Source organism: Pseudomonas sp. MWU12-2037 (assembly GCF_023242345.1).
In the GTDB taxonomy this organism is placed as follows: Bacteria; Pseudomonadota; Gammaproteobacteria; order Pseudomonadales; family Pseudomonadaceae; genus Aquipseudomonas; species Aquipseudomonas gingeri_D.
Genome location: NZ_JALLIZ010000023.1, coordinates 1 through 57,671, shown reverse-complemented (window position 1 = coordinate 57,671; position 57,671 = coordinate 1). Strand labels below are relative to the sequence as shown.

The window sequence follows — 57,671 nt, the reverse complement described above, 5'->3', positions numbered from 1 at the left end:
CAGCAGCGCGAGTCGCTGATCCTGGAAAAGCTGATGCGCCACTGCGATGAAGTGGTGACCCGCAGTATGCTGCTGGAGAGTGCCTGGGACTATGACTTCGACCCCATCGACAACGTGATCGACAAACACATCTATCGGTTGCGCCGCAAACTGGATGCCGGCTTCAGCCATTCGCTGATCCAGACCGTGCCGGGGGTCGGGTACCGGTTGCTACAGGACGACGAAGACCCCCTTGATGCACCACTGCGGTCAACGCCGCCTCTGTAGGAGCGAGCTTGCTCGCGATGGTTGTCCAGGCTCCGCTGGGTATCAGATGCCCCGCGTTATCGTTGACGTCCATCGCCAGCAAGCTGGCTCCTACAAGGAACCGCGTTCACATGATATTTACCTAAACTAAAATTTAGCTTTGGAGGAACGGGACGCGGGCCTGCGCCTGATAGCTTCGGAATCTGATCGATGGCTCTGCCACATAGGTTCTGGAGATATCCCGTAGATGCGTCTCACGCCGAGATTCGAGGTTTTTCATCCACCTCAGGCCCCAAGCCGACTGTTCCGCGCCCTGGCCTTGGCCGGCCTGACGCTGTTGAGTGGCTGCTCGCTGGTGCCGGGCTACCAGCAGCCGACCTTGCCCCTGGCCCCGCAGTGGTCGGCCAAGGACCCGTCCGCCGCTTCAGCCGATGCGGCAGGCGGCCCCTGGTGGCGTGAGTTCCACTGTGCCGAACTCGATGGCCTGATTGCCCGTGGCCTGAACGACAACTACAGCCTCAAGGCCGCCGTGAGCCGGGTCGACCAGGCCCGGGCCATTGCCCAGGTGGCCGGCGCCGGGCAATACCCCAACCTGTCCCTGGGCGGCAACTACCAGCGCCAGAACAACTACGGCAGCACGAAAAAATCCAGCGTCTTCGCCGAAGCCACCTATGAGGTGGACTTCTGGGGCAAGCAACGGGCCACCGCCGATTCCTCCCAGGCCCTGGCCAATGCCAGCCAGTTCGATGCCCAGACCCTGCGCATGACCCTCGGTGCGAGCATCGCCGACACTTACTTCCAGGTCCTCTCGCTGCAGGACCGCGTGCGCCTGGCCCAGTCCATCGCCGCCGATGCCAGCCAAGTCCTCGATCTGGTGCAGGTGCAGGCCAGCCAGGGCGCGGTGTCGAGCCTGGAAGTCGAACAGCAGCGCAATGCCCAGCAAACCTTCCAGGCCGCCGTGCCGCTGTTGCAACAGCAGCTCGACGCGGCCAAGTATCAACTGGCGACGCTGGTGGGCGTGCCGCCTGAAGGCTTCGAGGTCCAGCAAACCGGACTTGACGCCCTCCAGGTGCCACAACCCAAGGTCGGCCTGCCCGTCGGCCTGGTGCGCCAACGCCCGGATATCCAGGCCGCAGAAGCGCGCCTGGTTTCAGCCAACTACGACGTCGGCGTGGCCCGGGCAGCGTTCCTGCCCAACCTTTCCCTGGACCTGCTCGGTGGTATCGACACCCTGGCCGGCGGGCATATCTGGAGCATCGTCGGCAACCTGACCCAGCCGGTGTTCAGCGGCGGCCAACTGACCGGACAACTGCACGCCGACCAGGCCCATGTGCAGGAACTGACCGCCAGCTATCGCGCCTCGATCATCGAAGCCCTGCGTGATGTGGAAACCCAGCTCAGCGCAGCGCGGCAACTGGACCAGGCCTACAGCCTGAACCAGGCCGCCGTCGGCTCCGCCCGCGAAGCCGCGCGCCTGGCCCAGGTTCGTTACCGCCTCGGCTCCACCGATTTCCAGACGCTGCTGGTGGTCGAGCGCACCCAGTACCAGGCCGAAGACAGCCTGCTCCAGGTGCGCCTCCAGCATCTGCAGGCCGCCGTCGGCCTGTTTCGCGCCATCGGCGGCGATTTCAGCGCGCCGACCCTGGCCGCCGCCACTCCTTCTTCTCTCTTTCAGGTCGTTCAGCCATGAAGCACTCACCCCAGGCGCCATCCCAACCTCGTCGTCTGCGCCTCGGCCTGCTGGTCGTGGCCATGCTCGGTGCTTCGCTGTTGATCAAGACCCAATGGATCGACCGCGTCCAGGCGGCACCGACAGCTCCTGTTGATAGCGCCATCCCGGTGGTGATGCAGGCGGCGGGGCAAAAGGACCTGCCGATCTGGATCGACGCCATCGGCAATGTCCAGCCCCTCAACACCGTCAATGTGCGGGTGCGGGTCGACGGCGAGCTGCAGAAAGTCCTGTTTACCGAAGGCCAGATGGTCAACGCCGGCAGTCAGTTGGCGCAGATCGATCCACGGGTCTACCAGGCGCAGGTGGCCCAGGCCCAGGCGCTGGTCAGCAAGGACCAGGCGCAGTTGGCCAACCTCAAGGTCAACCTCGACCGGGCCAGCAAGCTGGCAGCGGCCAAGGCCGGCCCGACCCAGGATGTCGACACCTACCGGGCCCAGTTGGCGGCCCAGCAGGCCACGGTCCAGGCCGACCAGGCGGCCCTGGAGAATGCCCGCCTGCAACTGGCTTTCACCCGGATCGACGCGCCGTTCACCGGCCGGACCGGGCAACGCCTGCTGGACGTCGGTTCGATTGTCCACGGCACCGATGCCACGGGCCTGGTGACCCTGACGCAGATGGACCCGATCTCGGTGGCCTTCGCGGTGTCCCAGGACGACCTGGCGCGGATCCTCAAGGAAAACGCCGTGGCCCCCTTGCAGGTGCTCGCCATGAGCCGCGACGGCCATCAGCAACTGGCGAGCGGCTCCCTGAGCTTTATCGACAGCCAGGTGATCGCCGCCAGCGGGCAGATCCAGCTCAAGGCGCAATTTCACAATGCCGGCCAGCAACTCTGGCCCGGCCAACTGGTGGGCGCGCGTCTGCTGGTGAATACCCAGAAGGCCGTCACCGTGGTGCCGGCCAATGCGGTGCAGCAAGGGCAGAAGGGCGACTTCGTCTATGTGGTCAATGCCGACCAGCGGGTCGAGCCACGGCAGGTGACGGCGGCGACGGTGGTCGACGGCCAGCAGTGGATCAAGGACGGCCTGGCGCCGGGTGAAGTGGTGGTGGTCCAGGGCCAGTCGCGGATCGCCCCCGGGCTCAAGGTCAAGCCGGTCAGCCTGGACACGGGCCCAGCGGCACCTGAGGTGGCGTTGAGCGGCAGCGCCGGAGGCAAGCCATGAACCTGCTCGCCGGTCTGATCCAGCGCCGCACGGGCCTGTGCCTGCTGGCCCTGGGGGTGATGCTGCTGGGCACTTTTGCCTATTTTCAACTGCCGGTGGCGCCGTTGCCGACGGTGGACTTTCCCACCATCCAGGTCACCGCCAAGCTCTCCGGGGCCAGCGCCGAAACCATGGCGACCTCGGTGGCGACGCCGCTGGAACGGGCCTTCGCCGCCGTGCCCCAGGTCACCTCGATGACCTCCTCGAGTTCCTCGGGCAAGACCCAGATCGTCCTGCAGTTCGACCTGTCGCGTAATATCGACGGCGCGGCCCAGGACGTGCAGACGGCGATCAACACCGCCAGCGCGACCTTGCCGAAAACCATGACCAGCACGCCGACCTTCAACAAGGTCAACCCGGCGGAGTTCACCGTGCTGTCCCTGGCCCTGACCTCGCCGACGCGGACCTTGCCGGAGCTGGATCGCTACGCCGACAACTACCTGGCCCAGCGCCTGTCGCAGATGCCCGGCGTCGGCCTGGTGGATTTCCATGGCGAGCAGAAGCCGGCGGTGCGCATCCAGATCGACCCGGATGCCCTGGCGGCCCGTGGCCTGACCCTGGAGGAAGTACGCAGCATCGTCGGTCTCAGCACCCTCGATCAACCCAAGGGCAACCTCAACGGCCAGTATCGCTCGGTGACCCTCGATGCCACCGACCAACTGCTCGACCCCAAGGGTTATCGCGAACTGGTGGTGGCCTACAAGGCCGGGGTGCCGATCAAGCTCGGCGACCTGGGCCGGGTCATCGATGGTGCCGAGGACACCCAGCAGGCCGCCGGTATCGACGGCCAGCCGACGGTGATCGTCGACATCCACAAGCAGCCGGGCTTCAACGTGCTGTCGACCATCGCCAATATCAAGGCCAGCCTGCCGGCCCTGACCGCGTCCTTGCCGCGGGATGTGCAGGTCCAGGTGGTCGGCGACCGCACCCAGACCATCAATGCCTCGGTCAACGACGTGCAGTTCACCTTGCTGCTGTCCATCGCCCTGGTGGTCGTGGTGATCTTCGTGTTCCTGCGCAAGGCCACGGCGACCCTGATCCCGACCCTGACCATCCCGCTGTCGCTGGTGGCGACCTTTGCCGTGATGTACCTGCTGGGCTACAGCCTGGACAACCTGTCGATCATGGGCCTGGCGATTGCCGTCGGCTTCGTGGTGGACGACGCCATCGTGGTCATGGAAAACATCGTCCGCCACCTGGAAATGGGCAAGTCGCGGATCCAGGCGGCGGTGGACGGTTTGCGCGAGGTGGGTTTCACCATTGTCTCGATGACCGTGTCGCTGATCGCGGTGTTCCTGCCGATCCTGTTGATGGGCGGCATCGTCGGGCGGCTGATGCGTGAGTTCGCGGTGACGGTCAGCGTGGCGATCCTGATGTCCGGCGTGGTCTCCCTGACCGTGACGCCGATGCTCTGCGCCTGGCTGCTCAAACCGGAACACGAGTCGCGCCGGAGCCATTTCGGCGATGCCTGCGAGGCGGTCTACAACCGGATTCACGAGGGCTACCGACGCAGCCTGGAGTGGGTGCTCGATCACCAGCGCCTGACCCTGGCCGTGGCGGTCGCCACCTTCGTCGCCACGGCCATGCTCTACCTGTATATCCCCAAGGGCTTTTTCCCGCAGCAGGACACCGGCCTGATCCAGGGCGTCGCCGAAGCCGCCTCGGATATCTCGCCGGAGGCCATGCGCCAGCGCGTTGCGCTGCTGGCCGATATCGTCAGCGCCGACCCGGCGGTGGCCAAGGCCTATTACTGGATCGGCCCCAACCCGACGGTCAGCCAGGGCCGGGTGATGGTCAACCTCAAGCCGTTCGACCAGCGTACGGCCAGCGCCCAGCAGGTGATCGCGCGCTTGCAGCCGGCCCTCGACAAGGTCCAGGGCATCAAGCTGTTCCTGCAGGCCAACCAGGATATCCAGATCGGCGGCCGGGCCAGCAAGACCCAGTACCAGTACACCTTGCAGGACCCGGACAGCCAGGAGCTGGACCATTGGAGCGGGTTGCTGCTGGACCGTCTCAAACAGTTGCCGCAACTACGCAATGTCACCTCCGACCAACAGCGCGCCGCCCCCCAGGCGACCCTGGTGATCGACCGGCCCTCGGCGGCGCGGTTGGGGGTCAATGTGCAGGCGATCGACGACGTGCTCTATGACGCCTTCGGCCAACGGCAGATCGCGACCATGTTCACCCAGCTGGACCAGAACCACGTCATTCTCGAACTCGATCCGCGCTGGCAGATGTCCATCGACACCCTCAAGCACCTGTATGTGCGTTCCACCACCGGGAGCATGGTGCCGCTGGATATGCTGGCGAGTATCCGCAACGAACTGGCGCCGATCATCATCAACCACCAGGGTGTGTTCCCGGCCATTACCCTGTCGTTCGACCTGGCCCCGGGGCAGGCCTTGAGCGATGCGGTCAACGCCATCGAGAAGGCTTCGCTGGCGGTGGGCCTGCCGGACACGGTGTCGGGGAGTTTCCAGGGCACCGCCCAGGCCTTCAAGGACTCGCTCAAGTCGCAACCCTGGCTGATCCTGGCGGCGATCCTGACGGTCTATATCGTTCTCGGGGTGCTCTATGAAAACGCCATCCATCCGCTGACGATCATTTCCACCTTGCCCTCGGCCGGCTTCGGCGCCTTGTTGGCGTTGATCATCTGCGGGCAGGACCTGTCGGTGCTGGGCATGATCGGGATCATTCTGCTGATCGGCATCGTCAAGAAGAACGCGATCATGATCGTCGACTTCACCCTGGAGGCCGAACGCGGCGGGATGGCGCCGCGGGAGGCGGTGCATGAGGCGTGCCTGCTGCGGCTGCGACCGATCCTGATGACGTCGCTGGCGGCGTTGCTCGGTGCCGTGCCCCTGGCCTTTGGGCATGGCGCGGGTTCGGAATTGCGTCAGCCCCTGGGGATCGCCATTGTCGGCGGGTTGGCGGTGTCGCAACTGCTGACGCTCTACACCACGCCGGTGGTCTACCTGTGGTTCGACCGGTTGCGCGGGCAAAAAAAAGCCCGCAACGAAGGCGAGCTGAATCAAGTTGAAACGAGGAGTGAATCCATCCTAGAGGGGCAGAAGTGAAATCGGCGTGAAAGGCCCGGCCAGGAAAATGAAAGTTTCGTGACCGGCTGGTCATTCGTCGGAACCTTGCGCCAGGGGCTGCGAGTCGCTGCCGGTCGACTACGCTCAATATTTTTGAAGCCGCCGGGGATTTGCCGGTGGGGATCAATTATGTTGATGAGGAGATGGCTATGAAGGATGCGTACATTTACGACAACGGGGATGAGTTTCCGATCAACAATCGGCTGCGTTGCGGCCAGACGGCCTATGTGGCGGAGTTTGGTGGGGAGGTGCCGGTCGAGGCGGCTGAGGTCAAGTCCGTGAGGCCCGCGCCGACGCTGCTGGTCAAGCCACCGTATTTCCCCAAGGCGGCCAAGCCGCGTTTGAAAAAGCACGCCTGACCCCGTTCAGCCAGGTCTGAACACGGTCCCTGTAGGAGCCAGCTTGCTGGCGATGGCGGTATTCCAGGCGACGGCGATGTCGACCATCGGATCGCATCGCCAGCAAGCCGGCTCCTACAGGTTGTGTGGTGTCTTCAAGAGCCCATTTGCGTAGTTGGCCGGCATCGCGCTTTCAGCGCCGACGCAAACTCTGCTCCATCCGGCTGATGCCTTCCTCCAGCAAGGCCCTCGGGCAACCGAAGTTCAAGCGCACGAACTGCTGCGCGTCGTCGCCAAACTCGATCCCCGCGCTCAACCCCACCTTGGCCTCTTCGAGGAAAAACCGGTACGGGTCCGCAAGCCCCAACGCGCTGCAATCGAGCCAGGCCAGGTAAGTCCCTTGAGCCGGGTGCAGGACCACACCCGGCAACCGGGTTTCCACCGCGTGTTGCAGGTAGTCGCGGTTGGCCTGCAGGTATTGCACCAGGCCAGCGAGCCACGGCCCGCACTCGGTGTAGGCCGTGCAGGTGGCTTCCAGCCCCAGGGCATTGACGCTGTCCACCATCCCCCCGCGTGCCGCGTTGAAGCGCTCGCGTACCGCCGGATCCTGGACAATGGCGTAAGCAGTCTTCAGTCCGGCGATGTTATAGGCCTTGCTCGCCGACATCAGGGTGATGGTGCGCCTGGCGATCTCCGGGCTCAGGGAGGCGATCGGTACATGACGACGGCCATCGAAGCAGAGGTCGGCATGGATCTCGTCGCTGATAATCAGCGCGCCCTGTTCCAGGCAGATATCTGCCACCTGTTGCAGTTCTTCCCGGGGGAAGACCTTGCCCAGTGGGTTGTGCGGATTGCTCAACAGCAGCGCGCCACCACCTTGCAAGGCGTTACGCAGGGCACCGAAGGGCGTGACATAGTCACCCTGGGCATCGCGCTCGAACTCCAGTTCGACTTTCGGCAGGTTCCAGTGACCCGGCGCCAGGCGCAGCGGGCGGTAGTTGGGCGTCTGCACCACGACGTTCTGGCCCGGTTGCACAAACGCGCGTAGCGCCATGTTGAAACCCGGTTCGACCCCCGGGAGGAAAATCAGCTCCTGGGGCTCCACGTGCCAGGCGTACTTGGCCCGGAGGTCGGCGACGATGGCCTGGCGCAGGGCGTCCTGGGCCACGCTGTAACCCAGTTGCGGGTGTTCCAGGCGCTTGTGCAGGGCTGCGGTGATCGCGTCCGCCACCGGCAGGTCCATATCGGCCACCCACATGGGCAGGACGTCGGCCGGGTAGCGGCTCCACTTGGTGCTGCCAGTGTCGCGGCGGTCGATCAGCGTGTCGAAGTTGAAGGTCATGCTGGTGGTCAAACTCGAAAGAAATCCCCGAAAGCGTCGGGTGTTCGTGGCCTGGGACGGCGGTCCGATGCGTGTCGCCAGGGGGCGTCAGTCTAACTGTTCGGCACATCCGGTGGGATCTCGTCATCGCTGCGCACCACCCGGTTGCGCCCGCTATCCTTGGCCCGATAGAGGGCCTGGTCCGCCGCCTGGAGGACCTGGCTCACGGTCTGCCCGCCCTGGGGCCAGCCGGCCACGCCCAGGGAGATGGTCACCGGGATGCCGTTCGGGCTTTCGGTATAGGCCATCGTCGCCCGCAAACGCTCGGCCACCAGGGCCGCCTGGGCCAGTGGCGTGGAGGGCAGCAGCATAAGGAACTCCTCGCCACCCTGGCGGCAGAGCACGTCGCTTTCCCGGGAGTGGCGGCGGATCTGCTGGGCCAGGTGTTGCAGCACCAGGTCGCCGGCGCTGTGCCCGTAGCTGTCGTTGACCTGCTTGAAGTGGTCGATATCCAGGGCGATCAGCGAGAACGGCTGGCGGCGGCTTTCCCAGTCGTCGAGGATCAATTGCAGGCCACGGCGGTTGGTCAGGCTGGTCAGAGGGTCGGTGACGCTTTCCTGGTTGAGCTTGCCCAACTGCTGGTGCAGTGACATCAACGCTTTCTGCATGGTGTTCTTCAGCTGGGCGGCTTCGTAGTACCAGGCCCGCACCTTGCTCACCGACTGGGCGGCGGTAGATGAACCCCAATACTGCGTGGTATTGGCCAGTTGCCAGAGCGGTTTGCTGATCAGTGTCGAAATCCACCAGATACCCAGCAACGACAGGAGCAACAGCGGCACGGCGTAACCGGCGACTTCCAGCATCAACCGCTGCAGGCCTTCCAGAGTGATGGCGGTAGGCCGCTGGCTGATCACGCCCCAGCCGATCCGCGGCACCGGGGCATAGCCGGTGAGCATGTCGACGCCCTTGGAGTTTTTCAACCTCAGGCTGCCGGTTTCGCCGGCGATCACCGCGTCGATGGCCGGGTTGCCCTTGATCACGTCGCCGACCCGCGCCGGGTCCTGGTGATAGATCAACTGGCCCTGGGGGTCGACCACATAGAGGTAGGAGCCGTCACGGTAGTATTGTTCGCCCAGCAGTGAGTGGAGGATGTTCGGTTCGTTGAGGTAGATACCGGCGCCCAGGTAGCCGAGGTAGTTGCCATCACCGTCGAAGATCGGATGCGAAATCTGGATCATCAGGTGATTGTTGGCCCCGACATAGGGGCTGGAAATATAGGGTTGGCGCGCCAGGCTGGCCTGGCGAAAGCCTTCGCTTGCGGAAAAGGTGCCGGTCAGGTTCATCGAGGTGGGCGAGGAGGCGATGATCTTGCCGTCCGCGCGGATGACGATCACCGAGTTGAAGCTGCCGGTCTGGCGGCGCAGTCGGTGCGCTTCCTGCCACAGTTGGTCCGGCTGGTCCCAGATCGCGGGGAGCAGTTCGCTGCTGAAGGCCAGTTGCTGCTGGGTCGACTTGAGGAAGTTGTTGGTGGTGTTGGCCAGCTTCAGGGCATAGATCCGATTGGCTTCCAGGGTCTGTTCCATCAGGAAGTTGCGCTGGGTCTGGTAGCTGGCGAAGAAAAGATTGCCGGCCGTCAGGGTGACGGCGGAAAGCGACAGCAACAGGATCAATCGGCGGAGGTCGATGCGTGGCATGGATTTCTTATGAAAATAATGGCGGGCTCGGGCAGCCTGAGGAGCAATGATAGATCAGAGCGCTCGGCAGCCCTAGCCCAGGCATGAAAATCCCGCGCCATTGCGCCCCCGTAGGAGCCGGCTTGCTGGCGATAGTAGCGACGCGGTTTCCTGTCAGACCGCGTCGCCTGGATCGCCGGCAAGCCGGCTCCTACAGGGGGGGGCGGTTTCCAGGTCGCGCCGCCCGGGTGGCATCAGAAGATGTAGTCGGTGGTCAGGAAGGTCGACTCGCGGTTATGGATGATATCGCTGATCAGCGCCTTGTTGCTGTCCTGGAACTTGGTGGCCACCAGGGTGCGGATCGAAAACACCCGCAAGGCATCGTGCACCGAGAGCGTACCTTCGGCCGAGTTCTTGCGTCCGTTGAACGGGTAGGTGTCCGGGCCGCGCTGGCACTGGGCATTGATATTGATCCGTCCGACCTGGTTGGCGAAGGTGTCCACCAGCCGGCCGACCTGGGCGGGATCGGTGCCGAAAATGCTCAACTGCTGGCCGAAATCCGACTCCAGCACATAGTCGATCACGGTTTCCAGGTCCCGGTAGGGCACGATGGGCACCACCGGGCCGAACTGTTCTTCCTGGTACACGCGCATTCCGGCATTCACCGGGTAGAGCACCGCCGGATAGAAGAACGAGGCGCGGGTCTGGCCGCCATTGGGGTTGATCACCCTGGCGCCCTTGTCCTGGGCGTCGGCGACCAGGGCCTTGAGGTACTCGATCTTGCCGGCTTCCGGCAGGGGCGTCAGCGCCACGCCATTGTCCCAGGGCATGCCCGGCACCAGGCTTTGCACCTTGCGGTTGAATTTCTCGATAAAACCTTCGATCACGTCCTCGTGCACGAACAGGATCTTCAGCGCGGTGCAGCGTTGGCCGTTGAACGACAATGAGCCGGTGACGCATTCGTTGACCGCGTTGTCCAGGTCGACCTCGGGCAGCACGATGGCCGGGTTTTTCGCATCCAGGCCCAGGGCCGCGCGCAGGCGGTGGGGCTTGGGATGGAGTTTCTTCAGGTCGCTGGCGGCCTTGTTGGTGCCGATAAAGGCGAAGATATCGATCTTGCCGCTGGCCATCAGCGCACTGACGGTTTCCCGGCCGCTGCCATAGATCACGTTGATCACCCCGGCCGGGAAGCTGTCGCGGAAGGCCTCCAGCAGCGGGCGAATCAGCAGCACGCCGAGCTTGGCCGGCTTGAACACCACGGTGTTGCCCATGATCAGCGCCGGGATCAGGGTGGTGAAGGTTTCGTTCAGCGGGTAGTTGTAGGGGCCCATGCACAGGGCCACGCCCATGGGCACGCGGCGGATCTGGCCGAGGGTGTCCTGCTCCAGCTCGAAGCGGCTGGAACGGCGGTCGAGTTCTTTCAGCGCATTGATGGTGTCGACGATGTAGTCGCAGGTGCGGTCGAATTCCTTCTCGGAATCCTTGAGGTTCTTGCCGATCTCCCACATCAGCAGCTTGACCACTGCTTCGCGCTGTACGCGCATGCGCCGCAGGAAGGTTTCGACATGCTGGATGCGCTCGGCCACGCGCATTGTCGGCCATTCGCCCTGGCCTCGGTCATAGGCGTGAACCGCGGCGTCGAGGGCGGTGAGGGCGGTCTCGGCATCCAGCAGCGGCGTGCTGCCGAGGATCACCTGCTCATCACCGTGGGCGGTGGCGAGGTACACCGGGCTACGCACCTGGGCCAGCGGGCCGTCCCACGTGCGCAAGGTGCCATTGACCAGGTATTCGCGTTGCTCCAGCTGGCCTTCGAATCGGTACTTTTCCGGGATGTCCGCGGCGGCGGGAAACAGTGAGTCGAGCAGCTTCTGGTCGGTCATGGGGCGATCACCCTGTCTGATGGAAAGGACGCTGAAACGCTTCAGTGCTTGAGCCTGTTTTATCACGAAACAGCTTAGTCGCGTCCAGCGCAAACGACGGGCTGGCGTATCGGCGGTTGAAGCGCGGCGGGGCTGGCCGCAGAATGACGCTTATTTTTCATTTTCAAGGCGGCCTTCATGACGCTGGCAACGTTGCTCCTGTTCCTGATCAGCTCGGCGGCGATCATCGCCATGCCCGGCCCGACGGTGCTGCTGGCTTTGCACAACGGTTCCAACCACGGTGTGCGGGCGGCGGCCTGGGGCATGGGCGGGGCGGTGTTGGCCGATGCGCTGCTGGTGACGGCGGTGGCCTGCGGCCTGGGGATTTTGCTGCAGGCCAGCGAGACGCTTTTCCAGGCGGTGAAGTGGCTGGGGGCGGCTTATCTGGTCTGGTTGGGCTGGAAGATGCTGCGTTCGACCGGGACCCTGGCCGAACTGCCGGTTGAGCAGGGTTCGAAGCGCTCCGTCGGCTTGTTCATGCGCTGTTTCGTGGTGGCGCTGACCAATCCCAAGGCGCTGCTGTTCATGTCGGCGTTCCTGCCGCAATTTATCGACAGTACACAGCCGCAGTTGCCGCAATATGCGCTGCTGGCCATGGTGCTGACCTTGCTCAATGTCAGCATCATGTTGTTTTACGCGTTGTGCGGGGCGCGCTTGTTGAGTCGCTTGCAGGGCGGGCATCTGCGGGCGTTCAACCGGGTGACGGGTGGTTTGTTGATGACCTTGGGCGGGGTGTTGGCGTTTTATCGGCGGGGGGCTGCGGCCTGATGAGTGAGGGTGTTCTTGAGGGCCTCTTCGCGGGCAAGCCCTGCTCCTACAGTATTGGGCCGTGCCCGAGTGATGTGCACGACACGAATCTGTAGGAGCAGGGCTTGTCGGGACGCCGCACCGCCGCGAAGAGGCCAGTAGTCTCAACTAAACCTTGGGATCCTCATGGGGCTTGAGCGGCCGCGCATACTCCGGCTTGAGCTTGCCATCCTTGTCCAGCAGCCAGGCATCAAGAATCTCCCGTACCACGGGCCCGGCGACCCGGCCACCGGCCTCGCCGTTCTCGATCATCACCGAAATCACGATCTGCGGGTCTTCCGCCGGGGCAAAACCGACGAACAAGGCGTTGTCGCGATTACGCTCCGAGGTCTTCAAGCGGTCATAACGCTCCCCCTGCTTGATCGCCACCACCTGCGCCGTGCCGCTCTTGCCGGCAATGCGATACTGCGCACCCACCGCTGCCGCCCGGGCGATACCGCGTGGATCGTGCATCACCAACTGCATGGCGTAGTTGACCTGTTCCCACTGCCGGGGGTCATGCAGCACGATATTGGGAATCGGATTCTGGTCCACCGGCGCGACCTGGCCGATGCTCCGGGCCAGGTGCGGACGATTCCACACGCCCTTGTTGGCGATCAGGGTCGTGGCCTGGGCCAGTTGCAGCGGCGTGACCTGCATATAGCCCTGGCCGATGCCGAGGATCACCGTCTCGCCGGGGAACCAGGCCTGGCGCCGGGTCGTGCGTTTCCACTCGCGTGACGGCATCAGCCCCGGCGATTCCTCGAACATGTCCAGGGAGACCTTCTGGCCGACGCCGAACTTGTTCAGGTAATCGTGCAGGCGGTCGATGCCCAGCTTGCTCGCCAGGTCATAGAAGTAGGTGTCGTTGGAACGCATGATCGCCGCGTTCAGGTCGACCCAGCCGTCGCCGCTGTGGTTCCAGTTGCGGTATTTGTGCTCGACATTGGGCAACTGGAAGTAACCGGGGTCGAACACCCGGGTGGAAGGGGAGATCACCCCGCTGTCCAGGCCGGCGATGGCCACTTCCGGCTTGATGGTCGAGCCCGGCGCGTAGAGCCCGCGCAGGGCGCGGTTGAACAGCGGACGGTCGAGGGAATCGCGCAGGGCCGAATAGTCCTTGGCGCGGATTCCGGTGACGAACAGGTTCGGATCGAAGCTCGGCTTGCTGACCATCGCCAGCACTTCGCCGGTCTTCGGATCGATGGCGACTACTGCGCCGCGCCGGTCTCCGAGGGCCTTCTCGGCGGCTTCCTGCAGATTGATATCGAGGCTCAGGACGATGTTCTTGCCGGGAATCGGATCGGTGTGCTTGAGCACCCGCATCACCCGGCCCTGGGCGTTGGTCTCGACTTCCTCGTAGCCGACATGGCCGTGAAGTTCGTTTTCGTAGAACCGCTCGATGCCGGTCTTGCCGATGGACTGGGTGCCCCGGTATTCCACCGGGTCCAGTTGCTTGCTTTCCTTTTCGTTGATCCGCCCGACGTAACCCACCGAATGGGCGAAGTGATCGCCCAACGGGTAATGACGGACAAACTGCGGCTCGACCTCGATGCCCGGCAGCTTGAACTCGTTTACCGCCAGCAGGGCGATCTGCTGTTCGGTCAGTTCATAGAGCAGGGTCACCGGCTCGAACGGGTGGCGCGACTGCTTGAGGACCTTGGTGAACATCGACCGGTCTTCTTCCGGCAGGTTGAGCACGTTCATCACCGTGTCCAGCACTTGGCCGACATCACCGGCGCGTTCGCGGGTCAGGGTCATGTTGAAGCTGGGCTGGTTGTCGGCAAGCACCTGGCCGTTGCGATCGAGGATGAACCCGCGTTCCGGCGGGATCGGCAGGACGTGGACGCGGTTGTTTTCCGAGACGGTGGAATTATAGGAAAACTCGGTCACCTGGAGGAAATACAGGCGGGCGACCAGGCTGCCGGCCAGCCCCAGGACCAGGATGCCGCAGGCCAGCAAGCGCTTGTTGACCAGGCGCTTTTCGTTCTCGTGATCCTTGATATGAATGGGATCGGTCATGAGGAACCTGTGTTGTGCAAAGAAAATTGAATATGAACGGAGCTGCTAAGAGAGAAAATGTATAGGTGGCTATTTAAATCGGCGCACACGATACCAAGAAGCGCCCGCTTTCGGGGCTTTATTGACGGTTGATCCGCCAAAAGGTTTGGACGACGGGACTGGATCGGTGAAGTCGATCTTCCGTCGATTTACCGTAAAGTGCCAGAGCAAGCGCTGGTTTACCCGGTGGGGGGGAGGGTGATTGTAAGTAAGTCGATACAAAAGAGTGAAACGAAAGGGCGGGCACTCCGCTCCGGGAGTAAGTCGAGCCCGCTTTTTTTGGCCGGGGAGCTCTTGATCAACGCTGCTTGCTGATGTGCTCGTTCATACTTGCAGATTATCTCTTGTCATCCTGAAGTGCCCTTTTGGAGCCAGGCGCAACGCTCGATAGACACTTTCAAATCGACCGTCGATCGTCCCTGTTTCCAGATCGAGAGACAGTGTCGTTTCTCCGGCGTCGGCTGCAACCGTCTGGACGCCATAAAAACCTTCCGGCGCAGGAATCGAATAGGTATGGCCCATCGATAGCAACTTATGATCACCCAACTTGAGCGTTATATTCTCGAAAGGGCCTCGTTGGTAGTCGATGATGATTTGGAAGTAGAAGTAGTTTTCTTGTTCGGGTGTTCCCGTCCAGCCGGAAAGCGCCCAGTACCTCTGACCCGAACCAGGGGGGAACTCGCCCAAGCCGAAACTCGTTCTTTCTGCGTAAGTCTCTGGCCCGTTATCAATGCGCCAGACGAATCTGCCAGCGTGCTGGGGGGAATGTCCTTTTTTGGGAAGATAGAGAATGGAGGGTTCCATGGCAATGTCCTTTTATAGGCATAATCAGGAGTAGGGTCGGTGATCCGACCCTGAGCAAGTTAGTGCCGATAGAGGTTGGCCGTCTACTGTCAAATATGACAGGTTTAAAAAGAGCGAAGTTTATATCTGTTGGGTATTAAGGCCGGACAGTAAGGGCAGTAACTTGCCGTTCTCTGGCACCCGCGGCCCGATCATTGATAACCCATTGGGCTAGATCACATGGGCCTGTTGCAGCTCGGTCAGGGCACGAGCCTTGAGCTCCGCCAGCAATGGCGCCCGTCGATCACGGGGGTGGCCCAGCTTCACCGACAGTTCCTGACGAATCGAGCCGGGCCGGTTGCCCATGACCAGCACCCGGTCACTCAGGTACAGCGCCTCGTCGATATCGTGGGTCACCAGCAACAGGGCGATGGCGTGGCGGTCGGCCAGTTGCAACAACAGATCCTGCAGTTTCATCCGGGTGAAGGCATCCACCGCGCTGAAGGGTTCGTCGAGCAGCAGGATCCGTGGTTTGGAATACAATCCCCGGGCAATCGCCACGCGCTGGGCCATGCCGCCGGAGAGGGCCTTGGGCAGCGCCTGGGCGAAACCGCCGAGCCCGACTTCCTCGATCAGTTGCGCGACCCAGGCCCGGTCGTAGTGGTCGTCTTCGCTGAAACCGATGTTCTGTTCCACCGTCAGCCAGGGCATCAGCCGGGGTTCCTGGAACACGAAAGCGATCTCCGCGGTGTGTTGTTGCAGCGTGCCTTGAAAGTCCTTCTCCAGCCCGGCGACGATCCGCAACAAGGTGCTTTTGCCGCAACCGCTGGGGCCCAGCAGGCTCACGGTTTCCCCGGCCGCCAGCTCAAGGCTCAGGTGTTCCAGCACCCTGTGCCGGGCGAACGTCTTGCGTTCCACATGAATGTGCAACAAGGTCTCGCTCATGTCCGTCGCTCCGCGTCTTCGCCTGTGAAGGTATCGCGCCAGGCCAGGAAGCGTTTTTCCAGGCCCGCCAGTACGCCGTCGCTCAATTTGCCCAGCACCGCCAGGACGATGATGGCCGCCAGCACGATATCCGGCCGTGAGGTTTCCCGACCATCACTGAGCAGATAGCCCAGGCCCTTGGTCGCGGCGATCAGCTCGGCCGCCACCAGAAACATCCAGGCCAGGCTCATGCCGCTGCGCAGACCGGTGAACAGGCCGGGCAGGGCGGCGGGCAGGAGGATGCGACGGACCAGGCGATAACGACTGAATCCGAGCATTTGCCCGACTTCCACCAGCTTGCGGTCGATGTCGCGAATGGCCGCCACGCCATTGAGGTACACCGGGAAAAACGCACCGATGGCAATCAGCACGATTTTCGAGGTTTCGTCGATGCCCAGCCACAACAACAGCAGCGGCACCCAGGCCAGGCTCGGGATCGAGCGCAAGCCGGCGAAGGTGGGCTCCAGGTAGGCTTCGGCTTCCCGGCTCAAGCCGACCCAGGCGGCAAACACCAGGGCCAGGCTGGTGCCGATGGCAAAGCCGAGCAATACCCGCAGCAAGCTGGCGCTGATATGTTTCCACAAGGCGCCTTCGGCCAGGTCGCGCAGGGTCAGGACGATTTCGCTGGGCGCCGGCATCTGGTAGGACGGTATCCAGCCGACCCGCACCACCACTTCCAGCACGACAATAATCGCCACCGGCACGGCCAGGCCCTTGAGATTGCGCTTCCAACGGGTGGCGCGCAGAGGCCCGCGCGCGGATACCGGGAGGAGCGCGGGGAGAGATTTGCTCTTGCTGGTCATGGGCACTCCTGACGCGGACCCAGGGCGACGGGATTCACTGCTGGGCGACAGCGGCATTGTTGAAACGGGTGTCGATCAACTGGTCAATCACTTGATCGACGTTGACGCCACGGCGCACCAGTTCCTCGGACACCAGGATCGGCGCCGCCGCTTTTGACGACGCCAGGTCCGGCGGGCCGAGGCGGGCATTGCTCAGGTCGGTACGTGACAGTTGCAACTGGGCGACGTCCAGCGGCAGGCCGGACTCGGTCGCCAGCAATTGGGCCAGTTCCTGGGGATTGTGCAGCGCCCATTCGCGGGCTTTTTCGTAGGCGGCCAGGACCGTTTCGATGGCCTTCGGGTGTTCCTTGGCGTAGCTCTCGGTGACGCTGATCACGCCGTAGCTGTTGAAGGCGGGATTGCGATAGAGCAGTCGGGAGCCGGCCTGGATCTGGCTGGCGGCCATGTGTGGGTCGAGCCCGGCCCAGGCGTCGACATCACCTTTTTCCAGGGCGGTACGACCGTCCGGGTGTTGCAGGTGGACCAGTTCCACGTCGTCTTTGCTCAAGCCGGCCTGTTGCAGGCTGCGCAAGGTAAAGAGATACGGATCGGTGCCCTTGGTGGCGGCGATCTTCTTGCCCTTGAGGTCGGCGAGGGTCTTGTAGGGCGAGTCCTTGCGCACCAGCAGCGCGGTCCATTCGGCGCGGCTGTAGACATAGACCGATTTGATCGGACTGCCGTTGGCGCGGCTGAGCACCGCCGCCAGACTGGCCGAGGAGGCAAAGTCGACGCCGCCGCTGTTCAGGTATTCCAGGGAACGGTTGCTGCCCTGGCTGAAGACCCAGGTGACCTTGGTCTGCGGCAGGGCTTTTTCCAGCCAGCCGAAATGCTTGAGCACCAGGCTGACGGGGGAGTAATAGGCATAGTCCAGGTGGACTTCGGCCGGGACGGTTTCGGCGGCCTGGGCCAGGGGTTGCAGGCCCAGCGCCAGCGCCGCGGCGGCGGCCAGCAGACGGGCGGCCTGGGTGATCGGATTGAGGGATTTCATCGGGAGCTCCAGGGAGAGGGACTGCGGTGCTTATTTCGGAATAAGCAGTCATGACTCCGATGAACTGCTTAAAAGGAATAATGCAGGCTCTGTGCCAGTTGCCTGGAATACTGACCTTGTAGGAGCCGGCTTGCTGGCGATGGCGTCCATAAGATCGACACAAGACTCACTGGCCCCATCGCCAGCAAGCCGGCTCCTACAGGTAAGCGGTCAGCCGGTCGATTTGCGAGAGGCGGGCGAATGTCGTCCCACGAACACTCTGTTGAAGCACTGTTGCTCCAGCAACACCGTAAACAGGCTGCACAAAAATATTCTCAGCGATTGTTTCTTGAGTGCGGGCAGGCGTTGGGTGACGGTGGATCAGCTCTTCCAGTCATCGGCGACTTTGAGCCAATGCATTGAGGTTCTTGATGACTCGCCATGGGCATTTTTGCTATAGACGCAAAGCTTGGCTTCTTCCTGCGTGCTGTTCCAACTCGCCAGAAGGAGCCACGGTTCACGAGTACGGCGTTGCATTTCTTCATAGCCCTGAGGATCATCACAATCCACCTGTGAGGTCGGGCCTATTTTCGAATAGATCTGCGCATAAGTGGGCGGTGAAAAGTAGGTGGATGCAAACAGGTTATAAACCGCTGGGTCGGAGAAGTTTTCGCGTTCGGTGACGATATCGACGTTCGGCGGTTCATTGCCGTGATCCAGCAAGTCGACCCACATCGATTGATTATTTTTCATGATGCCGTGGAAAGGGGGCTGTTCGGAAGTATCAACACCGATGATGCATAACCAATGGCGACCCTTTGTCGTGCCGATTGCCTTATTGATATAGGCGTTGTCGGCACTGATAGCCTCACTGTAGCCATGGGGGCTTTCGCAAGGCGATGTCAATGAGCGCTCGATTTTGTAGCGATAGAAAGGCGTGCTGATTGAAAATTTCAGATCCCAGGATGGCATGACGGCTTCCAAGCCTTGATCGGGTTTGGCGGGCAGGAAGTTTTGCCGGTGTTGTGGGGCGATGGCGTCAATATCGTAGACTGGAAATAAGCTGCAACGGGTGATTGAGGGATCAAACTGACCGGATGTAAAACATCCTTGAAGGGACTGAATGGCAGAGCCGTATACCTCCGAGTCACCAATGGCACCATACAGGACCCCCACGATTTTACCCGTCTCGCGCTCCACGATTGGGCCGCCGGATGCCCCCCTTCCAATTCTGCGGCACTGAGCATTGAGACTGTTGAGCAGTATCCTCGATTCCCCGTCATTATCGATGTAACCATCCTTTGCGGGCGCCAGCGTACAGAGGGATTGATGCAAGAAATCCCCCCCAGGGGCGCCGATTATTGTAATGGCACTGCCAGGTTTCGGACGCGAGCCGATACTGAGTGGCTGGATACCCGCGTCGATCAGCTCTGTCAGCGAAGCCTCCAGTTCGATCACGGCAAGGTCGATGCCGCGTACGCTGCTCCAGTTGATTTTTTTCAGTGTGTAGGTTTTTATCTGCTCGATGACATCGCTGAAATAATTGAACTCTATCGTGAAGTCCATAATTTTGTTTGTGAGGATTTTGTCCGTGATGATTCTTTTTTGAGTGCGGCTGACGCAATGTCCAGCGGTTACCAAATAGGCGGGTTGCGCGGTCGCCTCATGGCGATAGCGGGTATCAATCAATGTGGCTGTACAATTGCCTGCCAGTCGGCCCACACCGCTCAAATGCCGGCTTTGCCCATTTTTATTTTTGAGAGCCAGACGAGGAGGAATGAAGTTGTCTTCTATTTCAAAGGCGGCAGCATAAAGTGAAAGCGTCAGAAGGTTGATATATAAAGCAAGGCCCGTGGTCAATAATGCACGCATGGTCTATTCCTTTAGGTTTTGCGGTATGTTCGATATCATGTGAGCGGTGATTGAACGCGATCTAAGCACATAGGCTTTTTATGTGTGCAATATATAGTTGTAGGCCCCCTCCCGTGAACGAAATCATCCAGTGGTCCGTATAGGTAGTTTATTTACCTGAAGGTCTCATATTATTGGTGGTCCTGCGTTATGCCTCGGAAATGTTCCTCAGCTCCTGGCTGGTCTGTGCGGATGTCTTCGATATTGGCCATGGTGTTGATGCGGTCTGTGTATTGAACAATACCTATCTGGAACCTGAGGGCCAGGGCGCCATGGTGCTGGCGTGCGTCAATACGGCGCGGCAATGCGTGGCCAGCGGCCCGAACCCGGCAAGCAGATGGGCGGCCTTGGTGATCGGGTTGAGGGATTTCATCGGGTGCTTCTGGGAGAGGGATTGCGGGTGCTTATTTCGGAGTAAGCAGTCATGACTCCGATGAGCTGCTTAAAAGGAATAATGTAGGCTCTGTGCCAGTTGCTAGGAATATGGACCTGTAGGAGCCGGTCGATTTGGGAGAGGCCGGTGAGTGTCGTCCCACGAACACTCTGTTGAAGCGCTGTTGCTCCAGCAACACTGCAAACAGATTGCACAAAAGCCCAATGGTCGGTGTCAATCAGGGCGCCTGCCTTCACTCTTGAGGGCGGGCAAGCGCTCGATGAGGCCGGGTCAGTGATTCAGCTCTTCCAGTGGTCCTCGACTTTGAGCAAACGCACTGCTGGTCTTGATGACTCTCCACGCACATTTTTTCCGTAGACACAAAGTTTGGCTTCTCCCTGCGTGCTGCTCCATGTCGTCAGATGTTTCCACCTTGCATGACCATCGCGTTTCACTTCTTCATAACCCACGGGATCATCGCAATCCACCTCTGAGGGTGAACCTGTTTTTGAATAAATCTGCGTGTAAGTGGGCGGTGCAAAGGTGGTGGATACAGACATTTTATAAACCTCTGGCCTTAAGGGTGCATCGCTATAGGCGAAGATATCGATTTTTGGCGGTTCATCGCCGTAATCCAGCAGGTCGACCATCATCGATTGATTGTTTTTCATGATGCCGTGGAATGGGAGCTGTTCGGGAGCCTCAACACCGATGATGCATAACCAATGCCTGCCACTTGTCGTGCCGATCACGTCATTGATATGAGCATTCTCAGTGCTGATGGCTTCACTGTAGCCATGGGTACTTTCGCAAGTAGGTGCCAGTGAGTGTACGGTTTTGTAGCGATAGAAAGGCGTGCTGATTGAGAGTTTCAGGTCCCAGGACGGAATGACTGCTTCCAGGCCCAGTTCTGGTTTGGCGGACAGGAAATTTTGCTGGCGCATCGGAGCGATGGCGTCAATATCGTAGACTGGAAATAAGCTGCAACGAGTGATTGACGGGTCAAACTGACCGGATGTGAAACATCCTTGAAGGTGTTGAATGGCAGAGCCGTATACATCTGAGTCACCATGGACACTATTCAGAACCCCCACGACTTTGCCCGTCTCGAGTTCCACGATCGGGCCACCGGAGGCCCCCCTTTGAATACCGTGGCACTGGCCGTTGAGCATGTTGCGCCATATCCAATGTTCCCCGTAACTATCCAGGTGATAATCCGTGGCGGGCGCCAGCGTACAGAAAGACTGATACAGGTAATCCAGTAAAGGGGCACCGATTGCTATAATAACGCTGCCAGGTTCCGGGCGCGCACCGATACTTAATGGCTGGATGCCCGCGTCGATTAGTTCTTGCAGCGAGGCTTCCAGCTCGATCACGGCGAGGTCGGTGCCGCGCATACTGCTCCAGTTGATCTTTTTCAGTTTGTAGGTTTTTATCTGGTCGCGGGCATCACCGAAGTAATTAAACTTTATCGTGTCGTCAATGGTTTGATTCGTGATGATTTTTTTGTGAGTGGAACTGATGCAATGCCCTGCGGTTAACAAATAGGCCGGTTGCGCGGTCGTCTCATGGTTATGGCGGGTATCAATCAATGCGGCGGTGCAATTGCTTCCCAGTCGGCCAACGCCACTAAAGTGCTGGTTTTGCCCATTTTTATTCTGGAGCCCTTGGCGGGGAGGGGGAGGAGCACCGACTTCTGTTTCAATGGTGGCGGCGTAAAGGGAAGCTGTCAGGAGGCTTGTATATAAAATAAGGCCGATGATGAATAATGCGCGCATTTCTCTATTCCTTTAGGTTTGCGGTTTGTCCGACATCATCTGATGGGTAATGCAAAGCCATCTAAACGCATAAACCCCTGGCACCTGCGATATATAGTTGTAGGTGCCATATGAAAGACGCAACCGGGCACCACCGGCGAAGCAGTGGTGGGCCTGTTCAAGGAAAATCAACCTGACTATCGGCAAGCCGGTTGGGCCGTGTAGAGATCGAAGATCAGAAAAATATTGTCAGCGATTGTTTCAGCCCTGCATGCTTGTGGGCTTCTTCCCCCTTGCGGAGACCCGTTCCAGATGCCTGCCGTGGCTGCTCACCCGACCGATTCCGCCTCCCGCCGTTCCGCCACCGTCCTGGCCCTGTGCCTGCCCAGCGACGTACTGCTTTACCTGTTGCTGCCGATGAACACCCAGGCCTTTGGCGTGACCCTGGCCCAGGCCGGGGTGTTGCTGGCGGCCAACCGACTGGTGCGGATCTTCGGTTACAGCTATGTGCTGCGTTATTACGCCCGCCACGGCGACCGCTCGACCCTGATGCTGGCGGCCGGGGGCAGTGCGTTCTGTGCCATGGGCAACTCGCTGATTTCCGGCTTCGGCTGGTTATTGCTGCTGCGCCTGGTCTGGGGCCTGGCCTTTGCCGCGATGAACCTGTCCACCCAGGTGCTGGCGACCCTGGAACCCAGTGGTGCCGCGCGCCGGGCGGGGCGTTCACGGGGAGTGATCGCCATCGGCCCGATGCTCGCGCTGGCCGTGGGTGGCTGGTTGAGCCTGCACTTCGGGCCGCGGCTGATTTTCCTGCTGCTATCCGGCGCATCGCTGATCGGCCTGTGGGTGGCGCGTGGGCTGCCGACGGTGGGGCATGAACTGGCAGCACCTTCCGGGCGGCGCTTCAAGCGGCCGGACAGCGTGGCGATATGGTCCTTTGTCGAGGGTGTGGCGCTGGATGGGCTGTTTATCTTCGGTTTGTCTTTGCAGGCCTCCGCGGTATTGGGTGGCAATGCGGTGATCATTGCCGGGCTATTGATGGCCTTGCGTTATGCCTCGGAAATGTTCCTCAGTCCTGTGGGCGGTCGCCTGGCCGACAGTTATGGCGTGGTGCGCATGTTGCTGCTGTTCTCGATCCTCAGCGGTCTGGCCCTGGCCGCTTTCGGCAGCCACTGGCTGATCCTTGGTGCCGGCGCCGTGCTGATTCTGCGGGCGCTGCAACTGCCGCTGGTGGTGACCCTGGTGGCCGAGCGCAATCCGGGGGCCGGGAGGGTCCAGGCCCTGGCGTCGAATGCGGTGTGGCGCGATATCGGTGCCGGTGTCGGACCGTTGCTGGCAGGGGTGCTGTTGCCGGTGGCCTCGGCCAGTTGGGTGTATTCCCTGGCCGGCCTGGCAATAGCCCTGAGTGCACTGGGCTGTGTGGTCTGGCGGCGTTAGCCGATTGGTACCGCACAGATCGGTCGGAATGGACCTTTCCATCGCCGCTCGCCGACCTTAGCCTCGCTGGGGTGATGAATGCCGATCACCCCAGCCAGGAGCTGACCATGCCGACCCTTGAAAACCTCGAACGCTTTATCGCCCAGGTCGAGGCCAATGCCCACGCCGAAGCGGTCGAAGCCTTCTACACCGCCGACGCTTCCCTGCAAGAAAACCAGGAACCGCCGCGAGTCGGGCGTGACTTTCATGTCGCCAAGGAGCGGGCGATGATGTCCAGGGTGCGTTCCATGAGCTCGACTTGCGTACGCCCGGCCTTTCTCAATGGCGATCATGTAGCCATTCGCTGGATTTTCCGCTTCGAATGGGCCGACGGCAGCGTGACCCGCATGGAGGAAATCGCCCACCAGCGTTGGGAGGGTGAGCGTATTGCCGAGGAGCAGTTTTTCTATGATCCGCAGCAACGCACTCCTGTCCCCCGATCACTCGATTGAGTGTCGTAATCAGTCTGCTGTCCTGGTGCGAGGTCGTGTGTTCGCCTGATCAGGGTTGCCAGATACCGACGTCCCGGGTGTTGATCTTCTGCGGTAGCAGACCGGCCGCGAAGAACGCATCGGCGATCTGCTGCTGTTCGCTCAACTGGTCGGCCGTGACCGCCTGCACGTCATAGCTGCGATGGCGGTTGGCGGCCTCGACCGTCGGCGCATCCAGGTTGCCCCACAGCGGGCCGAGGATCTCGGCGGCGTCTTTGGGATGGGTCTTGATCCAGGCCCCGGACTTTTGCAGTTCGGCAAACACCTGCTTCAGGACTTGCGGATGGGACTGGGCGTAAGGCGTGCTCGCCAGGTAATAACGTTTGTAGTTCGCCAGGCCCTGGCCGTCGGCCAGGGTGCGGGTCGGCAGTTGCCGTTGGACGCCGCTGAGGAAGGGTTCCCAGGCGACCCAGGCGTCGACCTTGGCGTTCTCGAACGCGGCGCGCCCGTCGGCGGGGGTCAGGTAGGCGGGCGTGATATCGCTGAACTTCAACCCGGCCTTGGTCAGTGCCGCGATCAGCAGGTAGTGGCTGCCGGCGGCCTTGGTCACCGCGATTTTCTTGCCCTTGAGGTCGGCCAGGGTCTTGATCGGCGAATCGCTCTTGACCACGATCGCCTGGGCTTCGGGGGACGCGGCCTCCTGGGCGAAGTAGGTCAGTCGGGCCTTGGCCGCCTGGGCAAACACCGGCACCGTATCGGCGACGTCGGCACTGATATCGACATTGCCCACGTTCAACGATTCGAGCAGGGGCAGGCCGCTGGGAAACTCATGCCAGCTGACGTCGATATGCTCCTTGGCCAGGGCTTTCTCCAGGGTGCCCTGGCTCTTGAGCAAGGTGATCAGGGTCGAGGATTTCTGGTAGCCGATGCGCAGGGTTTCGTTGGCGTCGACGGTGGCGGCGGCCAGGGACAAGGCAATGGCCAGTGCTGAAAGCAATAAACGGGAACGGGTAGTGCCGGGAACCAGGGCGACCATGGACACCTCGCAGAGACAGCAGTGAGAAGGGCGGGGCCGGTGGTCCGGTGGGTGGAGCTTATGAGAGGAGAGCGGTTTGGTTAAATAACCTCTTCGCATAACCATAGAGACGACTGGGCGTATTTGCGGGAGTTGTGTTGATCGACTCGGCATCCGGGCGCGGAGCGTTTAGACTGTCTCACCTCTTTGGCAGACGAGGCCTTCATGACCGATTTTACGGCAACACCGGTACTGCTGTTTTCCTACGGCACCTTGCAGGACAAGGCTGTGCAACTGTCCAATTTCGGGCGCGAACTGGCGGGCAGCGCCGACCGCATGCTCGGCTATGCTCAATCCTGGGTCGAGATCACCGACCCCCAGGTCCTCGCCACCAGCGGCAAGACCCACCATCCCATCGTCCGTCCCGGCAGCAACCCCGAGGACAGCGTGAGCGGCATGGTGTTCCAGATCAGCACCGAAGAGCTGGCGGCGGCGGATGCCTATGAAGTCTCCGACTACAAACGCGTCTTGGTCCGTCTGGCCTCCGGTCTGGATGCCTGGGTCTATGTAAGCGTTTAGTACCGCGCTTGCGACCTTTGGCGACTACACAAATAAGGCCGCCGACAGGTATGCTTTTGCGGCAAGTTACAGGTTGATCGAGGGAACGGGTTCATGGACAAAGTCATCGTCATCACCGGCGGCAGTCGTGGTATCGGCGCGGCCACCGCGCTGCTCGCCGCGCAACAGGGTTATCGCATCTGCATCAACTACCTGGCGGACGAGGAGTCGGCCCTGCGTGTGCTGGAGCAGGTGCGCGGGCTGGGTGCCGTGGCCATTGCCGTGCGCGCCGATGTCAGTACCGAGGACGAGGTGATCCGCCTGTTCAACCGGGTGGACGCCGAGTTGGGGCCGGTCACCGCCCTGGTCAATAATGCCGGGACCGTCGGGCACAAGTCTCGGGTCGATGAAATGTCTGAATTCCGTATCCTGCAGACCCTGAAGGTCAACACCCTCGGGCCGATCCTCTGCGCCAAGCATGCGGTGCGGCGCATGTCGCCACGCCATGGTGGCCAGGGTGGCAATATCGTCAATGTATCCTCGGCGGCGGCGCGTCTCGGCTCGCCCAACGAATACGTGGATTACGCCGCCTCCAAGGGCGCGGTAGACACCTTCACCCTGGGTTTGTCCAAGGAACTGGCGGGCGAGGGCATTCGCGTCAATGGCGTGCGTCCTGGTTATATCTATACCGAGTTCCACGCCCTGAGCGGCGATGCCGACCGGGTCAGCAAGCTGGAATCGGCCATTCCCATGGGCCGTGGCGGTCGCGCCGAAGAAGTGGCCGAAGCGATTATCTGGCTGCTCTCGGACAAGGCCTCCTATGCCACCGGGACCTTTATCGATCTGGCAGGTGGACGCTAAGTCGGTTTTTGCGCCAGGCATGTCGCTCGGGCACAACGCCCTGTCGAGTAGACACCGCACACTGTAACGCTGCTGCCAGGGCTTTACCTGGCCCGTTACAGGGACCCCCGAATGACCGTTATCTTTCGTCCTGCACTACGCTCGGACGCCCGCGAGATTGCCCGCCTGTTCCAGATTTCCTCGGAAGGGGCCTGCGACTATATCTGGAGCCAGTTGGCTGAAGGCGATGAGTCCTTGCTGGATGTCGGCGAGCGGCGGTATGCCCGTGAGGGTGTGGATTTTTCCTATGAGAACTGCTGGATGGCCGAGGCGAATGGCCAGGTTATCGGCATGTTGCACAGCTATCCGATGTTTGAAGATCCGCAGGCAACGCCGAGTACCGATCCGGTGCTCGCGCCGTATGCCGATCTGGAGATTCCCGACACCCTGTATATTTCCAGCCTGGCCCTGCACGAGGGCTGGCGTAACCAGGGCCTGGGCGCGCGCTTTCTTGAATATGCCCGCCAGCGCTGCCAGGAGCTTGAGCTCAAGGGCCTGAGCCTGATCGACTATGCGATGAATACAGGTGCCTGCCGCTTCTATCAGCGTCATGGTTTCACGATCGTTGGCGAATGTCAGATCGTGCCGCATCCAATGATTCGCGTGACGGGAGCGGCGTATCTGATGCACTGGCCCTTGGCGCAATAATACGGCTCACTGCTCCAGCAACGACCGCACAATCCGTCCCAGGGTCTCCATCGCCTGCTCCGACACCTCGTTCCACGGGCTGCCGTAATTCAAACGGATGCAGTTGCGAAAGCGCCGGGTCGGCGAAAAGATCGGCCCCGGGGCGATGCTGATGCCCTGGGCCAGGGCGATCTGGAACAGTTTCAGCGAATCCATCTGTTCCGGCAGTTCCAGCCACAGGAAGTAACCGCCGCTCGGCTGGCTGACCCGGGTCTGCGCCGGAAAATAGCGGGCAATCGCCGCCAGCATGGCGCTCTGCTGTTCTTCCAGGGCATAACGCAGTTTGCGCAGGTGCCGGTCGTAGCCGCCGTTTTGCAGATAGTCGGCCAGGGCCGCCTGGGCCGGCATCGAGGCGCACAGCGAGGTCATCAGCTTGAGCCGTTCGACCTTCTGCGCATAACGTCCCGCCGCCACCCAGCCGATGCGATAACCCGGCGCCAGGCTCTTGGAAAAGGAGCCGCAATGCATCACCAGGCCTTCGGTGTCGAAGGCCTTGGCCGGTTTTGGCGCCTGCTGGCCGTAATAGAGCTCGGCGTAGACATCGTCCTCGATCAGCGGCACCTGATGCAGACGCAGCAGTTCCACCAACTCCTGCTTCTTCGTCTCGGGCAGCGTCGCGCCCAAGGGGTTCTGGAAACTGGTCATGCACCAGCAGGCCTTGATCGGATGGCGCTCCAGGGTCTGGGCCAGCACCCCGAGGTCGATGCCGTCGCGCGGATGCACCGGGATCTCCACCGCCTTGAGCTTGAGCCGTTCCAGCACCTGCAGGCAGGCATAGAAGGCCGGAGCCTCGATGGCCACCAGGTCGCCGGGCTCGGTGACGGCTTGCAGGCACAGGTTCAACGCTTCCAGGGCACCGTTGGTGATCAGCAGTTCCTCCATGGGCAGCATCAGCCCGCCGACCATATAACGCAGGGCGATCTGCCGGCGCAGTTGCGGGTTGCCCGGCGACAGGTCGGTGACCACCATGCGCGGGTCCATCTCGCGGCTGGAGCTGGCCAGGGAACGGGACAGGCGTTGCAGGGGAAACAGCGTCGGGCTCGGGAAGGCCGAGCCGAAGGGCACGGTGGCGGGGTCCTTGATGGAGTCCAGCACCGAGAACACCAGTTCGCTGACATCGACCTCGGTGGACTCGCTGACCTGGCTGCTGATCGCCGGCTCCGAGAACGGGCTCGGCGTGTGGGCGTTGACGAAGTAGCCGGAGCGCGGTCGGGCACGGATCAGGCCGCGGCGTTCCAGCAGGTAGTAGGCCTGGAACACGGTGGACGGGCTGACCCCGTAGGTCTGGCTGGCATAACGCACCGACGGCACGCGCTGGCCGGGGCCGAGGACGTCGGTGCGGATCAGTTCAGCGATGTCGTCGGCGAATTTTTCGTAGCGTTTCATGGTAACTCTGGCGTTCGGGTTGATCGGCATCGGCGTTCGGGATTCTAAGGCATCAACGGTTCAGCGGGGCGACAAAGCGGCTCTTCGCCACGCTGTAGACCTCGGGCTCGTCGCTGTCGACCACCTTGAAACTCAGCTCCTGCGAGCTGCTTTTCGGCCTGTCGCCGAGCATCGCCACCGACACCGGCAGGTCGGCGATTTCGCCCGCCGCCAGGTTCAGTTCGGTCTTGCCCTGCAACTGGAAGCCCTCGCTGTCCAGTAGCTCCAGGCGATAGCGCTGGGGCTGCTGGGTCTTGTTGATGACCTTGAGGCTGTAGATATTCTCGATCTGCCCCTGGCTGTTTTCCCGGAACAGCCCACGGTCCTTGCTTACGTCCAGCGAGACCATGGGCCGTTCCACCAGGGCCAGGGCCAGCGCACCGATCATGATCAGCAGCACGGCGCTGTAGCCGATCAGCCGTGGGCGCAGCAGATGGGTCTTGCCACCCTGCAACTGATGCTCGGAGGTGTAGCTCACCAGGCCACGGGCGTAGCCCATCTTGTCCATGATCGAATCACAGGCGTCGATGCACGCCGCACAGCCGATGCATTCCATCTGCAAGCCGTCGCGGATATCGATGCCGGTGGGGCAGACCTGCACGCACATCTGGCAGTCGATGCAGTCCCCCAGGCCGACACTGGCCGGCGCCACATCACGCTTGCGCGGACCGCGGTGTTCACCCCGGGCAGGGTCGTAGGAGATGGTCAGGGTGTCCTTGTCGAACATCACGCTCTGGAACCGTGCATAGGGGCACATATGCATGCACACCGCTTCCCGCAGCCAGCCGGCATTGATGTAGGTGGCCGCGGTGAAGAACAGCACCCAGAACAGGCTGACGCCACCGATCTGCAGGGTCATCAGTTCCTGGGCCAGGGGCCGGATCGGCGTGAAGTAACCGACAAAGGTCAGCCCGGTCAGCAGGCTGATACCCAGCCACAGCGTGTGTTTGGCCGCGCGCCGGGCCAGTTTGTTCGGACCCCAGGGCGCGGCTTGCAGTTTGATGCGCTGGTTGCGCTCGCCCTCGGTGACTTTCTCGCACCACATGAACAGCCAGGTCCAGGAGCTTTGCGGGCAGGTATAACCGCACCAGACCCGCCCGGCGAACACGGTGATGGCGAACAGGCCGAAGGCGCAGATGATCAGCAGGGCCGAGAGCAGGATAAAGTCCTGGGGCCAGAAGGTCGCGCCGAAGATATGGAAGCGGCTTTCGGCCAGGTCCCAGAGCACCGCCTGGCGGCCGCCCCAGTTCAGCCACACCGTGCCGAAAAACAGCAGGAACAGAAAGCCCGCGCCACCCAGGCGCAGGCTACGAAACAGTCCGCTGAAGCTGCGGGTATGGATCAGTTGGTCGGTAGATTTGGCCTTCATCTTTGGACGCAAAGGCTCAAAGGTTTCAACACTCTGGACGGGGATTCTCTCGCTCATGGTCTTTCGCTCGTCAGCCTCCATCAGGCCTGGGCACTATGCCGAGCGAACTGTTTGCATAACAGACTCAGGTATTTGAATAAAAAGCGGATCAGATAGGCGTGGGTGGGGGCCTGCGACAGCTTGTCCTACCCCCGTGCCGCTCCCTGCCATCGTGCCCTGTGGCGCCGGGCGTAAATGCCGGGCGCCGGTGCTGACACAGGTCAATCAAATCACCGAATCACCGTCACTGGCCTTCACATGATGGCGGCCGTCGAAGGCACCGGCGACGGTCAGGGCGTCGGCTTGCGCTTCGGTAATCCAGATGAACCGACCGTCCAGTTCGGCGCGGGACATGCTTTTATCGTCGTCGGTACTGATGCGCACGGCGCTGACCGGCCCGTGGAGGCGGACATCGCCTTGCTCCAGGGCACAGGTCTGGTTCGAGGATTCGATATGCACGGGCATGGTGCTCTCCTTATGTTCAGGGGACGGCGCGGTTGGGGCGACATTCCCGTCTATGCTTCAGGCGCGCCGCTTCAGGCGATCACCGGGGGCATGGTCGTCGGTGGATCGATCCTGGGCGGCGGCGTGCTGCCCGGCGGTTCCTGCTCGGGGATCGGCTGTGGCTCCGTGGGTGGCAGGGTCGGTTTGTCGATATTGGGATCGGGCGTTTCTGCCGGAATCGGAATATTCATGAAGCTGGCCTCCTTTATGCGTGCTTCAGATAGGCGCCCTGTTATGTATCAGGGCACTCCGTATAACGGTGGACCCTGCCCGAGTGCTTTTGACTCCCGCTTTATGACGAGTGGAGTTTCCCGATAAATCGGTCTGAACTTTTATTCCGGCAGTAGGCTCCGAACTGAAGTGACCTTGTTTCAGGATGAAGCCGGTTGCCATGCAGATTACGCAGAGTAGAGCGTCCATGGGGCGTAAGGAGTGATGCTCGATGTCAGCTGATAAACCGTTGGACGAGGAGGGCACCGAAGTCCTGCCCTTGTCCCAGGCCTTGCTGCTGCCGCGCATCGCCATCGAAGACGTGGTGCCTACCGTCGATGGCGGGCAGTTCGCGGTCAAGGCGGTGGCGGGGCAGGAACTGGTGGTGAGCGCCAAGGTGTTTGCCGACGGCCACGACAAGCTGGCCGTGCTGTTGGCCTGGAAAAACCTGGGCGACGCCGACTGGCAACGCACCGCGATGACCGATAAAGGCAACAATGCCTGGCAGGGCCGCTTGCGGGTCGGCGACCAGGGGCGCTATGTCTATCGCATCGAAGCCTGGATCGATCAATTCGCCAGCTTCTGCTACGAACTGGAGAAGAAATTCGTCGCCGGTGTGCCCATTGATCTCGAATTGCAGGAAGGGCGGGCGCAAGTGCTGCACGCCATCGAACGCAGCCAGGACGATGTGGCCATGGGCCTGACGGCCTTGCATGAGGAATTGCTGCATCTGTCGAACGATGGCCAGGTCGAGCGCTTTCTCAAGGCCGCCACGGCGCGGTTGATGCGCAAGGCCGACCACCATGCCTACCTCAGCCGCAGCTACGACTATCCGCTGGAGGTGGAGCGCAGCCTGGCGCAGTTCGCCAGCTGGTACGAACTGTTTCCCCGTTCGGTCACCGACCGGGCGTCCCGTCACGGCACCTTCAATGATGTGCACAGTCGCCTGCCGATGATTCGTGACATGGGCTTCGACGTGCTGTATTTCCCGCCGATCCATCCTATCGGTCGCAGCTACCGCAAGGGCCCGAACAATGCCCTGATTGCCGGCCCCGACGATCCGGGCAGCCCTTATGCCATTGGCAGCGAGGAAGGTGGGCACGAGGCGATTCATTCACAATTGGGCAGTCGCGAGGATTTTCGCCGGCTGGTCAGCGCCGCGGCCGAGCACGGCCTGGAAATCGCCCTGGATTTCGCCATCCAGTGTTCCCAGGACCATCCCTGGTTGCAGGAGCATCCGGGCTGGTTCAACTGGCGGCCGGACGGCAGCATCAAGTACGCGGAGAACCCACCGAAAAAATACCAGGACATCGTCAACGTCGATTTTTATGCCGCCGAGGCGATTCCCAGCCTCTGGGTCGAGCTGCGGGATATCGTCCTGGGCTGGGTCGCGGAGGGGGTGAAGATCTTTCGCGTCGACAACCCCCACACCAAGCCGCTGCCGTTCTGGCAGTGGTTGATCGCCGATGTGCGCGGCGTCCATCCCGAGGTGATCTTTCTCGCCGAGGCGTTCACCACGCCGGCAATGATGGCGCGCCTGGGCAAGGTCGGTTATTCCCAGAGCTACACCTATTTCACCTGGCGCAACACCAAGGCTGAACTGTCCGCCTATTTCACCGAGCTGAACCAATCGCCCTGGAGCGAGTGCTTCCGGCCGAATTTCTTTGTCAATACGCCGGACATCAACCCGGCCTTCCTCCACCATTCCGGCCGCGCCGGGTTCCTTATCCGCGCGGCGCTGGCCACCATGGGTTCGGGGCTCTGGGGCATGTACTCGGGGTTCGAGCTGTGCGAGTCGGCGGCCTTGCCGGGCAGGGAGGAATACCTGGATTCGGAGAAATACGAGATCCGTCCACGGGACTTCAGCGCGCCGGGCAACATCATCGCCGAGATCGCCCAGCTCAATCGTATCCGCCGCCAGCACCCGGCCTTGCAGACGCACCTGGGGTTGCAGGTCTACAACGCCTGGAACGACAACATCCTGTATTTCGGCAAGCGCACGGCGGACCTGGAGAGTTTCATCCTGGTGGCGGTCAGCCTTGATCCCCATAACGCCCAGGAAGCGCACTTCGAATTGCCCTTGTGGGAATTCGGCCTGGCGGATGATGCCGCCACCCGTGGCGAAGACTTGATGAACGGCCACACCTGGACCTGGTACGGCAAGACCCAGTGGATGCGTATCGAACCGTGGCACCAGCCGTTCGGGATCTGGCGGATCACCAGGATCTGACGCTGTGTCCCCTTGCCACAATGAATTCCAAGGAGTGACCCATGGCGAAAAAAAGCCGCCCAGCCAGCTTTATCGACGACCCGCTCTGGTACAAGGACGCGGTGATCTACCAGGTACACGTCAAATCCTTCTTCGACTCGAACAACGATGGCATCGGCGACTTTCCCGGCCTGATCGCCAAGCTCGACTACATCGCCGACCTCGGCGTGAACACCATCTGGCTGCTGCCGTTCTACCCCTCGCCACGCCGCGACGACGGCTACGACATCGCCGAATACCGTGGCGTGCACAGCGACTACGGGACGATGGCCGATGCCAAGCGCTTTATCGCCGAAGCCCACAAGCGCGGCCTGCGGGTCATCGCCGAACTGGTGATCAACCACACCTCGGACCAGCACGCCTGGTTCCAGCGCGCGCGCCTGGCCAAGCCCGGTTCCAGCGCCCGCAACTTCTACGTCTGGTCCGACACCGACGACAAATACACCGACACCCGGATCATCTTCCTCGACACCGAGAAGTCCAACTGGACCTGGGACCCGGTGGCCGGCCAGTACTTCTGGCACCGCTTCTATTCCCACCAGCCGGACCTGAACTTCGACCATCCGCCGGTGTTGCAAGCGGTGCTGGCGGTGATGCGCTACTGGCTCGACCTGGGCATCGACGGCCTGCGCCTGGACGCCATTCCCTACCTGATCGAGCGTGACGGCACCCACAACGAGAACCTGCCCGAGACCCACCAGGTGCTCAAGAAGATCCGTGCCGAAATCGATGCGCATTATCCCGATCGCATGCTGCTGGCCGAAGCCAACCAGTGGCCGGAAGACACCCAGCTGTACTTCGGTGACAAAAGAGGCGACGACGGCGACGAATGCCATATGGCCTTCCACTTTCCGCTGATGCCGCGCATGTACATGGCGCTGGCCCAGGAGGACCGTTTTCCGATCACCGATATCCTGCGCCAGACCCCGGAAATTCCCGCCAATTGCCAGTGGGCGATCTTCTTGCGCAACCACGATGAGCTGACCCTGGAAATGGTCACCGACCGTGAGCGCGACTACCTCTGGAACTACTACGCCGCCGACCGCCGGGCGCGGATCAACCTCGGTATCCGTCGACGCCTGGCACCGCTGATGGAGCGCGACCGCCGCCGCATCGAACTGCTCAACAGCCTGCTGCTGTCGATGCCGGGCACGCCGACCCTGTACTACGGCGATGAAATCGGCATGGGCGACAATATCTACCTGGGCGACCGCGATGGCGTGCGCACGCCGATGCAATGGTCCATCGACCGCAACGGCGGCTTCTCCCGCGCCGACCCGGCCAGCCTGGTGCTGCCGCCGATCATGGACCCGCTCTACGGTTATCAGTCGGTGAACGTCGAGACCCAGGCCGGCGACCCCCATTCGCTGCTGAACTGGACCCGCCGCCTGCTGGCGGTGCGCAAGCAGCAGAAAGCCTTTGGCCGCGGCAGCCTGAAAATGCTCTCGCCGAACAACCGCCGCATCCTCGCCTATACCCGCGAATACACCGGGCTCGATGGCAAGCACGAGATCATCCTCTGTGTCGCCAACGTGTCCCGCACCGCCCAGGCGGCGGAGCTGGAACTGTCCGCGTTTGCCGGCCGGGTGCCGGTGGAGATGCTCGGCGGCAACGCGTTCCCGCCCATCGGCCAGCTCAATTTCCTGCTGACCCTGCCACCCTATGGCTTCTACTGGTTCCTGCTCGCCACGGAAACGCAAATGCCCAGCTGGCACGTGGAACCGGTGCAGAGCCTGCCGGACTTCACCACCCTGGTGCTGAAACACCGTATGGAAGAACTGCTGGAAAGCCCTTCGCGCACGGCCCTGGAGCAGACGGTTCTGCCGGAATGGTTGCCCAAGCGGCGCTGGTTCGCCGGCAAGGATACGGCGCTGGAACAGGTGCGCCTGGTCTATGGCGTGCGCTTCGGTGACCCGCAGCATCCTGTGCTGCTCGCTGAAGTCGAAGTCACGGCGGATGGCCGGAGCAGTCGTTACCAGTTGCCGTTCGGGTTTCTGGTCGAGGAACAGACCAACGCCGCATTACCGCAACAGTTGGCCATGGCCCGGGTCCGCCGGGGGCGGCAAGTGGGCCTGATCACTGATGCATTCAACCTTGAGCCGTTTATCCGCGCGGTCATCGACGGCATGCGCGGCGACACGGTATTGGTCGGCGGCGATGGCGAGCTGCACTTCCAGGCCGAACCCGGACTCAAGGCCCTGGAGCTGCCCGCCGACATGGCGGTGCGTTACCTGTCGTCCGAGCAGTCCAACAGTTCGGTGGTGGTGGCCGAGCGGATCATGCTCAAGCTGATCCGCAAGGTCAGTGCCGGTGTGCACCCGGAACTGGAAATGAGCGCCTACCTTACCGCTGCCGGTTTCCAGCATATTTCGCCGTTGCTGGGTTCGGTGGTGCGTCGTGATGCCAAGGGCGAAGACAGCCTGCTGATGATTGCCCAAGGGATGCTCAACAACCAGGGTGATGCCTGGAGCTGGACCCAGAATAATCTGGAGCGGGCGATTCGCGATGAATTGGCCGACGCCGTTTCGGACCATGAGCAGCATTTCAATGCCCTCGGTGAACTGGCGGATTTCGCCGCCTTGCTCGGCCAGCGCCTGGGCGAGATGCACCTGGTGCTCGCGGCACCCACCGTCGACCCGGCCTTCAGTGCCCAGGCGAGTACGGCCAAGGATGCGCAGCATTGGAGCAAGACGATCTGCAGTCAGATGGAGCATGCCTTGCGTTTGCTCAAGCAGCACCAGCACGGGTTGCCGGAGAATGAGCGGGCGCTGGTGGGCCGTCTGCTGGAGCAGAAAAAAGCCATTCTTGACTATATTCAGAAATTGGCCGGCCAAGTGGTGGGCGGTCTGCGCCTGCGGGTCCATGGCGACCTGCATCTGGGCCAGGTGCTGGTGGTGCAGGGCGATGCCTACCTGATCGACTTCGAAGGGGAGCCGGCCCGTTCGTTGCAGGAGCGTCGCGGCAAACACAGCCCTTACAAAGATGTCAGTGGTGTGTTGCGTTCGTTCGACTACGCTGCGGCCATGGCCTACAGCAGCGCCACGGTCCTTGAATCGTCGGGGGCTGTCGGGCCGGCCAGTCGACGCGTGACCCAGCGTTATCTGAGGGACGCCCGCAAGGCCTTTATCCAGGCATATCGGCGGGCGACGGCTAATCTTGTTCAGGCATGGCAGGATCCGGCCGGCGACGAAGCGGCCCTGACCCTGTTCAGCCTGGAGAAGGCCGCGTATGAAATTGTCTATGAGGCGGAAAACCGCCCTGCCTGGCTCAGCGTGCCGTTGCAGGGTTTGAGCGGGTTGTTGAGTGAAGTGAAAACCTTGTCCGGTGGAGAGCAGTGATGAGTTTGAGCAAGGAACAAGGTAAACCTGTGAACCGTGCATTGCCCGCGAAGAAGGATATCGAGGCCCTGGTACGGGCTGAGCACCAGGACCCGTTTGCCATCCTCGGCCCCCATGACGACGATGTCGGAGGGCAGTATATCCGCGCCTTCCTGCCCGGCGCCCTGGGCGTCCAGGCCTTGGCCCGCGACAGCGAGGAGGTCCTGGGCAGTCTCGACGGCACCGAGGTGCCGGGCTTGTTTGTCGGTCACTTCGCCCAGCGCCAGCCCTATCTGTTGCGCATCCAGTGGGCGGCGGGGGAGCAGATCTGCGAGGACCCCTACAGCTTCGGGCCGTTACTCGGGGAGATGGACCTCTACCTGTTCGCCGAAGGCAACCATCGTGACCTGAGCAACTGTCTCGGTGCCCAGGTGACCCAGGTCGACGGCGTCGACGGTGTGCGTTTCGCGGTCTGGGCGCCGAATGCCCGGCGGGTCTCGGTGGTCGGTGACTTCAATATCTGGGACGGGCGTCGGCATCCGATGCGCCTGCGTCATCCCAGCGGCGTCTGGGAAATCTTTGTGCCGCGTCTGCATCCGGGCGAGGCCTACAAGTACGAGATTCTCGGCAAGGACGCGATCCTGCCGCTCAAGGCCGATCCCATGGCCCTGGCCACCCAGTTGCCGCCGGACACCGCTTCGCGCGTCGCTTCGCCCCTGCGCATCGACTGGCAGGACCAGGCCTGGATGGAGTCGCGCGGTGCCCGGCATCGACATGACGCGCCGCTGTCGATCTATGAGCTGCATGCCGGTTCCTGGCAGTGCGAGATCGACGAAGTCGGCGAAGTGTCCCGCCAGTACAACTGGGGCGAGCTGGCCGAGCGGCTGATTCCCTATGTCCAGCAGTTGGGTTTCACCCATATCGAACTGATGCCGATCATGGAGCATCCGTTCGGCGGCTCCTGGGGTTATCAGCCGTTGTCGCAGTTCGCGCCGAGTGCGCGTTATGGCAGCCCGGATGATTTCGCCGCCTTTGTCGACGCCTGCCATCGGGCTGAAATCGGCGTGATCCTCGACTGGGTACCGGCGCATTTTCCTACCGATACCCACGGCCTGGCGCAGTTCGACGGCACCGCCTTGTATGAGTACGGCAACCCGCTGGAAGGTTTTCACCAGGACTGGGACACCCTGATCTACAACCTCGGGCGCACCGAGGTCCACGGCTTTATGCTGGCTTCGGCGCTGCACTGGCTCAAGCATTTCCATGTCGACGGCCTGCGGGTGGATGCGGTGGCGTCGATGCTCTACCGCGACTATTCGCGCAAGGCCGGCGAGTGGGTACCGAACCGTCACGGTGGCCGGGAAAACCTCGAGGCCATCGAGTTCGTGCGTCATCTCAATGATGTGGTGGCCCTGGAAGCCCCCGGCGCCCTGGTGATCGCCGAGGAGTCCACGGCCTGGCCGGGGGTGAGCCAAGGCACCCAGCAGGGCGGGCTCGGGTTCGCTTACAAATGGAACATGGGCTGGATGCACGATTCGCTGCACTACATCCAGCAGGACCCGGTGTACCGCGCCCACCATCACAACGAACTGAGCTTCGGCCTGGTGTATGCCTGGTCCGAGCGTTTTATCCTGCCGATTTCCCATGACGAGGTGGTGCACGGCAAGCATTCGCTGATCGACAAGATGCCCGGCGATCGCTGGCAGAAGTTCGCCAACCTGCGGGCCTACCTGAGTTTCATGTGGGGGCATCCGGGCAAGAAGCTGCTGTTCATGGGGTGCGAGTTCGGTCAGTGGCGCGAGTGGAATCACGATCAGCAGCTGGACTGGTATCTGCTGCAGTATTCCGAGCACCTCGGGGTGCAGAAGCTGGTGAGCGACCTGAACCGCTTGTACCGCGAGGAGCCGGCGCTGTATGACCAGGACGATGTGCCCCAGGGCTTCCAGTGGTTGATCGGCGACGATGCGACCAACAGCGTCTATGCCTGGCTGCGCTGGAGTCGGGAAGGGCGACCGTTGCTGGTGGTCGCCAACTTCACCCCGGTGCCGCGCGAGGCCTATCGGGTCGGCGTGCCCTTTGCCGGGCAGTGGAAGGAAGTGATCAACAGCGATGCGGCGATGTATGCCGGCTCCAACTATGGCAATGGCGGCGGGGCCTTCACCGAAGACCACGCCAGCCATGGCCAGGCCGTGTCGCTGGTGCTGAACCTGCCGCCACTGGCGGTGCTGATGTTGCGGCCGGAGGGCTAGCGCCTACCAGCGCATTCGCACCCCGACGTTGCCGATGATGCCGTTCAAACCGGTGTCATCGGAGGTGCCGCTGTAGTCCGCGCTGACATACAGGCTGACCGTCGGCGACACCTTGGCCACCAGGCCCAGTCCCAGTTCCACGGTGGAGCTGTTGCGACTCATGGCGATCTTGTCGACCGGCTCCAGGCTCACCGGGCTGCCGCTGCCGAACGTATGCCAGAAGTTGGTGCGCAGGTAGGGTTCCAGCGGCAGGCCGTTCACTTCATAGCTGCCATTGAGACGGGCGCCGATCCGACCGCTCCAGAGCGAAGGGTCGGAGGTAGTCGCCTGTCCGAGCATGTCCACGCTACCTTGCTGGTTGACCACCTGGGCCTGGGGTTCGATGATCCAGTGCTGGCCCAGTCCGATCGGGAACCCGCCCTCCAGCGAAAACGTCATTTGCCGCGATGCCTGGCCTTGCAAGGTGCCCTGGTCGGAGCGGGTATAAACCGTGGTCTGATTGTTCATGGCCGTCAGGTTGACGTGCCAGCCCTGTTGTCCGGTCAGGCTCCAGAAGGCCCCGAGATTGTTCCCTTGGGGGCTCAGGCCATCCATGCGCGGATCACGAGGTGCCGTGACAAAAGCGTCAACCCGATCCAGTGGGCCGCTGTTCCCGGTAAAGACCCCGGCCGTCAGTGTCTGGCCGTCGCTGTGATTGCTGTAGAGGCCGGGAACAATCAGCAGGTCGCCAAAAGCGCCGGAAAACAGTGGATCGAGGTTACCTATCTCACCCTGGCCCAGGGTACGGTCGAGGAAGTGAACCGTCGGATCGGGATCACCGATGTTCGGGACGATGCCGGCGAACCGCCAACCCGGTAATGGGCCGCTGTTGCTCAGTATGGGTAATTGGCCCAGTGGCAAGGGCAAGGGTGTGTCGCCCTGGTATGAAGGTTGGAAGTCCTCTTCGAAAGGCGCCGCTTGCAGCTCCAGGGCGGAGCACAGCAAAAGGGCGGTCGAAACCGTATAAACCGTCATCCTCGGGTTGGGGTGGGCCATGAACGTTTTCATCGGGTGTTCCTTGCTGTCGCATAAATACCTGCATTAGCGTCTCTCCTGCCCCCGAACGAGGGACGGCCGAAATCATCGAGGCAAACCCTCGGCGACCCGCTTTGGCGGGGGGCCGAAGGCTTGCCCCTTGGGTTTTAAAACCGGGGGTAGTCACTTGTAGCTAAGGAGAGGTGCAGGTCGACGTCAAGAAAGTAGCGAATAAATAGATTGGTTTGATCAGGTTTTTCAAGTCATTGATCAATCGGCTATTTAGTCTATTCAGGCTGGATCTGAGCAAGCCCCGGAAGAGGCGCTTTTCCCGTGTTTCTCAGATAAACACTATCTCGAACGGTTGCCGTGCCCGTTCGAGCAGGGCCGGTACCAGGACCGGTGGCAGCCCCAGTTCCGGATCGCCTTGCAGGTGGCTGTGGTAGGCGTGCGCGGCATGCAGCTTGCGGGCGATGCCCCAGGTGTCGAGGCGAATCTTGCGCGCCCGATGCCAGGGGAGCAGGCCTTCGTCGCGCAAGGGCCGGAACCAGGCATGCACGGGTATCTCCAACAGTGTGGCGCCGCTGGCGGCGCAGGCCTGGGCGGCGGCCCGGCCAACGCTGTCATGATCGGCAATACCGTCTTCGCGCCAGGTGGTCAGCACCACATCGCCCGAGCGCAGGTAGCGCCGCAGGAATTGACTCAGCGGCTGTTCCTGTTGCTCCAGTGCGCCATGGCGAAAGCCGCCGCGAATCCATTTCAGCCGGTGCAGTTCCAGGCCCAGGCGGCGCAGGGCTTCGGCACTTTCCTGGGGACAGACCACGCTCAGGCGGCTCGAAGGCCACAGGGTGGAACCAGGGTAGAGGGCGCTGCCATCGGTAATCGAGATCAACAGCAGCGGATGTTCGAGGGTAGCGAGCAGCTGCAGCAGGCCGCCGCAACAATGCACTTCGTCACCGGGATGAGGGGCGATCACGACCACCCGGGCACCGGGCCGGATCAGGCGGTGCAGGCCAATGGTCGGGACACGGGCCAACTGCCGCGAGTTCCAGATCAGCGGGGCAACTTCGTTGCGTGCAGCTTGGATTCTCATGATATTTGTCACTTCCTTGTGTGGACTTGCACGCATCCTCCATCAGCCCTGATGCGTTCGGTGTCGCCTGGCGACCCGGTAATGCGTGGGTGAGTATCGCCGATACAGACCGGAATGCGACTTTTATTGCTGAAAAAACGTCAGTTTTCTTCGTCACGTTGTAACTCGAACATCACCAGCGAACGCCCGGTGAGGGTGTATTCGCTGTTGAAGGCGAAACGCTCCTGACCCTTGACCTGCGGGTCGTTGGTGTCGATTACGCACGTCCAGTCCAGACCTTGCGGCACTTCCGGCAGGCGGAAATTGACGCCGTCGTGGTGGGCATTGACGGCAATCAGCAAGGTCGCATCGGCACCGGTACGGGAAACGCCGGAAACCTGGGCGCGGCCGTCGAGCAATATGCCCAGGCTGCGGCCGTTGCCGTCGTGCCAGTGCTCGGTGGTCATTTCCTGGCCGTCCGGCGTCAGCCAGGTGACGTCCTTGATCCCCAGTTGTTCGTTGTAGTCGCCGACCAGGAAGCGTCCGCGGCGCAGGATGGGATAGGCCAGGCGCAGCTTGACCAGGCGCTTGACGAACTTGAGCAGCGACTTGCCGTCGTCGTCCAGGGTCCAGTTGACCCAGCCGATTTCGCTGTCCTGGCAATAGGCGTTGTTGTTGCCGTGCTGGGTGCGGGCGAACTCGTCGCCGGCGACGATCATCGGCGTGCCCTGGGCCAGCAGCAGGGTGGCGAAGAAGTTGCGCATCTGCCGCAGGCGCAAGGCATTGATCGCCGGATCATCGGTGGGCCCTTCGACGCCGTGGTTCCAGGACAGGTTGTTGCTGGTGCCGTCCTGGTTGTTTTCGTCGTTGGCTTCGTTGTGCTTGTCGTTGTACGACACCAGGTCGTGCAAGGTGAAGCCGTCATGGGCGGTGACGAAGTTGATCGAGGTGTAGGGGCGTCGACCGCGCTGGTCGAACAGGTCGCCGGAGGCGGTCATGCGTTTGGCGAAGTCGGCGAGCTGGCCGTCGTCGCCTTTCCAGAATGCGCGCACGGTGTCGCGGAAACGGTCGTTCCACTCGGCCCAGCCCGGCGGGAAGCCGCCGACCTGATAGCCGCCGGGGCCGCAGTCCCAGGGTTCGGCAATAAGCTTGAGCTGGCTCAGCACCGGGTCCTGGCGACAGGCGACGAGGAAACTGTGGCGTTCGTTGAAACCATCGTGATAGCGCCCGAGGATGGTTGCCAGGTCGAAGCGGAAACCGTCCACGTGCATTTCCGTGGCCCAGTAGCGCAGCGAGTCGGTGACCATCTGCAACACGCAGGGATGGCTCAGGTCCAGGGTGTTGCCGGTGCCCGAGTCGTTGATGTAGAAGCGCTTGTCGTCCGGCATCAGGCGGTAGTAGGAGGCGTTGTCGATGCCGCGCATGGACAGGGTCGGACCTTGCTCGTTGCCTTCGGCGGTGTGGTTGTAGACCACGTCGAGGATCACTTCCAGGCCGGCTTCGTGCAGGTGCGCGACCATTTCCTTGAATTCGGCGATCTTGCCGCTGGCCAGGTAGCGCGGGTCGGGGGCGAAGAAGGCGATGCTGTTGTAGCCCCAGTAGTTGGTCATGCCTTTTTGCAGCAGGTGCTGGTCGTTGACGAAGGCGTGGATCGGCAGCAGCTCCACCGAGGACACCCCGAGCTTTCGGATATGCTCCAGCACCTCGTCGACCATCAGCCCGGCGAAGGTGCCGCGCACCGCCTCCGGCACCGCCGGGTGGCGCATGCTGATGCCGCGCACATGGGTTTCATAGAGCAGGGTGCGTTCCCAGGGCACATTGACCCGCTGGTCGTGGCCCCAGGTGTGGGCCGGGTCGATGACCTTGCTCTTGGGCACGAAGGGCGCGCTGTCGCGTTCGTCGAAGCTGAGGTCGGCGTCGGGGTGGCCGATGGTATAGCCGAACAGTGCCTCGGACCATTTCAACTGGCCGACCAACTGCTTGGCATAAGGGTCGATCAGCAGTTTGTTGGGGTTGAAGCGGTGGCCGTTCTGCGGGTCGTAGGGGCCGTACACCCGGTAGCCGTAGATCAGTCCGGGATGGGCGTCGGGCAGGTAGCCGTGGAAGATTTCGTCGGTGTACTCGGGCAGTTTGATGCGTTCCAGTTCGACTTCACCACTGTCGTCGAACAGACACAGTTCGACCTTGGTGGCGTTGGCGGAAAACAGTGCGAAGTTGACCCCCAGGCCATCCCAGGTGGCGCCCAGCGGGAAGGGCAGGCCCTCGCGAATTCGCGAGGGTTGGGCTTCGGGCGTGGGGTCGGGCTTTTTCGGCTTGGTCATGGGCGCTCCTGCGGGTGTGTTCGGTGGGGCGGTGTACGAACCGAAGGGTCATGCTGGCAATACGATCCAGCAAACACCACGTACCTGTAGGAGCAGGGCTTGCCCGCGAAGAGGCCCTTGAGTCTTGCGTCGAGCATCCGGACGCCTTCGCGGGCAAGCCCTGCTCCTACAGGGGGGTGGTGTCTTCAATACCGTGCATGGCTCAACTGGCTGACGGCTTGCGTGGTGCTCGTGGTTTCTTTTCGGCGGTCGGTTTGCTGGTGGCGGTCGCGGGCTTGGGCGCTGCTTTCGGGGCCGCCGCCGGCTTGCTGGCGACCTTGGGCTTGGCGGCGGGTTTGGCCGCTGTCGGCTTTTTCGGCGCCAGTGCCTCGGCTTCCGCCAGCTTGCGCGCCATCTCCCAATGCCGGGCCTCCTCACCCTCGGGGCGGCCCTCCGATTCCCAGATCTGATAAGCAAACTCACGGATACGTTTTTCGTCGGTACTCATCGCCATGCTCCTGAACTCAATTTTGGGTAAAGAGATTGACCGGGAAATCTCCGAGTGCCGCACCAACCATCAGCTCGTTATGGGGTGTGACTGCGCACATCGAGAAAAGTCCCTTTAATTTGCCGCCCGGTGCGGCGAACGGCAGTTTGACCCGCGTATCGCCCCAAACCGGTGCCGGTACCCACGGCAGTTGATCGCTGGCCAGCAGTCCGGCCGCCAGCCTGGGTACGATCACAATGGCCCGCTGCGTCGGTGTACTGCGCATAAAGGCCACTACGTATTCGGCCTGCTCGCCGAGCACGTCCAACGGCTGGTAATCGCCGCGACTGAAGACCCTCCCGTGTTCGGCCCGAACCGCCAGCGTACGGGCGATCAAGGCCTGTTTGAGCCGCCCGCTGCGCCAGTCCGTCAACAGCGCCTTGGGCGATGTCGAGTGTTGCAGCGCCTGTTGCCGGGCGGTGAAATCCACCGGCCGGCGATTGTCCGGGTCCACCAGGCTGAAGTCCCAGAACTCGTTGCCCTGGTACAGGTCCGGCACACCCGGTACGGTCATGCGCAGCAAACACTGGGCCAGACTGTTGAGCGCGCCGGCTGGTGCGATTTTTTCCAGCGTGGCGACCAGGGCCCGGCGCAGTGGCAGGCCGACGGGGCGGGTCAGCAGCGCTTCGAGAAAGTCGCGGCAGGCCTGCTCGTAGGCTTCGTTCGGTGCGCTCCAGCTGCTGTGCAGCTTGGCTTCGCGCAGCGCCTTGTTCTGCCATTGCCAGAGACGTTCGGCGTAATCCCGCAGTCCGGCCGAATTGTCGCTCGACAGCGTCAGCGGCCAACTGCCCAGCAATGCCTGATAGAGGATCAGCTCGTCCGCCGCCGACGGGGCCTGGGGATCGCTACGCAGCACTTGGGCCAACTTGCGATAGCCTTGCACCTGTTCAACGTACCACGGGCCGACTTCACTGAGCACCGCCAGGCGCGCGCGGCTGTCTTCACCGCGCTTGTGGTCATGGGTGGCGCTGGTCAACAGGTTGTCCGGGAAGTGTTTCAGGCGCGTTCGGTTGGCCGTGTGAAAGTCTTCCACGGGCGCGCTGAAGCGTTCGGTGGAGAAACCCACGTCGTTGCGCGAGAGCAGCACCGCCGAGCGATAGAACGCAGTGTCTTCCACGGCCTTGGCCGCCGTCGGCGAGGTCAGTTGCTGGAAGCGTACGCAGGCATGCTTGAGCAATTTGCGCTGACGGCCCGGTGGGCGCTGGCGCCAGGGTTGTCCGCCGAGCCACTCTTGCAGGTAGTCGAGCACCGGCCAGTCGGCCTCGCCGAGGGTGGTGCGGGCTCCGGCCAGGGCTTGCTGGAAAAACACCTCGTCCTCGGCCGGGCGACCCTGGGCATTGATATAGGTGCGGTACACCGGGTAGTGCACGATCAGTGCCTGCAAGGCCCGGCGAATCGCGCCGAGGGTCAGGTCGCGGCTCATCAGGTCGTCCCGGGCCACTTGCAGCAGGGCCTGGGCCACGCTTTCGAAATCCCCGGCCAGAGAGCCTGCGAGGATCTGCTGACGGGCCAGCTTGGCCTCCTCGGCAAACTCGCCGGGGCGTTCGCTGAGGCGACTCCAGAGTTCGGGCAAGCGTTGTTCGCCACGGCGATCGTGTTGCAGCAGCGACAACTGGTCCATGAATTCGTAACCGGTGGTGCCGTCCACCTGCCAGTCGCGGTGCAGGCTTTCGCCCTGGCCGAGGATTTTCTCCACATAGATTGGCAGGTGTTCCCCGGGGACCAGACGGTCGACCCGTCGGCGCAGCTTGCGGCAATAACCGCGCGGATCGGCGAGCCCGTCGATATGGTCGATGCGCAGGCCGTCCACCAGGCCGTCCTCGATCAGCTGGAAGATTTTCTGGTGGGTGGCCTCGAACACCGCCGGGCGCTCGACCCGCAGGCCGCCCAGTTCGTTGACATCGAAGAAGCGCCGCCAATTGATATCGTCGGCGGCGGTGCGCCAACTGGCGAGGCGATAGTGCTGGCGCTCCAGCAGCCGGTGCAGGCGCTGGAAACCTTCGGGTTGGCGTGAATCATAGCGGGCGAGGTTCTGCTCGATGGCGTCATGCAGGTCGCGGCGTTGCGCCAGTTCGGCGCGCAGGAGCTGCGCCTGGGCATAGGCGTCGGGCAGGTTGTTCAGGGCCTTGAAGTGCCCGGCCAGGGTTTCCAGTTCGGGCAGGTTGGCCAGTATCTGCGCGTAGTCCCGGGGACAGATGGGAAAACGATGCTGGTAATGCTCGATATGAAAGCCGCCGTGCTCGGCATCGAAGCACAGCGGGATGCTGCCTTCCTGCAAGGCCACGCCGTAGTCGCTGCCGAGGAACGGCATGAGCAATTGCCCTTCGAGCAACGGATCGGGCGAGTGCCACTGGATATCGAAGAACTCGCTGTAGGGGCTCAGCCGGCCCCATTCCAGCAGGTCCAGCCACCAGGGATTGTCCGCGCCACCGACGGCCATATGGTTGGAGACAATATCGAGGATCAGGCCCATATCGTGCTGGCGCAGGGCCTGTACCAGGCGCCGCAACGCCGCTTCGCCGCCTAACTGCGGGTTGACCCGGGTCGGGTCGACCACGTCGTAGCCGTGCAGGGAGTCGTCGCGCGCGGTGAGCAGCGGCGAGGCATAGACATGGCTGATGCCCAGTCGGGCGAAGTAGGGCACCAGCGCTACGGCGGCATCCAGGCTGAAGCCTTTGTGAAACTGCAGACGTACCGTTGCACGCAAGGCTGGCTTCATCGATCACGCTCGGCGGCCTGGAGACGGGCGCAGGCCAGCAGTTCGAGACGTCGGGCAGCATCCACATCATCGAGCAACTGGCCGCTGTCGCCCGGCAGGCGCCGACGCCAGTTGGGGTGGCTGTCGAGGGTGCCGGGCAGGTTGGCCTGTTCCTCGACACCCAGGGCGTCCTCCAGCGGCAGCAGCACCAGGGGCGCGCGGGTATGGCCGAGGAAACGCACGCTGGCGTCGAGGACCTGGTCGGTCTCGTGGGATTCGTCGCGGAAATTCTGCGGGTCGTTGCTCAAGGCGCGACGCAACCCCTCGCGTTCGCGTGCGCGGGTTTCGCGCCAGTGATCGGCGGTGGCATCATCGATCAGCCCGAGCTGGATATTCCAGTCGATATCCCGGGCATGCCACCAGCCGTTGAGGGTCGGCAGGTCATGGGTGCTGGTGATGGCCAGGGCGTCGTCCGGCCAGTCGAGTATGGGGCGGAAACGATGGTCGTAGTCCTGTTCGAACAGCAGCACGCGCATGCCGAGGATGGCCCGGGCACCGAGTTTTTCCCGCAGGCCCTCGGGCACCGTGCCGAGGTCTTCGCCAAGCACCACCGCCTGGTGGCGCGCGGACTCCAGGGTCAGCAGGCGCAGCAGGTCGTCCACCGGGTAATACAGGTAGGCACCGTCGCTCGGTGGTGAACCGAGGGGGATCACCCAGAGCCGTTGCAGGCCCATCACATGGTCGATGCGCAGGCCGCCGGCATGGGCGAAGTTGGCCCGCAGCATTTCGATAAAGGCGCGGAAACCATGGCGCTTCAAGCCCTCCGGGGCGAAAGCCGAGATGCCCCAGCTTTGCCCGGCGCGGTTGAGGATATCCGGCGGCGCGCCGACGGTGAGTTCGGCGAGTAGTTCGTCCTGCCGGCTCCAGGCCTGGCTACCACCGCCGTCGGCACCGACGGCGAGGTCGGCGATCAGGCCGATGCCCATGCCGCTGTTCCGGGCGGCGTTTTGCGCGCGCTCAAGGTTGCGAGCGATCAGCCATTGGCTGAAGGCGTAGAAGCCGATCTCCACGGCCTGTTCCTCGGCGAAGGTGGCGAGGGCCGGGTTATCGGGATGGTGCCAGGCCGCGGGCCAGTGTCGCCAGTCGGTGCTTTCGCCGCGGGCGGTGCAGGCCGCTTGCAGGGCTTCGAAGCGACAGTGATTTTCCAGGGCCTCGCCGCCGACCTGGCGAAAGTGCGCGAAGTCCGTGGCGAGCGGGTGGGTGCCGAGGCGAAAGTCGTCGTATAGCGCGCGTAACAGGCGTTGCTTGGCGCGGGCAGCACGGGGCCAGTCGATCAGCGGTAGCGCTTCCAGTTGCCGCAGTTCATCGGCCAGTCCCGTGGTGTCGATGGCCTGGCGCAGGGCCTGTTCGCCAAGAATCGCTTCCGGCGCCGCATAAAGACTGTTGAGAAACAGCCGGCTGGACGGTGAATAGGGGCTGTAGCGTTGCGGGTCGCAGCTGAACATGGCGTGCATCGGGCTGATTGCCAGGGCGTCGGCGCCGCGTTCGCCGGCGGCGCGGACCAGGCTCTCCAGGGCCAGGGTGTCGCCGAAACCGCCGTCGCCGACGCGTTGCAGGGCATACAGCTGGACCGTCAGGCCCCAGGCGCGGGGTGTCGCGCTATCGGTGGCCGCCGCCACGCTGTGGCATTGGGCCGGGGCCACGGCGAGGGTGAAGTGCTGGCCGGCGATATGCACTGTCTGGTAGCCCACCGGGATCTTGCCCGGCAGCACCGCGTCCTGGTCCAGGTGCAAGTGCAGGACCGTGCCGTTTTCCAGATGTACTTCGCAAGCGGTGTCGGCGGCGAAGTAGTGGGCCAGGTCCAGGCTCTTGCCGACGTCCGCGGTCAGCAGCGGCGGCAGGTATTTGTGTTGCTGGACGAGTTGCAGTTCCAGCAGGCTGTTCTCGATGGCTTGTTCTGTGTCGGCGGGATGGCCAAGCCCGGCCAGGACTTTGCGCAAGACCTCGGGCCGGACTTTCTGTGGTCGGCCATTGGCGTCGATCCAATCGACGGCAAGGCCGGCCCGGCTGGCGAGTATTTCCAGTTGCGCGTCGTTCATGGGTGCTCTCCGGTGGGTGACTGCAGGACGTCCCCGGGGGTCAGGGTAACCAGCGCGCAGTAGGGGGCCAGATGACCTTCATCCAATTGGCGACTGGCGCCGGCGGTGCTTTCGAACACTAAACGGGCTTGGCTGGGTGGGTGATGGCCGACGGACTCGGCACTGAGGTTGAGGTCGATGCGCAGCAGGCTGCCGTCACCCATCCGCCAGCGCGCGCTGAGGGCACCGTCGGCCAGGACATCGCTGCCCAGGGCATGGGCACCGGGGAGCCGGGGGATGATTTCACGGTGGCGCAGTTCCAGTAGCTGGCGGTAGAGGCGCACGGTGGCCTGGCGGTTGAAGTCGTCGCTGGCGTCGTTCAGGTCGGGGCGCGAGTCGTTGAAGCTGACGGCGGCGTTCGGGTCGGGAATATGCGCCCGGCGCGCCGGGTCGGCAAAGGCCGGGAAATCGGAGAATTCCGCGCGCCGGCCTTCGCGCACCGCGTCGGCCAGTTCACCGTGGTGATCGGTGAAAAACAGGAAGGGTTCACGGGCAGCGGTTTCCTCACCCATGAACAGCAACGGGATCATCGGCGACAACAGCAGCAGCACCGTGGCCGCCCGCAGGGCCGGGGCCGGGCAGAGCTGGTTGAGCCGCTCGCCCAGGGCCCGGTTGCCGATCTGGTCGTGGTTCTGCAGGAACAGCACGAAGGCACTGGGTGGCAGGTGCGCGCTGGGTTCGCCACGACTATGGCCGTGGCGGTCGGGATGGCCCTGGAAGACGAAGCCCTGGCTCAGGCAGCGGGCCAGCTTGGTGGTGGTTTCCCGGGCGTAGTCGGCGTAATAGGCGTCGGTCTCGCCGGTCAGCAGGACGTGCAGGGCGTTATGGCCATCATCGTTCCACTGGGCGTCAAAGGATTCCTCCAGCAGGCTGGCCTGGTTGCGTTCGTTTTCCAGGGTCAGCCACACGTGTCGTGTCGGGTCCACCTGGCGGCGAACCGCCTGTGCCAGTTCGTGGAGCAGGGTGCTGTCGTTGATGGCGTGTACGGCATCCAGGCGCAAGCCGTCGAAACGGTACTCCAGCAGCCACATCAAGGCGTTGTCGATAAAAAAGTCGCGGACTTCGCGGCGGCGAAAATCGATCGCCGCGCCCCAGGGGGTCTGCTGGTCGTCGCGAAAGAAGTCCTTGGCGTATTGGCCGAGGTAATTGCCGTCCGGTCCGAAGTGGTTGTAGACCACGTCCAGCAGCACCATCAGGCCGTGCCCATGGGCCGTGTCGATCAGGTGCTTGAGGTCTTCGGGCGAACCATAGGTGGCATGCGGCGCATAGGGCAGCACGCCGTCGTAGCCCCAGTTGCGCTCGCCGGGGAACTGGCCCAGGGGCATCAGCTCAATGGCGGTAATCCCCAGTTCGGCCAGGCGTGCCAGTTGGCTTTCGACCTGGCGATAGCCGCCGAGGACGCCGACGTGCAGCTCGTAGATCACCGCCTCGTGCCAGGGCCGCCCCTGCCAGTCCTTGTGCTGCCAGTGGTAGGCCAGGGAATCGACCACCTGGCTCGGCCCGTGCACATCGCCGACCTGGCGCCGCGAGGCCGGGTCGGGCACCCGCCGCTCGCCGTCGATATGGAAGTGGTATTGGCTGCCGGCCGGGCAGCGGGCCTCGAGGACAAACCAGCCGTCGTGCTGCGGCAGCATGGCCAGTGAGCGGCCATCGTCCAGTTCGACGCTGACGTAATAGGCGTCCGGTGCCCACAGCGCGAAGCGGGTGTGCTCGGCGTCCAGCAGGGTCGCGCCATGAGGCCAGGTTTCCAGAGTCCGTAACGGCATCTATGAAGACCTCCTCAGTGCTGGCCCGACCTGCTCCGGGACTTGGTCACCAGGTTCTGGTACAGCTCGGCGTAGGGTTCCACCGCCTTGCACCAGTTGAACGGCGCGGCCATGGCCCGGCAGCGCATGGCGTTGAGCAATGGCGGATAGGCGAACACCTTGAACGCCCGGCGCAGCGCCTGGGCATAGCTTTCCACGGTGGACTCGTCGAACAGGAAGCCGGTGACACCGTTCTCGATGGTGTCGGCCAGCCCGCCGGTGTTACGCGCCACCGGCAGCGAGCCGAAGCGCTGGGCGTACATCTGGCTCAGGCCACAGGGTTCATAACGCGAGGGCATCAGCAGGAAATCGCTGCCGGCGAACATGCGTCGGGCATCGGTTTCGTTGAAGCCGATGCGCACCCCGATCCGGCCTGGAAAACGCAAGGCCAGTTGGCGCATGGCCTGTTCCTCTTCCGGTTCGCCCCGGCCGATGATTGCGATCTGGCCGCCTTCGGCGACGATCATTTCACTGACCGCTTCGGTCAGGTCCAGGCCTTTCTGGTAGACCAGCCGCGAGACCACGGCAAACAGCGGCCCGGTCGAGGGATCGAGGCCGAACAGATTGCGCACATGGGCGGCGTTGACCGCCTTGCCTTCCCAGTCGCCCGGACTGAAGGGGTGGACCAGATGGCTGTCGGTGGCGGCATCCCAGCTTTCGTCGATGCCGTTGGGAATGCCGCTGAGCAGGCCCTGGTGGGTCTTGCTGGCCAGGAAACCGTCCAGGCCACAGCCGAATTGCGGCGTGGTGATTTCCTGGGCGTAGGTGGCGCTCACCGTGGTGATATGACTGGAGTAGGCCATGCCGGCCTTGAGGAACGACAGCTTGCCGTAGAACTCCATGCCTTCCTGTTGCAGGGCATGGGGTGGGATCCCCAGTTCCGGGCAGCAGGCAAGGCTGACCACGCCCTGATAAGCGAGGTTGTGAATGGTGAACAGGGTCGGGGTACGTTGGCCGCGCCAGTGCATATAGGCCGGGGCCAGGCCGGCGGGCCAGTCGTGGGCGTGGACCAGGTCCGGGGTCCAGTGGATCTGTGCCAGGTTGGCGGCGATATCGGCGGCGGCCAGGCCCAGGCGGGCGAAGCGGATATGGTTGTCCGGCCAGTCGCGCCCGTTGTTGGCGCCGTAGGGCGTACCTTCCCGCTCAAACAGCTCGGGGCAGATCAGCACGTAGATCACCAGGCCGTCGGGCAGGTCCATGCGGCCGATCTTGCACGGCGGCAGTGCGGCATGGCCCCCCAGTTCGCCGATGATATGAATCGGGTTGTCGCTGTTCATCACCTGCGGATAACCGGGGATCAGTACCCGCACATCGTGCAGGTGATGCATGGCCCGCGGTAGGGCGGCGGACACGTCGCCCAAGCCGCCGGTCTTGACCAGGTCGGCGAACTCGGAGGTGACGAACAGCACCTTTTTCTTGTTGGGATTGACAGCGGGGGCCGTCAACACAGGCTTTCCTCCCGCCAAGGGGGCTGACACGGGGACCGCTTCGCTGGCCTGATTCAAATGCTCTCCCTGAGTTTCCAACGCAGCGCTGATCATGTGTCTCTCCCGTCTTATTTGATCTGGTTCTTCCTTTCTTTCATACAGCGTGCCCAAACCGCTTCCTTTGGTCGGACACACCGGTTCCGGGCGACTGGGCGAAGCAGGCACGTCGCACGGAGGCAAGAAAGAGTGGGGAAGCGCCTGCCCGCCAAACACCCGGAACAGACGCCCTACCTTTAACCTGACCGACCGCGGTTTCAGAAGTTTCGACTTTTTTTCATCAAAATGACTGAGCGGTCAGCAAGCCCGAAAGTCAGTGTAGGAGAGATGTTGCCGCCGTGGAGGGCGTTGTTTAGACGAATGTTGGGAAAGTGCGGTGCATTTGATCTATGTCACAGGCGATCCGGGAGGGCTGCCCCGGAGCGGCTGCACGCTACTGGCGCGGGGTCGAAGTTCGGGTGCTCCAGAATGGTGCGCTGGTGACTGGGCAGCAACTGCGCCACCCAGGCCGTCGCGGGTTTAACTCAGCAGGCGGATTGGTTGTCCGGCCGTCCAGGCCTTGATGTCCTCGATCATCTGGCTGTAGAACAGCCGGTAGTTGTTCTGGCTGACATAGCCGACATGGGGCGTAGCCAGGACATTGTCCAGGGTGCGGAACGGATGGTCGGCGGGCAAAGGTTCCTGTTCGAAGACGTCCAGGGCGGCACCGGCCAGCCGGCCGTGCTCAAGGGCCGCGATCAGTGCCTGTTCGTCGACGATCGGCCCGCGCGCGGTGTTGATCAGGTAGGCCGACGGTTTCATCCAGCCCAGGGCCTCGGCGTCCACCAGGCCACGGGAACGCTCGCTCAGCACCAGATGCACGGAGAGCAGGTCGGCCTGCTTGAACAGCTCGGCCTTGCTGACGTACTCCACGCCGGATTCGGCGGTGCGTTCGGCGGTGAGATTCTCGCTCCAGGCGATGACCCGCATGCCGAAGGCCTTGCCGTAGCCGGCGATGCGCTGGCCGATGCTGCCCAGGCCGAGGATGCCCAGGGTCTTGCCATACAGGTCGCCGCCCAGGCCTTGTTGCCAGTGCCCGGCGCGCAGGGAGTTGGCCTCCTTGAGCAGGTTGCGGTTGGCGGCCATGATCAGGGCCCAGGTCAGCTCCGGCGCGGCCTGCTTGTAGCTGTCGGTGCCACAGACCTGGATGCCCAGAGCGTTGGCGGCCTTGATATCGAGGGCGGCGTTGCGCATGCCGCCGGTCACCAGCAGCTTCAGGCGTGGCAGTTGGCGCAGCAGGGCCTCGTTGAACGGGCTGCGTTCGCGCATCACGCAGATCACCTCGAAACCGCCCAGGCGCTCGGCCATGGTCGCGGTATCGGCCGGGTAGTCGTGGAGAAAGCTGACCTGGCCGACGCTGCTCAAGGCACTCCAGTCCACCGCCTCGGCGGCCACGCCTTGCCAGTCATCGATTACCGCGATCTGTAGGGTCATTCACTCTTTCCTCATTATTGTTGGCTGGCCAGCCACTCGAGCAGGGCCTTGTGGAAACGCGCCGGTTCTTCCATCTGCGGGGCGTGACCCAGGCCCGGGAATTCCACCAGGGTCGAGCGCGGGATCAGTTTCGCCACCTGTTTGCCGAGTACGTCGTAGTGCCCGATCCGCGCCTTGACCTCGGGCGGCGCGATATCGCTGCCGATGGCTGTGGTGTCGGCGGTGCCGATCAGCAACAGGGTGGGCATCTTCAGGTCCTTGAACTCGTAGTAGACCGGCTGGGTGAAGATCATGTCGTAGATCAGCGCCGAGTTCCAGGCGACCGCGACGTGACCGGGGCCTTTGTTCAGGCCGGCGAGCATATCGACCCAACGGTCGAACTCGGGTTTCCAGTGTCCGGCGTAGTAGGTGTTGCGTTCGTAATTGCGGATGCCCTCGGCGTTGAGCTTCAGCTCGCGTTCGTTCCATTGGTCGACGCTGCGATAGGGGACGCCGAGGGCTTTCCAGTCTTCCAGGCCGATGGGGTTGACCAGCGCCAGGCGTTCGACCTGTTGCGGGTAGAGCAGGGCATAGCGGGTAGCGAGCATGCCGCCGGTGGAGTGACCCAGGATCAGGGCTTTCTCGATGCCGAGTTTTTCCAGCAGGGCATGGGTGTTATTGGCCAGCTGCTGGAAGCTGTACTGGTAGTTGTCAGGTTTGCTGGAGGTGCAGAAACCGATCTGGTCCGGGGCGATCACCCGGTAGCCGGCGGCACTCAGGGCCTTGATCGACGAGTCCCAGGTGGCCCCGCAGAAGTTCTTGCCGTGCATCAGCACAATGTTCTGGCCATTGGCTTTGCCGCTGGGCGGGACATCCATGTAGCCCATCTGCAGGGACTTGCCTTGGGATTGGAAGGCGAAATGCTGAACCGGGTAAGGGTATTCGAAACCTTGCAGTTCCGGGCCATAGGCCGGGCCTTCGGCGGCATGGGACAGGACAGGCAGGGACGCGGCCAGGAACAGGCCGCCGAGCATGAGCGCGCGGGCATTGGACATACAGGATCTCCATAAGAATCGGACCGATGCTGGTGATCGGCGATTAACCCTGGATTAACGTATTTACCGAAAACCACCGCAGAATCTGTAGGAGCCCGGCTTGCCGGCGATGGCATCGGTGGATGCAGTGCAAGACTTGAGGGCCTCATCGCTGGCAAGCCAGCTCCCACAAAATCGCTGTGCACAGGGTTGTGAGGTGTCAGGCGGTGGAACGCCGCGGGGTTTCCAGCAAGTGTTTGAGGTTGCCCATCGCCCGGGTCGAGAGCTCGACCATGCGCGCATGCAAACCGCTCAGGTTCAGTTCGGTGATGTATTGCAGGGTACGGGTGAACTGCGTGCCATAACCGTCACGGTGCAGGCTGTAATAAATGCAGCCATCGACCACCGGGGAGGTGAAAGCCATCTTGAACTCAACCGGAGCATCGGCGATGACCACCCGATAGTTCATCTCGATCCGTAAACCCAGCAGGTCGATGATTTCGGTGAAGCGATGATCCTTGGGCAAGGGGCCATGAATGCTGTTATCGGCGCTGACGGAGGTGGGGTGCCATTCATGCCAGTGATCGGGCTGGGTCACGTAGGCGTAGACCGTCTCGATATCGGCTTCTATATGGATTTCGTTGCTGAGCGTCTTGGCATAAGGCTGGAAAGAAGGTTGTCCCATGGCTCTGCTCCGACTGCGTTCCTTGTTAAAGGGCGGAAACAATGATGAGCATAGGTGATACAAAATATTTCGTAATGTACGAAATCAGTACAAGACCGGCGGTCGTGCCCGCCAGAGGCAGGCACGACCGGCAGGGGTTTACTTGACCTTGAAACGGCCCATCAACGCGCTGACACGGTTGTTGGCGTCCAGCAGGCTGCGGGTGTTGTCATCGGTGGCATGGCCGCTCTGGACCAGTTCTTCGACCATATGACGGATCTGCACCATGCTGCGGTTGATCTCTTCGGTCACCGAACTCTGCTGTTCGGCGGCCGTGGCGATCTGGGTGCTGAGGCTGTTGATATGGCTGACGGAGCCGGCCATCTCATCGAGCCCGGCGTTGACCCGCGCCGTGGCGTCGGCCGCGGACTGACAGCTGGCCTGGGTATTTTCCATGGCCGCTACCGACGAACTGACGCCCTGGGTCAGGCGGGTCAGCATCTCGTTGATTTCCGAGGTGCTGGCCTGGGTCCGGGCGGCAAGGGCGCGAACCTCGTCGGCCACCACCGCGAAGCCGCGACCCTGCTCGCCGGCGCGGGCGGCTTCGATGGCGGCGTTCAGGGCGAGCAGGTTGGTCTGCCCGGCAATGGCGCCGATCACCCCGAGAATCTCGGTGATGCGCTGGGCGTCCTGCTGCATGCTCTCGACCTTGTGGGTGGCGCTGGACACTTCGTCGATCAGCGCGACCACGCTGCTGGAAGCCTCGCCTACCACCACCCGCGAACGGTCGGCGTGTTCGTTGGCGCGCTGGGTGAAGGCCGCGGTTTCAGCGGCGTTTTCGGCCACGGTGTCGGCGGTGGCGCTCATCTCGGTGATGGCGGTGACCGTCTGCTCGGTTTCCGAGGCGTGACGGGTGAGGATCTGGTTGGTATGGGCCGAGGTCTGTTGCAGCTTGTCCAGGCTGGAGGCCATGTCGCCGGTGGCCTGGGTGACTTCGCCGATCATGTTCTGCAGGTAGACGATAAAGCGGTTCACCGAGTGACCGATGGCCCCCAGCTCATCCTCGGCGCGGATGGTGATGCGTCGGGTCAGGTCGGCATCGCCGGCGGACAATGCGTCGATATTGGTCTTGAGCGCGCGCATCCGGTTGATCAACTGACGGATGGCATACACCTGCAACAGTACCAGCAGCACGATCATCGGGATCTGCAGCAGGGCCAGGGTATTGAGCACGTCATCGCGCTGGGCGGTGATCAACTGGGTCGGCAGGGCGGTGGCGAGGAACCAGGGGGTGCCTTCGATGGGGCGCATGAAGAAGGTGCTGGTCACGCCGTCGTTGTTGAATTCCACGCGGTGGGACGCGGCGTCACGGTTCTGCAGGGCGCTCTTGACCTGCGCGGCGAAGGCCGAGCTGCCGGCCAGGTCGCTGATGTTCTTGAGCACCACCGGGCTGTTGATATGGGTGCTGTTGCTGATGATCTTGCCGTCGGCTTCGACAATCAGCATTTCACCGCCGATGTCTTTTTCCTTGCGCGCCACCAGGTCGTTGAAAAAGCCCAGGGTCACGTCGATGGTCGAGACGCCGTAGGGCACGCCGTCGCGCTGGATGGCCATGGCGCAGTTGGTGCGTGGCTCCTGGCTGGCGTCATCCTTGTAGGCGGCCGCCCAGGCGCATTGGCCTCGCGGGGTGGCCATGCCGCCCTTGTACCAGGGCTGCTCGTAATAGTTGGGCGCTTCGGCGCTGTTCCAGAAGGTATTGACCTTCAACTGGCCGTTGGCATCGCGGTGCCAGAAGGTGCTGTGCTTGTTCCGCCCCGGCGTGCGCTGGCCGGGCAGGGGCCAGATGCCGCCGCCGAAGACCTTCAGTTCACCGTACTGATCCACCAGGCCAGGCAGGACCTTGTCGATGGTGTCGCTGTCGAGCAGGGGAATGGTCTGGGTGATGCTGCGCTGTTGGGCCTGGACCTTGTTCAACTCGTTCTTGATCTGCTCGGCCACTTCGGCCACGCGGTTGAGTACGACCTGTTCCTCGGTCTTGCGCAACGTGGGCGCGACCAACTGGCTGATTCCGACCACGGTCAGGACGAACAGCAGCAGGACGAACAGGACCAGAAACAGCGTGTAGCGGGCTTGGATCGTGCGGAACATAGGCATGGGACCTGTCCTTGCAAAGCGGCTTTTATTATTCGGTCACCTGATCGAGTCAGGGCTTCGTTCGGTTATCGGCTTGGGTTGAGCGAGCTTTAGGTACGATCGTACAAGAAGGCGCTAAAAATTCCGGTGTAACGGATGGAGGGGGACATTCCCCCTTCAGAAGCTATGTATCTACATTGAAATAAATTGGTACATTTCATTGACGCCATTAAATGGCCACCCTATGATCGCGCCCGTTGATGGCACAAGGCCATCCAAAAGGATTTGCGATATGGAGGCAGGCACGGCGCCGTTTCTCCATCAAGACCATCGACCTGCAAGGTGCTGACTCGCATTTGCGAGCGCCTGCTCAAGCCCCGTATCGATCCATGCCCTGACCTGGTGCTGCTCAATGAGCGGTTCGCTCGGGCGTGAGGTGCCGTGCTTTTTTAACTCAATTCATTGCCTTCGTTGCATCGAGATCCCGACATGGATGTTCGTCAGTTTGCCTTCCTCGTGGGCCAGCCTTCTGCTGCCCTGAAAAACCGTGAGCACTTTTGGGGACTGCCCAAGCGCGGGCTGGCGTTCATTCTGGCGAACGCGATGTTCTGGCAGCCGTTGCTGGTTCAGGCGGACGGGATTGTGGTCAATGCGCCGGGTACGATGCTCGGGCAGGCGGGCAATGGCGTACCCATCGTCAATATTGCCGCGCCGAATGCCCAGGGGCTGTCGCATAACCAGTTCACCGATTACAACGTCGGGACCAACGGGGTCATTCTCAACAACGCCACCGCGCGGACCCAGTCGACGCAACTGGGCGGGATTATTCTGGGTAACCAGAACCTCAACGGCACGGCGGCCAATATCATTCTCAACGAGGTGAATGGCGCC

42 protein-coding genes (1 of these 42 running past the window's edge) are annotated in these 57,671 nt (G+C 62.4%); 15 read left to right on the top strand and 27 right to left on the bottom strand.

The genetic code is table 11. The annotated features are described in order from the left end of the window. From M5B42_RS28360 to M5B42_RS28340, 5 genes are all read left to right on the top strand, one after another. On the top strand, positions 1-267 hold the final stretch of the coding sequence (locus M5B42_RS28360; protein WP_248747678.1) for a response regulator transcription factor. The gene continues 456 nt to the left of window position 1, outside the view; 267 of the gene's 723 nt are visible here — the last part of the coding sequence; its start codon lies off the left edge, out of view; it ends in the stop codon at positions 265-267. 226 nt (positions 268-493) lie between these two features. Then, the gene (locus tag M5B42_RS28355) at positions 494-1,936 is read left to right on the top strand and encodes an efflux transporter outer membrane subunit (RefSeq protein ID WP_248747677.1); all 1,443 of its coding nucleotides are present in this window, start codon (positions 494-496) and stop codon (positions 1,934-1,936) included. Beyond that, the gene (locus M5B42_RS28350; RefSeq protein ID WP_103495103.1) at positions 1,933-3,138 is read left to right on the top strand and encodes an efflux RND transporter periplasmic adaptor subunit; all 1,206 of its coding nucleotides are present in this window, start codon (positions 1,933-1,935) and stop codon (positions 3,136-3,138) included. Before M5B42_RS28355 ends, M5B42_RS28350 begins: the two co-directional genes overlap by 4 nt. Then, positions 3,135-6,254 carry an efflux RND transporter permease subunit gene (locus M5B42_RS28345; RefSeq protein ID WP_248747676.1) on the top strand — a complete coding sequence of 1,040 codons (3,120 nt, stop codon included), beginning with the start codon at positions 3,135-3,137 and terminating at the stop codon, positions 6,252-6,254. Before M5B42_RS28350 ends, M5B42_RS28345 begins: the two co-directional genes overlap by 4 nt. 170 nt (positions 6,255-6,424) lie before the next feature. Further along, a complete protein-coding gene (locus M5B42_RS28340; protein ID WP_103495101.1) occupies positions 6,425-6,634 on the top strand; it encodes a hypothetical protein in 210 nt (69 codons plus the stop codon). Between the two features lie 172 nt (positions 6,635-6,806). Here the strand turns inward: M5B42_RS28340 and M5B42_RS28335 are convergent, their stop codons facing one another. The 3 genes from M5B42_RS28335 to M5B42_RS28325 all read right to left on the bottom strand — a co-directional run bounded on the left by M5B42_RS28335 (position 6,807) and on the right by M5B42_RS28325 (position 11,487). Then, on the bottom strand, positions 6,807-7,955 hold the full coding sequence (locus tag M5B42_RS28335; protein WP_248747675.1) for a PatB family C-S lyase: 1,149 nt from the start codon (positions 7,953-7,955) through the stop codon (positions 6,807-6,809). A gap of 92 nt (positions 7,956-8,047) precedes the next feature. Then, positions 8,048-9,628 carry a sensor domain-containing diguanylate cyclase gene (locus M5B42_RS28330; protein WP_103495099.1) on the bottom strand — a complete coding sequence of 527 codons (1,581 nt, stop codon included), beginning with the start codon at positions 9,626-9,628 and terminating at the stop codon, positions 8,048-8,050. Between the two features lie 233 nt (positions 9,629-9,861). Next, positions 9,862-11,487: an NADP-dependent glyceraldehyde-3-phosphate dehydrogenase gene (locus M5B42_RS28325; RefSeq protein WP_248747674.1), complete on the bottom strand. Its 1,626-nt coding sequence runs from the start codon at positions 11,485-11,487 to the stop codon at positions 9,862-9,864. Positions 11,488-11,664: 177 nt separating this feature from the next. Between M5B42_RS28325 and M5B42_RS28320 the strand changes: the two genes are divergently transcribed. Then, positions 11,665-12,294, top strand: a complete 630-nt coding sequence (locus M5B42_RS28320) for a LysE family translocator (protein WP_248747673.1) — start codon at positions 11,665-11,667, stop codon at positions 12,292-12,294. A gap of 147 nt (positions 12,295-12,441) precedes the next feature. Here the strand turns inward: M5B42_RS28320 and mrdA are convergent, their stop codons facing one another. The 7 genes from mrdA to M5B42_RS28285 form a co-directional block, all read right to left on the bottom strand. Then, positions 12,442-14,334, bottom strand: coding sequence for a penicillin-binding protein 2 (gene mrdA / locus M5B42_RS28315; RefSeq protein ID WP_103495096.1), 1,893 nt, complete (start codon positions 14,332-14,334; stop codon positions 12,442-12,444). A 363-nt stretch (positions 14,335-14,697) separates the two neighbouring features. After that, positions 14,698-15,177: a hypothetical protein gene (locus M5B42_RS28310; RefSeq protein WP_248747672.1), complete on the bottom strand. Its 480-nt coding sequence runs from the start codon at positions 15,175-15,177 to the stop codon at positions 14,698-14,700. A gap of 210 nt (positions 15,178-15,387) precedes the next feature. Then, entirely contained in the window at positions 15,388-16,101 is a 714-nt protein-coding gene (locus M5B42_RS28305) for an ABC transporter ATP-binding protein (protein ID WP_248747671.1), read from the bottom strand. Beyond that, a complete protein-coding gene (locus tag M5B42_RS28300; protein WP_248747670.1) occupies positions 16,098-16,943 on the bottom strand; it encodes an ABC transporter permease in 846 nt (281 codons plus the stop codon). Before M5B42_RS28300 ends, M5B42_RS28305 begins: the two co-directional genes overlap by 4 nt. A gap of 34 nt (positions 16,944-16,977) precedes the next feature. After that, entirely contained in the window at positions 16,978-17,970 is a 993-nt protein-coding gene (locus tag M5B42_RS28295) for an aliphatic sulfonate ABC transporter substrate-binding protein (RefSeq protein ID WP_248747669.1), read from the bottom strand. 360 nt (positions 17,971-18,330) lie between these two features. Further along, positions 18,331-19,821, bottom strand: coding sequence for a serine protease (locus M5B42_RS28290; RefSeq protein WP_248747668.1), 1,491 nt, complete (start codon positions 19,819-19,821; stop codon positions 18,331-18,333). A 711-nt stretch (positions 19,822-20,532) separates the two neighbouring features. Continuing rightward, positions 20,533-22,011 carry a serine protease gene (locus tag M5B42_RS28285; protein ID WP_248747667.1) on the bottom strand — a complete coding sequence of 493 codons (1,479 nt, stop codon included), beginning with the start codon at positions 22,009-22,011 and terminating at the stop codon, positions 20,533-20,535. A 291-nt stretch (positions 22,012-22,302) separates the two neighbouring features. Between M5B42_RS28285 and M5B42_RS28280 the strand changes: the two genes are divergently transcribed. Together M5B42_RS28280 and M5B42_RS28275 are read left to right on the top strand one after the other, a co-directional pair. Further along, positions 22,303-23,427, top strand: coding sequence for an MFS transporter (locus tag M5B42_RS28280; RefSeq protein WP_248747666.1), 1,125 nt, complete (start codon positions 22,303-22,305; stop codon positions 23,425-23,427). Between the two features lie 107 nt (positions 23,428-23,534). Next, positions 23,535-23,918: a nuclear transport factor 2 family protein gene (locus tag M5B42_RS28275; protein WP_248747665.1), complete on the top strand. Its 384-nt coding sequence runs from the start codon at positions 23,535-23,537 to the stop codon at positions 23,916-23,918. A gap of 49 nt (positions 23,919-23,967) precedes the next feature. Here the strand turns inward: M5B42_RS28275 and M5B42_RS28270 are convergent, their stop codons facing one another. Next, a complete protein-coding gene (locus M5B42_RS28270) occupies positions 23,968-24,933 on the bottom strand; it encodes an aliphatic sulfonate ABC transporter substrate-binding protein (RefSeq protein ID WP_248747664.1) in 966 nt (321 codons plus the stop codon). Positions 24,934-25,137: 204 nt separating this feature from the next. Between M5B42_RS28270 and M5B42_RS28265 the strand changes: the two genes are divergently transcribed. The 3 genes from M5B42_RS28265 to M5B42_RS28255 all read left to right on the top strand — a co-directional run bounded on the left by M5B42_RS28265 (position 25,138) and on the right by M5B42_RS28255 (position 27,018). Then, a complete protein-coding gene (locus tag M5B42_RS28265) occupies positions 25,138-25,491 on the top strand; it encodes a gamma-glutamylcyclotransferase family protein (RefSeq protein ID WP_248747663.1) in 354 nt (117 codons plus the stop codon). A gap of 93 nt (positions 25,492-25,584) precedes the next feature. Next, entirely contained in the window at positions 25,585-26,331 is a 747-nt protein-coding gene (locus tag M5B42_RS28260; protein WP_103495087.1) for an SDR family oxidoreductase, read from the top strand. A 111-nt stretch (positions 26,332-26,442) separates the two neighbouring features. Then, positions 26,443-27,018, top strand: a complete 576-nt coding sequence (locus tag M5B42_RS28255) for a GNAT family N-acetyltransferase (RefSeq protein WP_248747662.1) — start codon at positions 26,443-26,445, stop codon at positions 27,016-27,018. A gap of 6 nt (positions 27,019-27,024) precedes the next feature. Here the strand turns inward: M5B42_RS28255 and mapR are convergent, their stop codons facing one another. The 4 genes from mapR to M5B42_RS28235 form a co-directional block, all read right to left on the bottom strand. Next, complete coding sequence (gene mapR / locus M5B42_RS28250) at positions 27,025-28,443, bottom strand: GntR family transcriptional regulator MpaR (protein WP_248747661.1); 1,419 nt, start codon at positions 28,441-28,443, stop codon at positions 27,025-27,027. 52 nt (positions 28,444-28,495) lie between these two features. Next, positions 28,496-29,908: a cytochrome c oxidase accessory protein CcoG gene (gene ccoG, locus M5B42_RS28245; RefSeq protein WP_248747660.1), complete on the bottom strand. Its 1,413-nt coding sequence runs from the start codon at positions 29,906-29,908 to the stop codon at positions 28,496-28,498. A gap of 207 nt (positions 29,909-30,115) precedes the next feature. After that, positions 30,116-30,355, bottom strand: coding sequence for a DUF3203 family protein (locus M5B42_RS28240; protein WP_177101857.1), 240 nt, complete (start codon positions 30,353-30,355; stop codon positions 30,116-30,118). 71 nt (positions 30,356-30,426) lie between these two features. Next, the gene (locus tag M5B42_RS28235) at positions 30,427-30,585 is read right to left on the bottom strand and encodes a hypothetical protein (RefSeq protein WP_177101859.1); all 159 of its coding nucleotides are present in this window, start codon (positions 30,583-30,585) and stop codon (positions 30,427-30,429) included. Positions 30,586-30,836: 251 nt separating this feature from the next. Here M5B42_RS28235 and M5B42_RS28230 point away from each other — a divergent pair, with 251 nt between their 5' ends. Genes M5B42_RS28230 through glgB form a run of 3 tightly spaced genes read left to right on the top strand, consistent with a single transcriptional unit; the run spans position 30,837 to position 38,439 of the window. Continuing rightward, positions 30,837-32,834 (top strand): alpha-1,4-glucan--maltose-1-phosphate maltosyltransferase, encoded by a 1,998-nt coding sequence (locus M5B42_RS28230; protein WP_248747659.1) that lies wholly within the window; start codon positions 30,837-30,839, stop codon positions 32,832-32,834. A gap of 41 nt (positions 32,835-32,875) precedes the next feature. Beyond that, on the top strand, positions 32,876-36,211 hold the full coding sequence (treS, locus tag M5B42_RS28225; protein ID WP_248747658.1) for a maltose alpha-D-glucosyltransferase: 3,336 nt from the start codon (positions 32,876-32,878) through the stop codon (positions 36,209-36,211). Continuing rightward, positions 36,211-38,439: a 1,4-alpha-glucan branching protein GlgB gene (glgB, locus tag M5B42_RS28220; RefSeq protein WP_248747657.1), complete on the top strand. Its 2,229-nt coding sequence runs from the start codon at positions 36,211-36,213 to the stop codon at positions 38,437-38,439. The genes treS and glgB overlap by 1 nt, the downstream gene beginning before the upstream one ends. A gap of 3 nt (positions 38,440-38,442) precedes the next feature. On the opposite strand, the gene M5B42_RS28215 is transcribed toward glgB, so the two are convergent. The 12 genes from M5B42_RS28215 to M5B42_RS28160 form a co-directional block, all read right to left on the bottom strand. Continuing rightward, positions 38,443-39,486, bottom strand: coding sequence for an autotransporter outer membrane beta-barrel domain-containing protein (locus M5B42_RS28215; RefSeq protein WP_248747656.1), 1,044 nt, complete (start codon positions 39,484-39,486; stop codon positions 38,443-38,445). 307 nt (positions 39,487-39,793) lie between these two features. After that, entirely contained in the window at positions 39,794-40,546 is a 753-nt protein-coding gene (locus tag M5B42_RS28210; RefSeq protein ID WP_103495078.1) for a PIG-L family deacetylase, read from the bottom strand. Between the two features lie 140 nt (positions 40,547-40,686). Continuing rightward, the gene (gene glgX, locus M5B42_RS28205; RefSeq protein ID WP_248747655.1) at positions 40,687-42,846 is read right to left on the bottom strand and encodes a glycogen debranching protein GlgX; all 2,160 of its coding nucleotides are present in this window, start codon (positions 42,844-42,846) and stop codon (positions 40,687-40,689) included. Positions 42,847-43,048: 202 nt separating this feature from the next. Beyond that, positions 43,049-43,333 carry a DUF2934 domain-containing protein gene (locus M5B42_RS28200; protein ID WP_177101870.1) on the bottom strand — a complete coding sequence of 95 codons (285 nt, stop codon included), beginning with the start codon at positions 43,331-43,333 and terminating at the stop codon, positions 43,049-43,051. A 16-nt stretch (positions 43,334-43,349) separates the two neighbouring features. Beyond that, positions 43,350-46,091 carry a malto-oligosyltrehalose synthase gene (locus tag M5B42_RS28195; RefSeq protein ID WP_248747654.1) on the bottom strand — a complete coding sequence of 914 codons (2,742 nt, stop codon included), beginning with the start codon at positions 46,089-46,091 and terminating at the stop codon, positions 43,350-43,352. Continuing rightward, positions 46,088-48,169 (bottom strand): 4-alpha-glucanotransferase, encoded by a 2,082-nt coding sequence (gene malQ / locus M5B42_RS28190; protein ID WP_248747653.1) that lies wholly within the window; start codon positions 48,167-48,169, stop codon positions 46,088-46,090. The genes M5B42_RS28195 and malQ overlap by 4 nt, the downstream gene beginning before the upstream one ends. After that, positions 48,166-49,974, bottom strand: a complete 1,809-nt coding sequence (gene treZ, locus M5B42_RS28185) for a malto-oligosyltrehalose trehalohydrolase (RefSeq protein ID WP_248747652.1) — start codon at positions 49,972-49,974, stop codon at positions 48,166-48,168. Before treZ ends, malQ begins: the two co-directional genes overlap by 4 nt. Before the next feature lie 14 nt (positions 49,975-49,988). Continuing rightward, a complete protein-coding gene (gene glgA, locus M5B42_RS28180) occupies positions 49,989-51,554 on the bottom strand; it encodes a glycogen synthase GlgA (protein ID WP_103494746.1) in 1,566 nt (521 codons plus the stop codon). A 462-nt stretch (positions 51,555-52,016) separates the two neighbouring features. Then, positions 52,017-52,970: a D-2-hydroxyacid dehydrogenase family protein gene (locus tag M5B42_RS28175; protein WP_248747651.1), complete on the bottom strand. Its 954-nt coding sequence runs from the start codon at positions 52,968-52,970 to the stop codon at positions 52,017-52,019. Positions 52,971-52,984: 14 nt separating this feature from the next. After that, complete coding sequence (locus M5B42_RS28170) at positions 52,985-54,004, bottom strand: alpha/beta hydrolase (RefSeq protein WP_248747650.1); 1,020 nt, start codon at positions 54,002-54,004, stop codon at positions 52,985-52,987. A 199-nt stretch (positions 54,005-54,203) separates the two neighbouring features. After that, on the bottom strand, positions 54,204-54,668 hold the full coding sequence (locus tag M5B42_RS28165) for an SRPBCC family protein (protein ID WP_152741359.1): 465 nt from the start codon (positions 54,666-54,668) through the stop codon (positions 54,204-54,206). A gap of 138 nt (positions 54,669-54,806) precedes the next feature. Beyond that, a complete protein-coding gene (locus M5B42_RS28160; RefSeq protein ID WP_177101886.1) occupies positions 54,807-56,801 on the bottom strand; it encodes a methyl-accepting chemotaxis protein in 1,995 nt (664 codons plus the stop codon). Positions 56,802-57,269: 468 nt separating this feature from the next. Between M5B42_RS28160 and M5B42_RS28155 the strand changes: the two genes are divergently transcribed. Further along, the coding region (locus M5B42_RS28155) for a filamentous hemagglutinin N-terminal domain-containing protein (RefSeq protein ID WP_248747649.1) at positions 57,270-57,671 on the top strand (402 nt) is incomplete at its 3' end.

What these genes read in the sequence shown, in the direction of transcription:
- M5B42_RS28355 (WP_248747677.1), top strand. Translation starts at nt 494, where the DNA reads ATGCGTCTCACGCCGAGATTCGAGGTTTTTCATCCACCTCAGGCCCCA.
- M5B42_RS28350 (WP_103495103.1), top strand. Translation starts at nt 1,933, where the DNA reads ATGAAGCACTCACCCCAGGCGCCATCCCAACCTCGTCGTCTGCGCCTC.
- M5B42_RS28345 (WP_248747676.1), top strand. Translation starts at nt 3,135, where the DNA reads ATGAACCTGCTCGCCGGTCTGATCCAGCGCCGCACGGGCCTGTGCCTG.
- M5B42_RS28340 (WP_103495101.1), top strand. Translation starts at nt 6,425, where the DNA reads ATGAAGGATGCGTACATTTACGACAACGGGGATGAGTTTCCGATCAAC.
- M5B42_RS28335 (WP_248747675.1), bottom strand. Translation starts at nt 7,955, where the DNA reads ATGACCTTCAACTTCGACACGCTGATCGACCGCCGCGACACTGGCAGC.
- M5B42_RS28330 (WP_103495099.1), bottom strand. Translation starts at nt 9,628, where the DNA reads ATGCCACGCATCGACCTCCGCCGATTGATCCTGTTGCTGTCGCTTTCC.
- M5B42_RS28325 (WP_248747674.1), bottom strand. Translation starts at nt 11,487, where the DNA reads ATGACCGACCAGAAGCTGCTCGACTCACTGTTTCCCGCCGCCGCGGAC.
- M5B42_RS28320 (WP_248747673.1), top strand. Translation starts at nt 11,665, where the DNA reads ATGACGCTGGCAACGTTGCTCCTGTTCCTGATCAGCTCGGCGGCGATC.
- mrdA (WP_103495096.1), bottom strand. Translation starts at nt 14,334, where the DNA reads ATGACCGATCCCATTCATATCAAGGATCACGAGAACGAAAAGCGCCTG.
- M5B42_RS28310 (WP_248747672.1), bottom strand. Translation starts at nt 15,177, where the DNA reads ATGGAACCCTCCATTCTCTATCTTCCCAAAAAAGGACATTCCCCCCAG.
- M5B42_RS28305 (WP_248747671.1), bottom strand. Translation starts at nt 16,101, where the DNA reads ATGAGCGAGACCTTGTTGCACATTCATGTGGAACGCAAGACGTTCGCC.
- M5B42_RS28300 (WP_248747670.1), bottom strand. Translation starts at nt 16,943, where the DNA reads ATGACCAGCAAGAGCAAATCTCTCCCCGCGCTCCTCCCGGTATCCGCG.
- M5B42_RS28295 (WP_248747669.1), bottom strand. Translation starts at nt 17,970, where the DNA reads ATGAAATCCCTCAATCCGATCACCCAGGCCGCCCGTCTGCTGGCCGCC.
- M5B42_RS28290 (WP_248747668.1), bottom strand. Translation starts at nt 19,821, where the DNA reads ATGCGTGCATTATTGACCACGGGCCTTGCTTTATATATCAACCTTCTG.
- M5B42_RS28285 (WP_248747667.1), bottom strand. Translation starts at nt 22,011, where the DNA reads ATGCGCGCATTATTCATCATCGGCCTTATTTTATATACAAGCCTCCTG.
- M5B42_RS28280 (WP_248747666.1), top strand. Translation starts at nt 22,303, where the DNA reads ATGCCTGCCGTGGCTGCTCACCCGACCGATTCCGCCTCCCGCCGTTCC.
- M5B42_RS28275 (WP_248747665.1), top strand. Translation starts at nt 23,535, where the DNA reads ATGCCGACCCTTGAAAACCTCGAACGCTTTATCGCCCAGGTCGAGGCC.
- M5B42_RS28270 (WP_248747664.1), bottom strand. Translation starts at nt 24,933, where the DNA reads ATGGTCGCCCTGGTTCCCGGCACTACCCGTTCCCGTTTATTGCTTTCA.
- M5B42_RS28265 (WP_248747663.1), top strand. Translation starts at nt 25,138, where the DNA reads ATGACCGATTTTACGGCAACACCGGTACTGCTGTTTTCCTACGGCACC.
- M5B42_RS28260 (WP_103495087.1), top strand. Translation starts at nt 25,585, where the DNA reads ATGGACAAAGTCATCGTCATCACCGGCGGCAGTCGTGGTATCGGCGCG.
- M5B42_RS28255 (WP_248747662.1), top strand. Translation starts at nt 26,443, where the DNA reads ATGACCGTTATCTTTCGTCCTGCACTACGCTCGGACGCCCGCGAGATT.
- mapR (WP_248747661.1), bottom strand. Translation starts at nt 28,443, where the DNA reads ATGAAACGCTACGAAAAATTCGCCGACGACATCGCTGAACTGATCCGC.
- ccoG (WP_248747660.1), bottom strand. Translation starts at nt 29,908, where the DNA reads ATGAGCGAGAGAATCCCCGTCCAGAGTGTTGAAACCTTTGAGCCTTTG.
- M5B42_RS28240 (WP_177101857.1), bottom strand. Translation starts at nt 30,355, where the DNA reads ATGCCCGTGCATATCGAATCCTCGAACCAGACCTGTGCCCTGGAGCAA.
- M5B42_RS28235 (WP_177101859.1), bottom strand. Translation starts at nt 30,585, where the DNA reads ATGAATATTCCGATTCCGGCAGAAACGCCCGATCCCAATATCGACAAA.
- M5B42_RS28230 (WP_248747659.1), top strand. Translation starts at nt 30,837, where the DNA reads ATGTCAGCTGATAAACCGTTGGACGAGGAGGGCACCGAAGTCCTGCCC.
- treS (WP_248747658.1), top strand. Translation starts at nt 32,876, where the DNA reads ATGGCGAAAAAAAGCCGCCCAGCCAGCTTTATCGACGACCCGCTCTGG.
- glgB (WP_248747657.1), top strand. Translation starts at nt 36,211, where the DNA reads ATGAGTTTGAGCAAGGAACAAGGTAAACCTGTGAACCGTGCATTGCCC.
- M5B42_RS28215 (WP_248747656.1), bottom strand. Translation starts at nt 39,486, where the DNA reads ATGAAAACGTTCATGGCCCACCCCAACCCGAGGATGACGGTTTATACG.
- M5B42_RS28210 (WP_103495078.1), bottom strand. Translation starts at nt 40,546, where the DNA reads ATGAGAATCCAAGCTGCACGCAACGAAGTTGCCCCGCTGATCTGGAAC.
- glgX (WP_248747655.1), bottom strand. Translation starts at nt 42,846, where the DNA reads ATGACCAAGCCGAAAAAGCCCGACCCCACGCCCGAAGCCCAACCCTCG.
- M5B42_RS28200 (WP_177101870.1), bottom strand. Translation starts at nt 43,333, where the DNA reads ATGAGTACCGACGAAAAACGTATCCGTGAGTTTGCTTATCAGATCTGG.
- M5B42_RS28195 (WP_248747654.1), bottom strand. Translation starts at nt 46,091, where the DNA reads ATGAAGCCAGCCTTGCGTGCAACGGTACGTCTGCAGTTTCACAAAGGC.
- malQ (WP_248747653.1), bottom strand. Translation starts at nt 48,169, where the DNA reads ATGAACGACGCGCAACTGGAAATACTCGCCAGCCGGGCCGGCCTTGCC.
- treZ (WP_248747652.1), bottom strand. Translation starts at nt 49,974, where the DNA reads ATGCCGTTACGGACTCTGGAAACCTGGCCTCATGGCGCGACCCTGCTG.
- glgA (WP_103494746.1), bottom strand. Translation starts at nt 51,554, where the DNA reads ATGATCAGCGCTGCGTTGGAAACTCAGGGAGAGCATTTGAATCAGGCC.
- M5B42_RS28175 (WP_248747651.1), bottom strand. Translation starts at nt 52,970, where the DNA reads ATGACCCTACAGATCGCGGTAATCGATGACTGGCAAGGCGTGGCCGCC.
- M5B42_RS28170 (WP_248747650.1), bottom strand. Translation starts at nt 54,004, where the DNA reads ATGTCCAATGCCCGCGCGCTCATGCTCGGCGGCCTGTTCCTGGCCGCG.
- M5B42_RS28165 (WP_152741359.1), bottom strand. Translation starts at nt 54,668, where the DNA reads ATGGGACAACCTTCTTTCCAGCCTTATGCCAAGACGCTCAGCAACGAA.
- M5B42_RS28160 (WP_177101886.1), bottom strand. Translation starts at nt 56,801, where the DNA reads ATGCCTATGTTCCGCACGATCCAAGCCCGCTACACGCTGTTTCTGGTC.